The 55,959-nt window shown below is 70.2% G+C and carries 49 protein-coding genes (2 of these 49 running past the window's edge); 16 read left to right on the top strand and 33 right to left on the bottom strand.

Going from position 1 to position 55,959, the window contains the following annotated elements; all coding sequences use genetic code 11:
- From V6S85_RS16595 to sucC, 3 genes are all read right to left on the bottom strand, one after another.
- Window positions 1-1,161: the beginning of a 2-oxoglutarate dehydrogenase E1 component gene (locus tag V6S85_RS16595; protein WP_116563588.1), read on the bottom strand. The gene continues 1,803 nt to the left of window position 1, outside the view; only the first 1,161 of its 2,964 coding nucleotides appear in the window; it begins with the start codon at window positions 1,159-1,161; its stop codon lies off the left edge, out of view.
- A 274-nt stretch (window positions 1,162-1,435) separates the two neighbouring features.
- Window positions 1,436-2,320, bottom strand: coding sequence for a succinate--CoA ligase subunit alpha (gene sucD, locus V6S85_RS16600; protein ID WP_058348626.1), 885 nt, complete (start codon window positions 2,318-2,320; stop codon window positions 1,436-1,438).
- Between the two features lie 2 nt (window positions 2,321-2,322).
- On the bottom strand, window positions 2,323-3,522 hold the full coding sequence (sucC, locus tag V6S85_RS16605) for an ADP-forming succinate--CoA ligase subunit beta (RefSeq protein ID WP_101716975.1): 1,200 nt from the start codon (window positions 3,520-3,522) through the stop codon (window positions 2,323-2,325).
- Window positions 3,523-4,066: 544 nt separating this feature from the next.
- On the opposite strand from sucC, the gene V6S85_RS16610 reads away from it, so the two are divergent.
- Window positions 4,067-5,746, top strand: coding sequence for a methyl-accepting chemotaxis protein (locus V6S85_RS16610; RefSeq protein WP_334349609.1), 1,680 nt, complete (start codon window positions 4,067-4,069; stop codon window positions 5,744-5,746).
- 57 nt (window positions 5,747-5,803) lie between these two features.
- Here the strand turns inward: V6S85_RS16610 and V6S85_RS16615 are convergent, their stop codons facing one another.
- The 7 genes from V6S85_RS16615 to V6S85_RS16645 all read right to left on the bottom strand — a co-directional run bounded on the left by V6S85_RS16615 (window position 5,804) and on the right by V6S85_RS16645 (window position 16,596).
- A complete protein-coding gene (locus tag V6S85_RS16615; protein ID WP_334349610.1) occupies window positions 5,804-9,160 on the bottom strand; it encodes a glycosyltransferase in 3,357 nt (1,118 codons plus the stop codon).
- Between the two features lie 282 nt (window positions 9,161-9,442).
- Window positions 9,443-10,768 (bottom strand): spinster family MFS transporter, encoded by a 1,326-nt coding sequence (locus tag V6S85_RS16620; protein ID WP_334349611.1) that lies wholly within the window; start codon window positions 10,766-10,768, stop codon window positions 9,443-9,445.
- A gap of 96 nt (window positions 10,769-10,864) precedes the next feature.
- On the bottom strand, window positions 10,865-13,099 hold the full coding sequence (locus tag V6S85_RS16625) for a TonB-dependent receptor (protein WP_334349612.1): 2,235 nt from the start codon (window positions 13,097-13,099) through the stop codon (window positions 10,865-10,867).
- Window positions 13,100-13,296: 197 nt separating this feature from the next.
- Window positions 13,297-13,995, bottom strand: a complete 699-nt coding sequence (locus V6S85_RS16630) for a TetR/AcrR family transcriptional regulator (RefSeq protein ID WP_116563592.1) — start codon at window positions 13,993-13,995, stop codon at window positions 13,297-13,299.
- A gap of 92 nt (window positions 13,996-14,087) precedes the next feature.
- On the bottom strand, window positions 14,088-15,539 hold the full coding sequence (locus V6S85_RS16635; protein ID WP_334349614.1) for a carotenoid oxygenase family protein: 1,452 nt from the start codon (window positions 15,537-15,539) through the stop codon (window positions 14,088-14,090).
- A gap of 8 nt (window positions 15,540-15,547) precedes the next feature.
- Window positions 15,548-16,018, bottom strand: coding sequence for a DUF2141 domain-containing protein (locus V6S85_RS16640; protein WP_334349616.1), 471 nt, complete (start codon window positions 16,016-16,018; stop codon window positions 15,548-15,550).
- Between the two features lie 53 nt (window positions 16,019-16,071).
- Window positions 16,072-16,596, bottom strand: coding sequence for a DUF2306 domain-containing protein (locus tag V6S85_RS16645; RefSeq protein WP_431830612.1), 525 nt, complete (start codon window positions 16,594-16,596; stop codon window positions 16,072-16,074).
- 138 nt (window positions 16,597-16,734) lie between these two features.
- Between V6S85_RS16645 and V6S85_RS16650 the strand changes: the two genes are divergently transcribed.
- Entirely contained in the window at window positions 16,735-17,475 is a 741-nt protein-coding gene (locus V6S85_RS16650) for a LytTR family DNA-binding domain-containing protein (protein WP_334349618.1), read from the top strand.
- Here V6S85_RS16650 and V6S85_RS16655 read toward each other — a convergent pair.
- From V6S85_RS16655 to polA, 3 genes are all read right to left on the bottom strand, one after another.
- Window positions 17,472-18,860 carry an ankyrin repeat domain-containing protein gene (locus V6S85_RS16655; protein WP_334349619.1) on the bottom strand — a complete coding sequence of 463 codons (1,389 nt, stop codon included), beginning with the start codon at window positions 18,858-18,860 and terminating at the stop codon, window positions 17,472-17,474. The genes V6S85_RS16650 and V6S85_RS16655 overlap by 4 nt on opposite strands.
- Before the next feature lie 76 nt (window positions 18,861-18,936).
- Window positions 18,937-20,889: a methyl-accepting chemotaxis protein gene (locus tag V6S85_RS16660; protein WP_116563573.1), complete on the bottom strand. Its 1,953-nt coding sequence runs from the start codon at window positions 20,887-20,889 to the stop codon at window positions 18,937-18,939.
- Window positions 20,890-21,170: 281 nt separating this feature from the next.
- Complete coding sequence (gene polA, locus V6S85_RS16665; protein WP_207780738.1) at window positions 21,171-24,077, bottom strand: DNA polymerase I; 2,907 nt, start codon at window positions 24,075-24,077, stop codon at window positions 21,171-21,173.
- 141 nt (window positions 24,078-24,218) lie between these two features.
- Between polA and V6S85_RS16670 the strand changes: the two genes are divergently transcribed.
- Window positions 24,219-25,550 (top strand): TonB family protein, encoded by a 1,332-nt coding sequence (locus V6S85_RS16670; protein ID WP_334349621.1) that lies wholly within the window; start codon window positions 24,219-24,221, stop codon window positions 25,548-25,550.
- A 226-nt stretch (window positions 25,551-25,776) separates the two neighbouring features.
- Window positions 25,777-25,971, top strand: coding sequence for a hypothetical protein (locus V6S85_RS16675; RefSeq protein ID WP_165828812.1), 195 nt, complete (start codon window positions 25,777-25,779; stop codon window positions 25,969-25,971).
- Window positions 25,972-26,047: 76 nt separating this feature from the next.
- Here the strand turns inward: V6S85_RS16675 and V6S85_RS16680 are convergent, their stop codons facing one another.
- From V6S85_RS16680 to V6S85_RS16700, 5 genes are read right to left on the bottom strand one after another with little or no spacing between them, the layout of a single operon-like run.
- A complete protein-coding gene (locus V6S85_RS16680) occupies window positions 26,048-27,547 on the bottom strand; it encodes a sensor histidine kinase (protein ID WP_116566961.1) in 1,500 nt (499 codons plus the stop codon).
- A gap of 9 nt (window positions 27,548-27,556) precedes the next feature.
- A complete protein-coding gene (locus tag V6S85_RS16685; protein WP_116566963.1) occupies window positions 27,557-28,291 on the bottom strand; it encodes a TVP38/TMEM64 family protein in 735 nt (244 codons plus the stop codon).
- Entirely contained in the window at window positions 28,288-29,355 is a 1,068-nt protein-coding gene (locus V6S85_RS16690) for a quinone-dependent dihydroorotate dehydrogenase (protein ID WP_334349625.1), read from the bottom strand. The genes V6S85_RS16685 and V6S85_RS16690 overlap by 4 nt, the downstream gene beginning before the upstream one ends.
- A complete protein-coding gene (locus V6S85_RS16695; protein ID WP_334349627.1) occupies window positions 29,355-29,693 on the bottom strand; it encodes a DUF952 domain-containing protein in 339 nt (112 codons plus the stop codon). The genes V6S85_RS16690 and V6S85_RS16695 overlap by 1 nt, the downstream gene beginning before the upstream one ends.
- Window positions 29,690-30,202 (bottom strand): SixA phosphatase family protein, encoded by a 513-nt coding sequence (locus V6S85_RS16700; protein WP_334349628.1) that lies wholly within the window; start codon window positions 30,200-30,202, stop codon window positions 29,690-29,692. Before V6S85_RS16700 ends, V6S85_RS16695 begins: the two co-directional genes overlap by 4 nt.
- Window positions 30,203-30,337: 135 nt before the next feature.
- Between V6S85_RS16700 and metX the strand changes: the two genes are divergently transcribed.
- The 3 genes from metX to V6S85_RS16715 all read left to right on the top strand — a co-directional run bounded on the left by metX (window position 30,338) and on the right by V6S85_RS16715 (window position 33,046).
- Entirely contained in the window at window positions 30,338-31,495 is a 1,158-nt protein-coding gene (gene metX, locus V6S85_RS16705; protein WP_334349629.1) for a homoserine O-acetyltransferase MetX, read from the top strand.
- A gap of 142 nt (window positions 31,496-31,637) precedes the next feature.
- Window positions 31,638-32,303, top strand: coding sequence for a methionine biosynthesis protein MetW (gene metW, locus V6S85_RS16710; RefSeq protein ID WP_334349651.1), 666 nt, complete (start codon window positions 31,638-31,640; stop codon window positions 32,301-32,303).
- Window positions 32,300-33,046, top strand: coding sequence for an endonuclease/exonuclease/phosphatase family protein (locus V6S85_RS16715; protein WP_116566973.1), 747 nt, complete (start codon window positions 32,300-32,302; stop codon window positions 33,044-33,046). The genes metW and V6S85_RS16715 overlap by 4 nt, the downstream gene beginning before the upstream one ends.
- Window positions 33,047-33,129: 83 nt before the next feature.
- On the opposite strand, the gene V6S85_RS16720 is transcribed toward V6S85_RS16715, so the two are convergent.
- The 3 genes from V6S85_RS16720 to V6S85_RS16730 form a co-directional block, all read right to left on the bottom strand.
- Window positions 33,130-34,638: a phospholipase D-like domain-containing protein gene (locus V6S85_RS16720; protein WP_334349630.1), complete on the bottom strand. Its 1,509-nt coding sequence runs from the start codon at window positions 34,636-34,638 to the stop codon at window positions 33,130-33,132.
- Window positions 34,639-34,739: 101 nt separating this feature from the next.
- Window positions 34,740-35,084: a P-II family nitrogen regulator gene (locus tag V6S85_RS16725; RefSeq protein WP_058348648.1), complete on the bottom strand. Its 345-nt coding sequence runs from the start codon at window positions 35,082-35,084 to the stop codon at window positions 34,740-34,742.
- Window positions 35,085-35,111: 27 nt separating this feature from the next.
- Complete coding sequence (locus V6S85_RS16730; protein ID WP_334349632.1) at window positions 35,112-35,927, bottom strand: class I SAM-dependent methyltransferase; 816 nt, start codon at window positions 35,925-35,927, stop codon at window positions 35,112-35,114.
- Window positions 35,928-36,018: 91 nt separating this feature from the next.
- Here V6S85_RS16730 and gloB point away from each other — a divergent pair, with 91 nt between their 5' ends.
- Both gloB and V6S85_RS16740 read left to right on the top strand, forming a co-directional pair.
- Window positions 36,019-36,765: a hydroxyacylglutathione hydrolase gene (gloB, locus tag V6S85_RS16735; RefSeq protein ID WP_334349633.1), complete on the top strand. Its 747-nt coding sequence runs from the start codon at window positions 36,019-36,021 to the stop codon at window positions 36,763-36,765.
- Window positions 36,766-36,770: 5 nt separating this feature from the next.
- Window positions 36,771-37,223, top strand: a complete 453-nt coding sequence (locus V6S85_RS16740) for a cupin domain-containing protein (RefSeq protein ID WP_442885674.1) — start codon at window positions 36,771-36,773, stop codon at window positions 37,221-37,223.
- A 157-nt stretch (window positions 37,224-37,380) separates the two neighbouring features.
- Here V6S85_RS16740 and V6S85_RS16745 read toward each other — a convergent pair whose 3' ends face one another.
- Both V6S85_RS16745 and mtgA read right to left on the bottom strand, forming a co-directional pair.
- Window positions 37,381-37,920: a GNAT family N-acetyltransferase gene (locus tag V6S85_RS16745; RefSeq protein ID WP_334349635.1), complete on the bottom strand. Its 540-nt coding sequence runs from the start codon at window positions 37,918-37,920 to the stop codon at window positions 37,381-37,383.
- A 34-nt stretch (window positions 37,921-37,954) separates the two neighbouring features.
- Window positions 37,955-38,668: a monofunctional biosynthetic peptidoglycan transglycosylase gene (mtgA, locus tag V6S85_RS16750; RefSeq protein WP_243410539.1), complete on the bottom strand. Its 714-nt coding sequence runs from the start codon at window positions 38,666-38,668 to the stop codon at window positions 37,955-37,957.
- A 52-nt stretch (window positions 38,669-38,720) separates the two neighbouring features.
- Here mtgA and V6S85_RS16755 point away from each other — a divergent pair, with 52 nt between their 5' ends.
- Window positions 38,721-39,383 (top strand): nitroreductase, encoded by a 663-nt coding sequence (locus V6S85_RS16755; RefSeq protein ID WP_334349636.1) that lies wholly within the window; start codon window positions 38,721-38,723, stop codon window positions 39,381-39,383.
- A gap of 184 nt (window positions 39,384-39,567) precedes the next feature.
- Here V6S85_RS16755 and trxA read toward each other — a convergent pair whose 3' ends face one another.
- From trxA to tsaE, 6 genes are all read right to left on the bottom strand, one after another.
- Window positions 39,568-39,903: a thioredoxin gene (gene trxA / locus V6S85_RS16760; RefSeq protein ID WP_101717002.1), complete on the bottom strand. Its 336-nt coding sequence runs from the start codon at window positions 39,901-39,903 to the stop codon at window positions 39,568-39,570.
- Window positions 39,904-40,024: 121 nt separating this feature from the next.
- Complete coding sequence (addA, locus tag V6S85_RS16765; RefSeq protein ID WP_334349637.1) at window positions 40,025-43,483, bottom strand: double-strand break repair helicase AddA; 3,459 nt, start codon at window positions 43,481-43,483, stop codon at window positions 40,025-40,027.
- 151 nt (window positions 43,484-43,634) lie between these two features.
- The gene (addB, locus tag V6S85_RS16770) at window positions 43,635-46,589 is read right to left on the bottom strand and encodes a double-strand break repair protein AddB (RefSeq protein ID WP_334349638.1); all 2,955 of its coding nucleotides are present in this window, start codon (window positions 46,587-46,589) and stop codon (window positions 43,635-43,637) included.
- Window positions 46,586-47,290 carry an N-acetylmuramate alpha-1-phosphate uridylyltransferase MurU gene (murU, locus tag V6S85_RS16775; protein WP_334349652.1) on the bottom strand — a complete coding sequence of 235 codons (705 nt, stop codon included), beginning with the start codon at window positions 47,288-47,290 and terminating at the stop codon, window positions 46,586-46,588. Before murU ends, addB begins: the two co-directional genes overlap by 4 nt.
- A gap of 29 nt (window positions 47,291-47,319) precedes the next feature.
- Window positions 47,320-48,405 carry an N-acetylmuramate/N-acetylglucosamine kinase AmgK gene (gene amgK, locus V6S85_RS16780; protein ID WP_334349639.1) on the bottom strand — a complete coding sequence of 362 codons (1,086 nt, stop codon included), beginning with the start codon at window positions 48,403-48,405 and terminating at the stop codon, window positions 47,320-47,322.
- A complete protein-coding gene (gene tsaE, locus V6S85_RS16785) occupies window positions 48,395-48,889 on the bottom strand; it encodes a tRNA (adenosine(37)-N6)-threonylcarbamoyltransferase complex ATPase subunit type 1 TsaE (protein ID WP_334349640.1) in 495 nt (164 codons plus the stop codon). Before tsaE ends, amgK begins: the two co-directional genes overlap by 11 nt.
- Before the next feature lie 116 nt (window positions 48,890-49,005).
- On the opposite strand from tsaE, the gene V6S85_RS16790 reads away from it, so the two are divergent.
- Window positions 49,006-49,641 carry a hypothetical protein gene (locus tag V6S85_RS16790; RefSeq protein WP_334349641.1) on the top strand — a complete coding sequence of 212 codons (636 nt, stop codon included), beginning with the start codon at window positions 49,006-49,008 and terminating at the stop codon, window positions 49,639-49,641.
- A gap of 64 nt (window positions 49,642-49,705) precedes the next feature.
- Here V6S85_RS16790 and V6S85_RS16795 read toward each other — a convergent pair whose 3' ends face one another.
- From V6S85_RS16795 to V6S85_RS16810, 4 genes are all read right to left on the bottom strand, one after another.
- A complete protein-coding gene (locus V6S85_RS16795) occupies window positions 49,706-50,893 on the bottom strand; it encodes an acetyl-CoA C-acyltransferase (protein WP_334349642.1) in 1,188 nt (395 codons plus the stop codon).
- A gap of 96 nt (window positions 50,894-50,989) precedes the next feature.
- Window positions 50,990-51,691 (bottom strand): TPM domain-containing protein, encoded by a 702-nt coding sequence (locus V6S85_RS16800; protein WP_334349643.1) that lies wholly within the window; start codon window positions 51,689-51,691, stop codon window positions 50,990-50,992.
- The gene (locus tag V6S85_RS16805) at window positions 51,691-52,488 is read right to left on the bottom strand and encodes a TPM domain-containing protein (protein WP_334349644.1); all 798 of its coding nucleotides are present in this window, start codon (window positions 52,486-52,488) and stop codon (window positions 51,691-51,693) included. Before V6S85_RS16805 ends, V6S85_RS16800 begins: the two co-directional genes overlap by 1 nt.
- A gap of 160 nt (window positions 52,489-52,648) precedes the next feature.
- Complete coding sequence (locus V6S85_RS16810; protein ID WP_334349645.1) at window positions 52,649-53,296, bottom strand: LemA family protein; 648 nt, start codon at window positions 53,294-53,296, stop codon at window positions 52,649-52,651.
- Between the two features lie 144 nt (window positions 53,297-53,440).
- Between V6S85_RS16810 and V6S85_RS16815 the strand changes: the two genes are divergently transcribed.
- From V6S85_RS16815 to atpA, 5 genes are all read left to right on the top strand, one after another.
- On the top strand, window positions 53,441-53,866 hold the full coding sequence (locus V6S85_RS16815; RefSeq protein ID WP_334349646.1) for a hypothetical protein: 426 nt from the start codon (window positions 53,441-53,443) through the stop codon (window positions 53,864-53,866).
- A 434-nt stretch (window positions 53,867-54,300) separates the two neighbouring features.
- On the top strand, window positions 54,301-54,621 hold the full coding sequence (locus tag V6S85_RS16820) for a CC_3452 family protein (protein WP_116567001.1): 321 nt from the start codon (window positions 54,301-54,303) through the stop codon (window positions 54,619-54,621).
- Window positions 54,622-54,770: 149 nt separating this feature from the next.
- Window positions 54,771-55,007: a hypothetical protein gene (locus V6S85_RS16825; RefSeq protein ID WP_116567003.1), complete on the top strand. Its 237-nt coding sequence runs from the start codon at window positions 54,771-54,773 to the stop codon at window positions 55,005-55,007.
- 218 nt (window positions 55,008-55,225) lie between these two features.
- Window positions 55,226-55,780 carry a F0F1 ATP synthase subunit delta gene (locus V6S85_RS16830; RefSeq protein ID WP_116567004.1) on the top strand — a complete coding sequence of 185 codons (555 nt, stop codon included), beginning with the start codon at window positions 55,226-55,228 and terminating at the stop codon, window positions 55,778-55,780.
- Window positions 55,781-55,841: 61 nt separating this feature from the next.
- Window positions 55,842-55,959, top strand: partial view of a F0F1 ATP synthase subunit alpha gene (atpA, locus tag V6S85_RS16835; protein WP_058347720.1) — the beginning only. The gene runs 1,415 nt beyond the window's last position; 118 of the gene's 1,533 nt are visible here — the first part of the coding sequence; its start codon is at window positions 55,842-55,844; its stop codon lies beyond the right edge, outside the window.

Genomic DNA, 55,959 nt, shown 5'->3' on the forward strand with positions numbered 1-55,959 from the left:
GCCGCGACCGGCGTCCGGGGTCTCGCGCAGCAGGAAGGCCTGCTTGGCGCGGGCCTTGCCGATGACGACCGGGTTGACGATTTCCAGGTGCGACGGGTTGGCCGTCAGCGACAGGTGGACCTTGTTGTCGTCGAACTCACGGTCCGACGAAGCGCCCATGTGGTACTTCACGTCGCCCGAACCCTCGACGTCCGAGGGGACCGACGAGCCGCCTTGGAACTCGTGGAAGATCACGTGGTAGGGCTTGCCCATCACGGCGGCCAGCACGTTCAGGCGGCCGCGGTGCGGCATGCCCAGGACGATGTCCTTCACGCCCAGCGCGCCGCCGCGCTTGATGATCTGCTCCATGGCCGGGACCATGGCTTCGCCGCCGTCGAGGCCGAAGCGCTTGGTGCCGGGGAAACGCTTGTGCAGGAAGCGCTCGAAGCCCTCGGCCTCGACCAGCTTCTTGAGGATGGCGACCTTGCCCTCCTTGGAGAACACGATCTCCTTGTCGCGGCCTTCGATGCGCTCCTGCAGCCAGGCCTTCTCGGCCGGGTCGGAGATGTGCATGTACTGGACGCCGACATTGCCGCAGTAGGTGCGGCGCAGGATCGACAGGATCTCGCGGATCGTGGCGGTCTCCAGACCCAGCACGAAGTCGAGGAAGATCGGACGGTCGTAGTCGGCCTCGGCGAAGCCGTAGGTCGCCGGATCCAGCTCGCTGGCGTCCTTGGCGGGGTCCAGGCCCAGCGGGTCGAGGTTGGCGGCGAGGTGGCCGCGCATCCGGTAGGCCCGGATCATCATGATGGCGCGCAGGCTGTCCAGCGTGGCGGCGCGGACGGCTTCGGCGGAGGCGCCGGGGGCCTTGCCCTCGACCGCCTTGGCGATCTTGGCTTCGACGGCGGGGGCGACGCTGGCCCACTGGCCGTCGAGCGCGGAGAGCCAGTCGGGGCGGGCGGCGGGGACGCTCTTGGGCGTCCAGGCCGGGTCCTTGGCGGCGCGCTTGACCTGATCGGCCTGCTCGGCCAGCGAGGAGAAGAAGGCGTTCCAAGAGGGCTCGACCGACCCGGGGTTCTCCGCCCACTGGGCGTAGAGGTCCTCAACGAATGCGGCGTTCGCGCCGTAGAGGAAGGAGGTCTCGGTCAAGACCTGATTGATGATGCCTGCGTCGTCCGCCATCGTCTTCGCCTCGATGCTCGCCCGCCGAGGCCATCCGGCGGGATCACGAGCTCGTTTCAAACATGAAGCGCGACGACCGGTTGGCCGCTATCCATTTTCGGCCGCTGCGCTTCGGATCCGTTTACGGGACCGGTTAGACACCGGTCCCGTAAATATAGTCTCTCAATCACCCGTCGCCCGCGCCGTGCGGCGGGGCCCAGGTGATTTTTTCGGATCGTCGACTGGCGGTCGCAAAAAACCTGGGCCCCGCGCAGGGCGGGGTTTCGGTAGTCTTTTAGCCCTTGAGGACTTCGAGCAGGGTCTCGCCCAGCTTCGCCGGCGACGGCGAGACGCGGATGCCCGCTTCTTCCATCGCAGCGATCTTGTCCTCGGCGCCGCCCTTGCCGCCCGAGATGATGGCGCCGGCGTGACCCATGTGACGGCCCGGAGGAGCCGTGCGACCGGCGATGAAGCCGACCATGGGCTTCTTGCGGCCGCGCTTGGCTTCGTCCTTCAGGAACTGAGCCGCTTCTTCTTCGGCCGAGCCGCCGATCTCACCGATCATGACGATCGACTTGGTGGCTTCGTCGGCCAGGAACAGTTCCAGCACGTCGATGAACTCGGTGCCCTTGACCGGGTCGCCGCCGATGCCGACGGCCGTGGTCTGGCCCAGGCCCGCGTTGGTGGTCTGGAACACGGCTTCGTAGGTCAGGGTGCCCGAACGCGACACGACGCCGACCGAGCCTTCCGAGAAGATCGAACCCGGCATGATGCCGATCTTGCACTGGTTCGGCGTCAGGACGCCCGGGCAGTTCGGGCCGATCAGGCGCGACTTGGAGCCTTGCAGGGCCTTCTTCACGCGCACCATGTCCAGCACCGGGATGCCTTCGGTGATGCAGACGATCAGCGGGATCTCGGCGTCGATGGCTTCCAGGATCGAGTCGGCCGCGAAGGGCGGCGGGACGTAGATCACCGAGGCGTCGGCGCCGGTGGCTTCCTTGGCTTCGCCGACAGTGTCGAACACCGGCAGGCCGATGTGCGTCTGGCCGCCCTTACCCGGGGTGACGCCGCCGACCATCTTGGTGCCGTAGGCGATGGCTTGTTCCGAGTGGAACGTGCCCTGGGCGCCGGTGAAGCCCTGGGTGATGACCTTGGTTTCAGAACCGATGAGGATCGACATGATTAGCGAGCACCCTTCACGGCCGCGACGATCTTCTCGGCGCCGTCAGACAGATCGTTGGCGGCGATGACGTTCAGGCCGCTTTCCGAGATGATTTTCTTACCCAGTTCGACGTTGGTGCCTTCCAGGCGAACGACGAGCGGAACCGTCAGGCCGACTTCCTTCACGGCGGCGATGACGCCTTCCGCGATGATGTCGCAGCGCATGATGCCGCCGAAGATGTTGACCAGGATGCCCTTCACGGCCGGATCGGCGGTGATGATCTTGAAGGCCGCGGTGACCTTCTCCTTGGAAGCGCCGCCGCCGACATCGAGGAAGTTGGCCGGCTCGGCGCCGTACAGCTTGATGATGTCCATGGTGGCCATGGCGAGACCAGCGCCGTTGACCATGCAGCCGATTTCGCCGTCGAGGGCGATGTAGGCCAGGTCATACTTCGAGGCTTCGATTTCCTTGGGGTCTTCTTCGCTCTCGTCGCGCAGCGCGCGGATGTCCGGGTGACGGAACAGCGAGTTGCCGTCGAACGACAGCTTGGCGTCCAGGACGCGCAGGTGGTCGTCGGCGGTGACGATCAGCGGGTTGATCTCCAGCATCGCCATGTCCTTGGCCAGGAACGCCGTGTAGAGCTGCGTCAGCAGCACGGCGGCTTCCTTGGCCAGGCCGCCGGTCAGGCCCAGGGCCTTGGCCAGCGCGCGCTGGTGGGTCGGCCACACGCCGGTGGCGGGGTCGATCGAGAACGAGTGGATCTTCTCCGGCGTGGCGTGGGCCACGTCTTCGATGTCCATGCCGCCTTCGGTCGAGGCGACCACCGAAACCATCGAGGTTTCACGGTCGACCAGCAGCGACAGGTAGAATTCCTTGGCGATCGCGGCGCCTTCCTCGATGTAGAGGCGGTTCACCTGCTTGCCCTTGGGGCCGGTCTGGTGCGTCACCAGCACGCGGCCGAGCATTTCGGCGGCGTTGGTCTTGACGTCTTCGACCGACTTGACGACGCGGACGCCGCCCTTGGCGTCGGGGCCGAGGCCCTCGAACTTGCCCTTGCCGCGGCCGCCGGCGTGGATCTGGCTCTTCACGACGAAGACCGGACCGCCCAGCTTCTCGGCGGCGGCGACGGCTTCGTCGACGGTGAACGCCGCGAAGCCACGCGGGACGGGGGCGCCGAACTCCGCGAGGACGGCTTTGGCTTGATGCTCGTGAATGTTCATGAGGGGACCGGTCTTCCGCGACGGTTCTTGAATGTGGCGGCGTTATAGGAGCGTGATTTCGCAGGCGCAACCGCACTTGGACGATAAGGCGCCCCCATATTTTCGATCCGTTGTCCGAACGGACAACGGCGCCGCCTTCCTGGGCCGAACGATCGAAAAGCCTGATCTTTTGGCAAATCGTCCACAGCCCCTGGCTGGCAAGGCGTTGAGGGCTGGGCGAAGGTCGAGATAACGATGTTAGCGCTCACTTCAATCGCGAGGCGGGGCGGTTTGTGCGCTGCGATTGTGCAGCTTTCGCCGCGGGAGCGCATTTGCCGCACTTCGTGACGAAGTATTGCTGCGGTCGCCGACCGCCGTGCGGCGAGCGTCGAAAAAACAACGACTTAGATACGATACATTTTGTGCAAAATCGGAAAACCGGGGCACGATATACTCGGCGCGACCTTCCGCCTTGAAAGTATCAATCATTTATTGACCGTCCCGAAGCTTCTCCTTGCTGGACGCTTTCTGGGTGAAACCCCGGATCGGCATTGGAAGGGCTTCCATGTTCAACCGCTCGCAAGTTCAGGCCGCCCTGACCCTCTCGGCCCTCGACCGGTCGCTGGCGACCATCGAGTTCGATCCGAAGGGCCGGATCCTGACCGCGAACGCGAACTTCTGCTCGGCCATGGGCTACGACCTGGCCGAGATCGTCGGGCAGCACCACAGCCTGTTCGTCGAGCCCGACTATGCCGCCAGCAGCGACTACGCGGCCTTCTGGGCCAAGCTCGGTCGCGGCGAATTCGACGCCCGCGAGTACCTGCGGGTGGGCAAGGGCGGCCGCGAGGTATGGATCCAGGCCTCGTACAATCCGATCCGCAACGCGCGCGGCGCGGTGACCCGGATCGTCAAGATCGCCACCGACATCACCGAGCAGAAGCGCCGCGCCGCCGAGCAGCACGGCAAGATGGAGGCCATCGGCCGGGCCCAGGCGGTGATCGAGTTCACCCCGGCCGGCGAGATCCTGACCGCCAACCAGAACTTCCTCGACGCCCTGGGCTATTCGCTGGGCGAGATCCAGGGCCGCCATCACCGGATGTTCGTCGAGCCGGCCGAGGCTGATGCGCCCGGCTACGCGGCCTTCTGGGCCAGGCTGAACGCCGGCGAGTTCGTCGCCGCCGAGTTCAAGCGCCTGGGCAAGGGCGGCCGCGAGGTGTGGATCCAGGCCTCGTACAACCCGATCTTCGACCACAAGCGCCGCATCGCCAAGGTCGTGAAGTTCGCCACCGTGGTCACCGGCCGGGTCGAGGCCGTCAACGCCATCGCCACGGGGCTGGACCAGTTGGCCCGCAACAACCTGACCTACCGCATCGAAAAGCCGGTCGACCCGCAGTTCGCCAAGGTGCGCGAGGACTTCAACAGCGCCATGTCGTCGCTGGACGGCGCCATGGGCGTGGTGGCCTCGGCCACCCAGAGCGTCGGGGCCGGCGCGCAGGAGATCTCGATCGCCGCCGACGACCTGTCGCGCCGCACCGAGATCCAGGCCTCGAACCTGGAGGAGGCGGCCGCCGCCCTCGACCAGATCACCGCCACCGTCAACCGCAGCGCCGAGGGCGCGCGCGAGGTTTCGCAGGTGGCCTCGGCCGCCCGCATCGACGCCACCCGCTCGGGCGAGATCGTCGGCGAGGCCGTCGCCGCCATGGGCGAGATCGAGGAAAGCTCGGGCAAGATCACCAGCATCATCGGGGTGATCGACGAGATCGCCTTCCAGACCAACCTTCTGGCCCTGAACGCCGGGGTCGAGGCGGCTCGGGCCGGCGACGCGGGCAAAGGCTTCGCGGTCGTCGCCTCCGAGGTGCGGGCGCTCGCCCAGCGCTCGGCCGAGGCGGCCAAGGAGATCAAGGCCCTGATCGCCAGGAGCACCTCGCAGGTCGGCCGCGGCGTGCGGCTGGTCGGCGAGACCGGCGAGGCCCTGGCCACCATCGTCGACAAGGTTGGCAAGATCGACGGCCTGATCCTGGAGATCGCCCAATCCTCGCGCGAGCAGGCCACGGGCCTCTCTGAGGTCAACACCGCCGTCAACCGCATGGACGAGGTGACCCAGCGCAACTCGGCCATGGTCGAGGAAGCCACCGTCGCCTCGGCCAGCCTGAAGCTGGAGGCCGGCGAGCTGGCCCAGCTGGTGTCGAGGTTCGAGGTCAGCGCCGGCGGGACGGTGAAGCAAGCCGCGAGGCGGCGGGCGTAAACCCAAAACCTCTCCCTCTGGGAGAGGTTTTTCAGGGATGGGGAGGGCTTTGCATCTTCACTTCACCGCCACGGTCGCGCGGCGCTCCAGCTTGCCCCAGCCGACCCGGCCGCCACGTACGGCGGTGAGCACCGACTTGACGACCACGTAGTACATCAACTGGCGGTAGCCGAAGCGCTGCACCGGCAGGTAGGGCAGGTCCGCCCACGGCGCGCGCTTCTCCAGGGCCATGCCCAGGGCGCCGGCCGACAGGTCGACGAGAATGAACACCGCCCAGTAGAGCAGGCCGCGCACCATGTCGTCGGGCCGCCATTCCAGCGGGTGGGCGAGCGCGGCGTAGAGGCCCGAGACCAGGCTCCAGATCACCGCCAGGTCCACCAGCGGCGCGGCCACGGCCAGCAGGATCTGGAACAGCCAGATCTGCGGCAGGGCCACGAAGCCCAGCACCGGGGTCTTGGGATTGAACAGCGCCGCGCGGTGCTTCCACACGCATTGCAGGGTGCCGAACGACCAGCGGAAGCGCTGCTTGAGCAGGCCTGACACGGTGTCGGGAGCCTCGGTATAGGCGCGGGCGGCCGGGTCGAAGGCCACCTTCCAGCCGGCGCGTTGGCAGGCGATGGTCAGGTCCTGGTCCTCGGCCAGGGTGTCGGAGGGATAGCCGCCCAGGGCGTCGAGCACGCTCTTGCGCCAGGCCCCGACGGCGCCCGGCACCACGGTCACCGCGCCCAGGGCCGCCAGCGCCCGCCGCTCCAGGTTCTGGGCGGTGACATATTCCAGGGCCTGCCAGCGGGTGACGATGTTGAGGCGGTTGCCGACGATGGCGTTGCCGGCCACCGCGCCGATCTTCGGGTCGGCGAACCAGCGCACCAGACGGCCGATGGTCGAGGTGGGGAACTGGGTGTCGGCGTCCAGGGCCACGACGTACTCGCCCCTGGCCACGGCCAGGCCCCGGTTGACGGCCCGCGCCTTGCCGCCGTTCTCGAACGACAGCAGGGTCACGCGCGGATCGCCCGCGAAGTGGTCGCGCACCTCCTGGGCCGTGCGGTCCTTGGAGCCGTCGTCGAGGACCAGCACCTCGATGTTCTTCCAGTCGCTCTCCAGGATGCGCGCCACCGAGGCGGCGATCACCTTCTCCTCGTTGAAGCAGGGGATCAGCACGCTGACCAACGGACCGGCGGCGGGGTCGAGGTCGTCGGGCGTGCGCTCGGTCGCCTTGTGGACGAGGGCCAGGCAGGCCAGGAAGACGAGGCGCGCGACACCCAGCGCGATCGCGGTGATGAACAGCCCGACCAGCAGGGCGTTCAGCCCGCGGAAGAAACCGAAGCCCAGGCGGTCCAGCGCCAGGCCCACCGGGTCGCGTTCGCTCTTGGGCATCACCTGCTCGGGGGTCATGCCGGCCAGTTCGCCGATGGTGACGAGGCGATAGCCGCGGGCGCGGATGCCGTCGATCAGGCCGGGCAGGGCCTTGATGGTGTTCTCGCGATTGCCGCCGGCGTCGTGCAGCAGCACCACCTGGCCGGGATTGGCGCCCGGATGGTCGAGCCGGTCGAGCGCGCGGTCGATAATCACCTGCGGCGGCGGCTTCTGCCAGTCGTCGGTGTCGATCCGCAGGCCGACGATCAGGTAGCCGAGGGTCTGGGCGATCACCAGGGGATCGACCTCGCGCGGGGTCGAGGGCTCGGCGTCGCCGAAGAACGGCGGCCGGAACAGGCGCATCGAGCGGCCGGTGACCACCTCGAACAGGCGCTGGGTGGCGTTCAGCTCGACCTGGGTCTGGGGCAGTGGCGTCTCGCCGATATTGGGGTGGGTCCAGGTGTGGCCGCCAACGTCGTGACCCTCGCGGATCTCGCGCTCCACCAGGCCCGGATGCTTCTGCATGTTCTGGCCGATGACGAAGAAGGTCGCCGGCGCGTTCTTGGCCTTGAGGATGTCGAGGATCTTCGGCGTCCAGCGCGGGTCGGGGCCGTCGTCGAAGGTCAGGGCCACCAGGCCCGGCTTCTGGCCGTAGCGCTCGATGACGTAGGAGCTGGGCAGGACGTCGTAGGTCTCGCCCGAGATCAGGCCGGTGTCGGGGTCGAACTCCAGGGAGCGCTTGCCGGGCGTGGGCAGGGACGAGACGCGCAGCACCTCGCCGCCGCCGTCGAAGTCGACGCTCTGGCCGGCCGGGATGCGGGCGAGGTTGGCGGCCGTCCCCTTGCCGTAGGGCTGGCCCAGCACGCTCCACACGCCCGGATCCTCGCCGCCCATGCGCCACAGACCGTAGCCGCGCGGCCGGAACGGGTCGGTGGCCTTGATCTGGTTGAACAGGGTGGCCGCGTCGAGGAACCACACGACGTGCTTGTCGCCGTTGTCGGCGGCGTAGGCGTAGGTGGGGTTGAGGGCGTCGTCGTCCATGCGGATGTCGGCGCCGGCGTCCTGGGCGTTGCGGATGGCCTCGTGGAAGGTGGCCGCGTCGCCGCTCGCCGCCGTCCCGTCCGGCTTCAGCGTCCAGTCGTAGCCGTAGGCGCCGAGCGCCAGCACGGTGCGGGCCGGGTCGAGGGTGGAAAAGCGCTTGTCGAGCTCGGCCTCGTACCAGTCCTGGCCGGCGTTGGGGCCGGGATCGCCGCCGCCGTAGTGCTGGTCGTAGGCCATCAGCACGATGGTGTCGGCCGACTGCTGCAGGCGCTTGAGCGGCCAGCCCTGCTCGTCGAAGGGCGCGGTGACCCAGACCTCGCGGCCCGAGGCCTTGAAGGCGGCGCGGGCCTCGTCCAGCAGCAGCGGATAGTTGGCCAGACCCTTGGGCGACAGGGCCTCCAGGTCGAAGATGTAGCCGCCGAAGCCGCGCCGCTGGGCCAGGGAAACCAGGTTGTCGATCAGCGCCTTGCGGGCGGCCGGGTCGGCCAGCAGGGCGTCGGCCATCGGACCGTTGAACTTTGCATCGGCCGAGTTGTGGACCAGCGGCAGCACGGTCGGGTGATTGGGCGCGGCGGCGATGCGGGCCGTGCCGACCGGATCGTCGTCGACCGAGATCTGGCCCTTGGGGCCGTTCAGCGCCACCCACTGCGGCGAGACCACGTCGAGGCCGGCGATGTGCCGGCGCAGGGACTCGCGGCTGTCCTCGTCCCAGGGCACGTAGAAGCCGACGCTGAGCGGCTTGGCCGCGCCGATGGCGGCCGGCGTCTTGGGGGCGGGCAGGCGGCGCCAGGCCGGCGGCTTGGCTGGCTTGAGGCGATGGACCGTCTCCTCGTGCAGCGCCGACAGCACGTGCGGGTCCTTCAGCGTCACGGCCGGCAGGCGCGGGGCGAAGGCCAGGGTGGCCAGGAAGCCGGCGACGATCGCCGCCACCAGCGACAGGGCTATGCCCGCCGCCAGGGTGAACCGGCGCCGCCGCTTGCCGGTGGGATCATGGAAGATGTGCCGATCGTCGCCGCTCATCGCGCCGTGCCCCGTTCATACCGCTGATAACACGGTTTCGGCGGCGCAATGATCCTCGATCATGTCCGAACGGTGGCGCTTGAACGGCCTTGAAGCGACTGCGACTTTTTGGCGGGGGATCGCCTCTTCTTCCCGTCATTCCCGCCCGTGTGGCGGGAAACCCTCTGTCAGCCGCAAGGGCGAGTGGGGCGGATCGCTGGCGATCCGCGGCGCTTCACTTGCGGGCGGAACCAGGGGGTCCCGCCACAAGGGCGGGAATGACGGGAGGTGAGGGGATGAAGGCTAGTCCACCCAGTCCTTGTCCAGCCGCTTGCTGGCCAGGAAGAACAGGCCGGCGGCCACCAGGTAGAAGGCCATGCCGGTATAGATCGACCAGCGCAGCGACTCCGCGCCGAACACCGGCTTCAAGAGGTCGGAGACCAGGCCGAAATAGTAGATGCCGACGGCGATGCCCAAGAGGTTGTTGATCAGCAGGAACAGGGCCGAGGCGGTGGTGCGCATCGGGGCCGGGGCCAGGTGCTGGACGGCGGCGGTGATGGGGCCCAGCCAGGCCAGGTTCAGGCCTGTGGGGATCAGGAAGATCAGGAAGGCGGCGGTCATCGCGCCGGTGCGGCCCAGGCCTCCGAACAGCGCGCCGCTGTTCATGGCCAGCAGGAAGCAGGGCACCGAGATCAGGAAGGCGATGGCGGGCGTGATCGGGTAGCCCGACTTGGACTTGGCGCCCAGCTTGTCGGCCACGACGCCGCCCAGCCAGATGCCCAGCAGGCCGCCGAACAGGGCGATGCCCGAATAGTACCAGGCAGTCTGCGACAGGGTCAGGCCCAGGCTGCGCATGAAGAAGCTGGGCAGCCAGGCGGCGACGCCGTAGCCGCACACCGACGAGGCGGCCGCACCGAACGACAGCAGCCAGAACGACGGCTTGGCGGCCAGCAGGCGCACCGCGTCGCCGAACGGCGGGACAGGGGCCGGCGCGGGCGGCGGGGCGCCCTGGACGCGGTCGGCGCCGCCGCGCGGCGGGTCCTTGACGATCGCGCGGAAGATCGGGGCCAGCACCACGCCCAGCAGGCCCACGACGATGAAGGCCGTACGCCAGCCGTAGGTCGCGGCCAGGAGGCCGCCGACCAGGGTGCCCAGGCCCGAGCCCAGCGGGATGCCGAAGGCGTAGGCGGCCAGGGCGCGGGCCCGCTGGCTCTTGGGGAAGTAGTCGGAGATCAGCGAATAGGCCGGGGCCACGCCGCCGGCCTCGCCGATGCCCACGCCCATGCGCGAGAAGAACAGCTGCCAGAACCCGCCGGCGAAGCCGCACAGGGCGGTGAAGCCGCTCCAGACGGTGAGGGCCGCGGTCATGATCCACACGCGGCTGAAGCGGTCGGCGAGCCAGGCGATCGGAATGGCCAGGGTGGTGTAGAGCAGGGCGAAGGCTAGGCCGCCCATCAGGCCGAACTGGCCGTCGGTGAGGCCAAACTCGTCCTTGATCGGCTTGGCCAGGATCCCGAGGATCTGCCGGTCGAGGAAGTTCAGGGTGTAGACGAGGATCAGCGTGGCCAGCACCACGTAGCGATAGCTCGGGGCCGGCGCGGCCTCGTCAGGTTTGTGACCGTCGTCCATCGCCATGCCCCCAGGGAATCAAACTCGGCTTTTGTGCAGCCCGGATAAGAAAAGGGCGACGGCCTGTTGCAGCAAGCCGTCGCCCGAGGCGTTCGCCTAGAACTTCACTTCGAACGACGCCGTCACCGTGCGGGGCGGGCCGTAGAAGGCGCTGACGGAGTTGCCGTAGAACACGGCCGCCGACTGCGGGAAGTTGTAGCCGCCGATGCGATAGCGCTCGTCGCCGAGGTTCTTGCCGGTCAGGGCGGCCTTGTAGCGGCCTTGCGCCGAGGTCCAGATCAGGCTGGCGTCATAGAGCCAGTAGGACCCCTGATCGAGCGCCGAGGGGATCTCGAACATGTGGTAGGACGAACGGTACGAGGCCGTCGGGGTGAAGGTGATCGAGCCGTTGTCGCCCAGGTCGTGGCTGAAGTTCAGGCCGAAGTTGCCGGTCCACTTCGGCGTGTTCTGGAACACCCGCGAATTGGAGAAGTCGCGCACCACCGGCGGCGTCGAGGTCAGGTCCAGCGCCTTGTACTCGTCGAACTCGGCCTTGATGTAGCCCAGCGAGACGTTGGCGCTGACCCAATGAGCCAGCTTGGCGATGCCTTCGACCTCGAAGCCCGACATGTGGGCGCGGCCGACGTTCAGCACCTGGCTGGCGATCGAGGCGCTGACCGGGGTCTGCTGGGTGACCTGCATGTCCTTGTACTTGGAGTAGAACACCGCGGTGTTCAGGCTCAGGCGACGGTCGAAGAAGTAGCCCTTCAGGCCGCCTTCGAACGAGTCGACGGTCTCGGGCTCGTAGCCGTCGGCCGAGTTGGGCGTCAGGATCTGGTCGGAGCGCATGTCGAAGCCGCCCGACTTGAAGCCCTGGCTGTAGGAGACATAGGCGTTCAGGTCGTCGCTGATCTCGTACTTGGCGCTGAGGCGCGGGGTGAACTTCGAGAAGGTCTTCTTGTTGGTGAAGCTCGAGCGCAGCAGGCCGGGCACGGCGGCGTTGTTGCCGAACAGCGGGCTGCGGATGCCCGTGAAGTTCTGGCGATAGACGCGGCCGTACTTCTCGTCGCGGGTCATGCGGCCGCCGACCGAGACCGACAGGCGCTCGGTCAGGTCGTAGCTGACGTCGGCGAAGGCCGAATAGCTCTCGGTGTCGACATTGCCGGCGGTGGCGATGGTCGTGTTGATCTGGCTGACCACGGTGTCGAAGGCGCCGGCGGCGGTGGCGTTCATGTAGTAGACGCCGGCCACGCCCTGCCAGCGGTCGCCGGTGAACAGCGCCTGGAATTCCTGGCTGAACTGGTGGTCGTTGTAGCGGCCGGGGATGTCGAGATAGGCGCCCGGCAGTTCGTCGAAGTCGATGGTGCCTTCGGTGTTGCCCGAGCGGTAGGCGGTGATCGACTTGACGGTGATCAGGTCGTTGATCGTCCACTGGCCCAGCAGCGACACGCCGCTGTTCTCGACGCGGTTGGTGTCGCCCGAGCCGGCGCGGGTGTCATACACGTCGGACAGCACCTCGCCGCCGGGGATCGGCTGGCCCAGCACGTTCAGGGCCTGCACCTCGCGGTGGCCATGGCGCGGGTTCGACTTGTCGCGGGTGGTGTCGGCCGACAGCCGGAAGAACAGCGCGTCGGTGGGCGTGTATTCGACGCTGACGCGGCCGGTGGCGACGTCCTTGTCGTAGTGCTCGGCGCCGGTGTTGAGGTTCTTGCCGTAGCCGTCGTGGTCGAAGCTGGCGGCGGCGAAGCTGACCGCCAGCTTGTCGCCGATCGGCGCCTTGGCCGAGACCAGGAAGTCGCGCTGGTCGTAGCTGCCCAGCGAGGCCTTCAGGCGCAGTTCCGGATCCGGACCGATCTTGCGGGTCACGTACTTCACCGCGCCGCCGATGGTGTTGCGGCCGTAGAGCGTGCCCTGCGGGCCGCGCAGCACTTCGATGCGCTCGATGTCGAACACGTCGAGCACCGCGCCCTGCGGGCGGGCGATGTAGACGTCGTCGACATAGAGGCCCACGCCCGGCTCGAAGCCCCACAGCGGGTCCTGCTGGCCGACGCCGCGGATGAACGAGATCAGGGTCGAGTTGGAGCCGCGCGCCACCTGCAGGGTCAGGTTGGGGGTCGACTGCTGAAGGCTGGTGATGTCCGAGGCGCCCATGCGCTCCAGCGCGGCGGCGCCATAGGCCGAGACGGCCACCGGCACGTCCTTCAGGGTCTCTTCGCGCCGGCGGGCGGTGACGACCACCTCTTCGACGCCGACGCCTTGCTCCGTCGTCGCCTGTTCCTGTGCAACCGCGAGATTGCTCGCGGCGCCCCACGCCGCGCCAGCCAGCAGCGCAGCCTTCCACATCGTTTTCATGGACAGCCCCTCTTATCTAGATGCGTTTCGTCCCTCACGCTGGCCGGGCCGTCTTGAGCAGCCTCGTTTCCAGCGTTTCCCGCACGATTTCACCGTCGCGGGAATTCGACTTCACTGTCACCTAGGTTGAGGAAATGCGCCAGTCTTTTTTCACCAAGTGGTGAAAAGTGTAATCCGAGGGCGGAGGGTCGCTTGCGTCAGGCCTTGCCGGACCTGGCCACGACCGCCTCGAAACCGGCGGCGCAGTAGGCGAACAGGCGCGCGCGCACGGCCTCCAGGTCGCTGGAATGGCACAGGCCCTCCGACAGCGAGTCGATGCGGCCGGTCTCCGACAGGGCCAGCATCATCGAGCCGGTCAGGAACTGGTAGCACCAGTAGAGGTCGCGATACTCAGCGTCGGGACGGACGACCTTCAGCGTGTCGACCAACTGGTGCACGACCGGGTCGAAGAACCGGGCCATGGTCTCGCCGCCCCAGACGGGGGTGTTGTTCACCTGGGCGACCAGGGCGAAATAGCTCTTCCAGCCGCCGCCGCCCTCCTGCGAGATGCGCAGCAGGGGATCGATGAAGGCGGTGATCACGCCCTCCACCGTCATGCGCGCGCCGAAGGTCTCCACATAGGCGTTCATCGAGACGCTGCGGGCCTGGTTGAGGATCTCGGCCCGGCGCAGGAACACCGCGTCGAACAGCTCGCGCTTGGCGCCGAAATAGTAGTGGATCAGGGCGGTGTCGACGCCGGCCTCGGCGGCCACCTGCCGGGTGGTCACGCCGTGGAAGCCATGGCGCGCGAACAGGCCCTCGGCGGAGTCGAGGATGGTCTCCTTCAGGTCCAGGCCCGTGGCCTTGGAAGGACGGCCCCGCCCGCCGGAACGGGCGCGGGTCTTGGCGGCGGTCATGTGGAAAGGACCCATCCGTGAACAGCGTTGTTCCTCGGATAGGCCCGCTTCCGGCGCCGTGGCAAGAGCGGGGCCGTTCCGACGGCGTCGGTTCAAGCCGTGAAAATCCCGTGGAATCCCAGCGGCAAGGCCGTGTTCGCCCGCCAGGTGACCAGCGGCCCGTCGGCCACGCGGCGGGCGTCGAAGGCGTGCAGCTCGCTGGCCTGGGCGTCGAGATCGAGGCTGCTGCCGACCAGCCAGCCGTCGAATTCCTCGCTCGACCCGGGGCGGGGCACGAAGACCATCTCCTCGACCAGCTGGCGGCGGCCGAAGGCGAAGGTCTGCTCGCGGCCGGTCTTCCAGTCTCGCACCGCCACGCCGTGGAACACCGGCTTGCCTGGCTCTCCGATCGCGGCATGGACGCTGTAGCGGCGGGCGCGTCCGGCGAACCGCTCGTCCGAGCGCGGGAACTCGGCGATGCTGTCGAAGCGGGTCAGCTGCGCCTTGCCGTCGGCGTGCAGGGCCACCAGCGCCAGGCGCGGCGGGGCGACGTTCTTGAACGGCACGCCGCGCAGCAGCTGCTCGCCGGCCGAGGCCGTGCCGCGCGGATCGTCGTCGACGCAGGCGTCGAAGCGGATCGTCCCGCCGGCGTCCTCCCAGGCGTCGCCCAGATGGAAGAAGAAGAACGGCGGCAGCTCGAAGGTCCGGCGGCGGGTCAGGTCGGCCTTGTCGAGCACCACCACCTGGGTCCCCAGCTCGGGCCGCCAGGCCATGCTGGAGATGTAGGGCATCTCCAGCCGCTCCTGGATCCACGGCTGCAGCACGATCACCAGGTGACGCTCGGTGGCGGTGAAGTCGTGGATGTAGCTGGCGCGCGGCAGGACCACGACCTGGGCGTCCTCCAGCGCCCCGTCGGGGGCCAGGCGCCAGACGATGGCGTGCTTGCCCGCCAGGCCCAGGTTCCAGGTCCGGCCGTCCGGCTCGCGGCGCGGATGGGCCAGGAACGGCATGGCCTTTAGGTCTGGCCGCAGGGTCTTGAAGCCCTTGGTCTCCAGCGTGACGGGGTCCAGCGCGCAGGGCGAGCCGGCCTCCCACAGCGCCCACAGCTCGCCGCCGGCCATCATCACCGAGGTGTTGGCGCCGTTGGCGTCGTCGGGACCGCCCAGGGCCGCGCCGGGGCCGGCCCTGGTGCCGAAGCCCGGCGTGACCATGGCGTTCGCCGCCGTGTTGGCGCGGCGCTTGGGGGTGTCGACGAAGCGGGCGGCGAGGCTGGCCTGGCCGTCCTGGATCGACCAGCGCCGCACCAGCCCCTCGCCGTCGAACCAGTGGCCGGCCGAGCCGCCAGGGCGGCGGAACTTGGCCGGGCCGTTGCGGATCAGCGCGCCTGACAGCTCGGCCGGGGCCTTGCCGCGCAGGCGGGTCAGGCGGGCCGGGGCGATGTCGGCCTCCACGTCGCGGAAGGCCAGGGTCCAGTCGGCGGCCCCGGCGGCGAACACGGTCTCGGGGCTGAGCACGGCGGCGGCGCCGGTCAGGCCGGCGGCGCGGAGAAAGGCGCGGCGATCCATCGAAGTCCTCAGCGCAGGGTCAGGGCCTGGGCGTTCTCGCCCGGCGCGACGGCGAAGGCGGCGGCCTCGAAGGACGGCGGGCCCATGTTGACCTTGGCGTCGTTGGAGAAGCCGTACGGCTCGACCGGCAGGCCGAAGGGGTTGGTCCCCAGGCGCCCGTCGCCGTCGACGTCGTGGAAGGCGCGGATGGCGTAGGTCCCGGCGGGCAGGTCGAGGCGGACGGCCGGCGCGGCCTCGGCGGCGGGGACGGTCACCGAGGTCACGGCCTTGCCGCCCTTCCAGGCCTGGGCGCTGTCGTAGACGGCCACCTGCAGCACGCCGGTGTGGGCCTTCAGCGCCGGGAAGGTCACCACCAGGCTGGCGTCGGCCTGGGGCGCGGCGGCGGCGGGCGGGGCGGCCACGACCGGGATGTCCTGGCAGAGGCCGACGGCCGGAACGGCGAGCAGGGCGGCGCAGGCCAGGAGCGGGAGAAGACGCATGGAAAGGGTCCTTGGAAAACGGGAATGGAAGAGACTGTGCAACGACAACGCGCTCAGCCGAAGAACACCCGCCACAGCAGGCGGCCGGGCAGGAAGGTGAAGGCGCCGGCGATCAGCAGGCCGCCGACGAACAGGCCGGTCATGAAGCGCCGGTGCATGTGGATGTTGTGGCGGCGAGCAGCGTAGACGGCCATCGGCAGGGCCACGATGGTCCAGCCCGACAACAGGTGGATCCAGCTCATGGCGCCGTGGTTCATCTCGCGGATGAACAGCGAGCTGACCGCCGTGGCGGCCATGGCGACGACCCAGGTCCAGCCCAGGGCGCGGTGCAGGCGCGTGCCCTTGACCCCGACCATCAGCACCGTGCCGATCGCCAGCGCCGTCAGGGCGGCGGCGACGTGGATCTGGATCTTCACCGGCGCGGCCGCCACCAGCGACAGGTTCGGCAGGTGGACGCCGGCGCGCAGCATCATGACCGGAGCCGCGACGATCGCCGTGGCGACGAGCACGCCGGCCACGCCCTTGCGCCGGAAGCGGCGGGCGGCGGCGTCATGCATTGACAGGCTGGTCTGCGACATCTTGATCTCCGGGCGGCGGTGGGGTGCGTCGCCGTTGCAGGATCGATAGGAGCCGACGGGGCCGTGTCTCAATCGCCGTTACGTGAGCAGCCGGCTCCGCTTCGCCAATCGCCGCCGCCCGCCGTTTACGCTTCGCGAATGGCGGCCCTGGCGGCGCGCCACGGACGCGGCGTGGTGGTGGCGGGGATCGCCGGCCTGTTCCTGGCCTTCGCCGGCGCGTTCGGCACCGGCGCCGCTCCGCTGTGGATCCGGCTCGTCTACTGGCTGGTGCTGTGCTGGTCGGGCGCGGCGGCCGGGGCGGCCGTGGGCGGGATCGTCCAGAACAGCGGCCTGACCGAGCGCCGGCCGTTCGTCGGCGGCGCGGTCATCACCCTGGGCGTGGCCCTGCCCGGCACGCTGTACGTCTGGGCGATGTCGAGCCTGATGTTCGGCGCCCTGCCGAAGCTGGAAAACCTGCGGCAGTTCTTCCTGCCGGTGCTGGCAGTCACCGCGGCGATCACGGCCCTGAACTTCCTGGTCGCCCGCAAGCCGGTCGAGACCCACGCGGCCGCCCCCGAGGCGGCGCCGCCGCGCTTTCTCGATCGCCTGCCGGCCAAGCTGAGGAACGCGACCCTCTACGCCGTCGAAGCCCAGGACCACTATCTGCGCTTGCACACCTCCAAGGGCGAGGACCTGATCCTGATGCGCCTCTCGGACGCCATCGCCGAGCTGGAGGGCATAGAGGGCGCCCAGACCCACCGCTCGTGGTGGGTGGCCCGCGCGGCGGTGGTCGACGCCAAACGCGGCGACGGCCGCGCCGTGCTGACCCTGGCCGGCGGCGCCGAGGCTCCCGTCAGCCGCGCCTACGCCAAGGCCCTGCGCGAGGCGGGCTGGTTCTAGGCGGCGCGTCCCCGCCGCTGCGCCAGCAGCGCCTGCAGCCGTGTCCAGCCCTTGCGGGCCGCCTCGGCGTCGATCGAGCCCTCGGCCGGCGCGCCGCTCGGCGCTGGCCCGATGTCAGCGCCGCCCCGCACCAGCGTGATGGCCATATCCTCGCTTTCCGCCGCCCGCAGTGGTTTTAGGCCCTGGAGGTCGCTGGCGTTGGGATCGGCGCCCCGCTTGATGAGAAGCTGAGCGACCGCCGGCGAATAGGCTTCATGCAGGGGCGTGCGCCCCAGGACGTTGCGCGCGTTCGGAGGCGCGCCGTGATCGAGCAAGAGTTTCGCCACGGCCAGCGCCCGCTCTTCGGAGTACGAAGCCTTGCAGCGGAAGGCGTCAGACGGGATCGAAGCAAGGTCGAAGCGCGCGCCCGAAGCAAGCAGGGCGCGCAGAATCTCGGGTTGGCACGAGATCGCGGCGTCGACCACGAGGTCCACACGCTGCGCCGTGGCGACACCCTCGAGGGCGCCGGCCGAGACCAGGATCTTGGTCATGTCGAGGCGGTCCGAGGAAACGGCCATCTCCAGCGGCGTCTTCGTGCCGGGATCGTATTGATAGGCGCGGGCAGGGCGGTCGATTGGAAAGCCCGCGGCGATCAGCGCCTGCATGCTCTCGGGCGAAAGCGTCCCGGCCGCCTGGACGACCAGTCTCTGGCCGCCGACGGAACGCGGATCGATCCCTTCCTCGCGAAAGACGTCGATCGTCCTCGCATCGGCCGTCAGCCATCGGCGAGCCGGTACGAGCTTGTCGACGCCCGCGGCGATCTCCCCGAAAGGCTCGGGCGCGTCCGGGCGGATCAGCTCCCAGCCGAACGAATCCACGCACTTCTGGTGCGGGCCGGCGTGCAGGCAGATGGTGCTCCGCAGGTCGCCGCCGAGCCAGGTGCTGTAGCGCGGTTTCAGCCGGCGAAAGCGGGACTCGTCGATCATGGCGAAAAGGTCGGCCACCGCCTGGGGGCTGGTCGGATGGACGCGCCGGCCGGGCAGCAGCACCTCGGGGCCGCCTTCGAATATGGCCCGGCCGTCGCGATGGATCTCGATCCTGTAGTCGGCGGTCGGATCTTTCCTGGATACATGGGAAAGAACGACCATCTGGGGCCTGTCGAGGCCGTCGGGCGGCGGCCTGTTCCGCGCCCATTTGATCAGCAGGAAGGCGGCGGTGATCCCGATCGCCAACGCAAGGCTGAGGAGCGCGGCGCGTACGATCGGATCGCCGAGCGCAGCGGTCATGAAGTTGGCCGATCTCGGCCTCGTATGGTCCTGTTTCACGCCGCCCCCGGTGGATCGGGGCAGAGAACCGCCAATGCCGCAGCTTTGCAATCCCGACGCTGCGTGTCTCGCCAGCGTCATGGCGGCGTGCGGAGGGCAAACAAAAAGGGCGGCCCTCGCGAGCCGCCCTTTCCGCTATCGACCAAGCCCTTCGGCTTTAGAACTCTTCCCACTCGTCGACCTTGGTCGCCAGGGCGGTCGAGCCGCCGCCGGGGCGGCCCGGACGGACGAAGGTCTGGGCGCGGGCCTGGGCGGCGTGCACCGGGTTGGCGCGCGGCGCGGCCGGGGCGGCGGGCGCCGAGGCGCGGCCGGCGCTCTCGCCGCCGACCTTGAAGCGGCCGACCAGGGCGGCCAGCTCGCCCGTCTCGCCCTTCAGCGAGTGGGTGGCGGCGGTGGCTTCCTCGACCATGGCTGCGTTCTGCTGAACGACCTGGTCCATCTGGTTCACGGCGGTGTTGACCTGGTGCAGGCCGGTCGACTGCTCGGTGGCCGAGGCGGCGATCTCGGTGACCAGGGCGTCGATGGTGGCGACCTGGTCGACGATGCGCTGCAGGGCCTCGCCGGTCTGGCCGACCAGGGACACGCCCGAACCGACCTGCTGGGTAGAGGTCGAGATCAGGGTCTTGATCTCCTTGGCGGCTTCGGCCGAACGCTGGGCCAGGGCGCGGACTTCCTGGGCGACGACCGCGAAGCCCTTGCCGGCGTCACCCGCCCGCGCCGCTTCCACGCCGGCGTTCAGGGCCAGGAGGTTGGTCTGGAAGGCGATCTCGTCGATTACGCCGATGATGTTGCCGATCTGGCCCGAGGACTGCTCGATCCCGGCCATGGCGCTGACGGCCTGGCTGACGATGGCGCCCGAGCGCTCGGCGTCGGCGCGGGCGGCGGCGACCACGCTGGAGGCCTCCTTGGCGCCGGCGGCGGTCTTGCGGACCGTGGCGGTGATCTCGTCGAGGGCCGCGGCGGTCTCTTCCAGGCTGGCGGCCTGTTGCTCGGTGCGGCGCGACAGGTCGTCGGAGGCCTGGGCGATCTCTTCGGAGCCGGCGCGGATGCCGCCGGTGGCGCCGTTGATGCCGCGCAGGGCGTCCTGCAGGCGGCCGGCGGCGGCGTTGAAGTCGGTCTTCAGCTGCTGGGCCTTGGGAGCGAACTCGGCGTTGATGCGGTAGGTCAGGTCGCCGTCGGCCAGCGAGCCCAGGGCTTCGGCCAGGGCGGTGATGGCGATGCGGTCGACCTCGGCCTCGGCGGCCTTCTCGGCTTCGCGCTCGACGCGCTCGCGCTCGGTGCGGGCGCCGGCGGCGGCGGCTTCCTCTTCCAGGCGCAGCTTGTGGATGGCGGCGTCCTTGAAGGTGGCGACGGCGCCGGCCATCTCGCCGATCTCGTCCTTGCGGCCCGAGGCCGGGACGGCGACGCTGTTGTCGCCCGAGGCCAGGCGGCGCATGGCGGTGGTCATGGCCGCGACCGGGGCGGCGATGCCGCCGGTCAGCATCAGGCCGCCGCCGACGGCGACCGCCAGGGTGACGGCGATGCCGATGGCCAGGACCAGGGTGCTGCGCAGCGAGGCGGCGGCCTGGGCGGCGGTCTCGGCGGCGACGACGGCCTCGGCGTCGGTGGTGATGGCTTCGATGGCCTCCTCGACCGGCTCGACGGCCTTGTCGGCGACGCCGTCGTGCTTGACCAGGTCGATGGCCTGGGCGCGGGTCGCCGGATCGGCGCCCAGCTTCTCGGCCGGCTCGATGGCCTGGGCGCGGTAGTTGGCGTAGGCGGCGTCGACGGCGGCGATACGGGCGAGGTCGGCTTCATCGCCGGCCGCCAGGGTGCGCAGCTCGTCCAGGGCGGCCAGGAACTTCGGCTTGTGGGCCTTCTCCAGGCGGTCGACGTAGTAGGCGTCGCCCGACAGCAGGAAGCCGCGCAGCGAGTTCTCCTGGCGGGTCAGGCGGAAGGCGGCCGTATCGGCGGCGCGCAGGCTGGCGTGCGCCACGGCCGTGCGCTTCACCGAGCCCTTGTAGGCCTGCTGGTTGACGAACAGCGTAATGCCCATGGCCACGATCGCGGCCAGCATCGCGCCGAACACGACCATCAGCTTCTGGGGAATCTTCAAGTCACCAAACCGCACGACCCGCCTCCGGATATCTGCCCCGACGATGTGCGCGACAGCACACGTCCTCGCTGCAAGCTCTGGCGAGATCGCGGTTTCCACGGGATTAACCGTACCGTGGCGGAATGTCGCACCCCGAGACCGCGGTTATATGCCGGTGATCGGCGACGGAGCGCTCCCAACGGCCCAGGGTTGCGCTGTGTAAGGGGTTACCGCAGATAACAAGAGCCCCGCTCCACCTTCGGCAGAGCGGGGGTGCGACAAAAAATCGATCGAAATATTTTCGTCCGGGCCCCGGCCTAGTGCGCCTCGTCCCAGTTGAGGGCCGCGCGGGCCTCGACCGTCAGGGGAACGGAAAGCGCCACGGCCGGCTCGGCCGCGCCTTCCATGACGCGGCGGGCGACGTCGCAGACGGCCTGGGCCTCGTGCTCGGGAGCCTCGAACACCAGTTCGTCGTGCACCTGCAGCAGCATGCGGGCCTCGAGCCCCGCTTCCTCCAGCGCCGCCGGCATGCGGGCCATGGCCCGGCGCATGACGTCGGCGGCCGCGCCCTGGATCGGGGCGTTGATGGCCGCGCGTTCGGAGAACTGCCGCTGGCCCACGGACTTGGCGTGGATGTCGGGGATGTTGATCTTGCGGCCGAAGATCGTGGTGACGTAGCCGTGCTCGCGCACGAAGGCCTTGGTGGCGTCCATATAGGCCTGGATGCCCGGGAAGCGCTCGAAATAGGTCTTGATGTAGGCCCCGGCCTCGCCCTGGCCGATGCCCAGCTGGTTGGCCAGGCCAAAGGCGCTGATGCCGTAGACGATGCCGAAGTTGATCGCCTTGGCCCGGCGGCGGATCAGCGGGTCCATGCCCTCGATCGGGGTGTCGAACATCTCCGAGGCCGTCATGGCGTGGATGTCGAGGCCGTCGCGGAAGGCCTGCTGCAATTGCGGGATCTGACCGATGTGGGCCAGCAGGCGCAGCTCGATCTGGCTGTAGTCGGCGCTGATCAGCACCTTGCCCGGCGCGGCCACGAAGGCCTTGCGGATCTTGCGGCCTTCCTCGGTGCGCACCGGGATGTTCTGCAGGTTGGGGTCCGACGACGACAGGCGGCCCGTCGTGGTGGCGGCCAGGGCGTAGGAGGTGTGCACCCGGCCGGTGCGCTCGCTGATCGCGGCGATCAGGTTCTCGGTATAGGTGCCCTTCAGCTTCGAGAGCTGGCGCCAGTCGAGCAGCACGCGCGGCAGTTCGTGCTCGTTTGCCAGGCTTTCCAGCACGTCGCTGTCGGTCGACCATTGGCCGGTGGCGGTCTTCTTGCCGCCCTTCAGGTTCAGTTCGCCAAACAGCACGTCGCCGATCTGCTTGGGGCTGCCCAGGTTGAACGGGCGGCCGGCCAGCTTCTGGGCCTGCTCCTCGAAGTCGGCCATGCGCAGCGAGAACTCGTTGGAGAGGCGGCGCAGGGTCTCGGGATCGACGCGGACGCCGTCGTTCTCCATCGTCGCCAGCACGCCGGGCATCGGCCGCTCGAGGGTCTCGTACACCGTCAGCAGGCCCTCGGCCGCCAGGCGCGGACGCAGGACGTTGTAGAGCCGCAGGGTGACGTCGGCGTCCTCGGCGGCGTAGGCCGTGGCCTTGTCCAGGGCCACGTGCTTGAAGCTGATCTGGCTCTTGCCCGTGCCGGCCACTTCCTTGAACGGGATGGGCTTGTGGCCCAGCCACAGTTCCGACAGCTCGTCCATGCCGTGGCCGTGCAGGCCCGCCTCCAGCACGTAGCTGATCAGCATGGTGTCCTCGATCGGGGCGACGGCGATCCCCCGGCGGGCCATGACCGCGATATCGTACTTGGCGTTCTGGGCGACCTTCAGCACCGCCGGGTCTTCCAGCAGCGGCTTCAGCGCGGCGAGCGCCTCCTCCTCGGAGATCTGCTCCAGCTTGGCGGGCGCCTCGAAGGCCAGGCCCCCGTCCTGCGGCTTGTCCTCGTGGCTGACGGGGATGTAGCAGGCCTCGCCCGGCGCGATGGCCAGCGACACGCCGCACAGGCCCGCATTGGCCGAGGACAGGGCGTCGGTCTCGGTGTCGAAGGCGACGATCCCCTTGGCGCGGGCCTTGTCGATCCAGACCTGAAGGGTGGGAAGATCCCGCACGCAGACATAGGCCGCGGTGTCGATGGCGACCGGCTCGGCCACCGGATTGGCCGCGGCGCGGGCGGCGGCCGAGACGTAGGAGACGCTGGTCACCGGCGCGGTGACGGCCTTGTCCGAGGGACGGGCCTCCAGCGTGCGCGGCGCGGCCGCGGCGTTGCCGTCGCCGACCCGGCGGGCCAGCGTCCTGAACTCCATCTCGTCCAGGAAGGCGGCCAGCACGGCCTTGTCGGGCTCGCGCACCACCAGGTCGTCCAGCGGCTCGGGCAGGGGGGTGTTGCAGTCCAGCGTGACCAGGGCCCGCGACAGGCGGATCTGGTCGGCGAAGTTGATCAGGGTCTCGCGGCGCTTGGGCTGCTTGATCTCGCCGGCCCGGGCCAGCAGCGTGTCGAGGTCGCCGTACTCGGTGATCAGCTGGGCGGCGGTCTTGATCCCGATCCCGGGCGCTCCCGGAACGTTGTCGACGCTGTCGCCGCACAGCGACTGCACGTCGACCACGTGTTCGGGATAGACGCCGAACTTCTCGAACACCTCGCCCCGGCCGATGCGGACGCCCTTCATGGGGTCGAACATCGAGACGCTGTCGCCGACCAGCTGCATCAGGTCCTTGTCGGACGAGACGATGACGGCCTCGCCGCCGGCGTCGCGGGCGGCGCAGGCATAGGCCGCGATCAGGTCGTCGGCCTCGTAGCCGGGCAGCTCGATGGCCGGCACGCCGAAGGCGCGCGTGGCGTCGCGCACCAGCGGGAACTGCGGGATCAGGTCTTCCGGCGGCGGCGGGCGGTGGGCCTTGTACTGGTCGTAGAGCTTGTTGCGGAACGTCTTTTCCGAGTGGTCCCAGATCACCGCCAGGTGCGTGGGCGCGTCGCCCTGCATGTCGCGCATCAGCTTCCACAGCATGTTGCAGAAGCCTTGCACCGCGCCGACGGGCAGGCCGTCGCTCTTGCGGGTCAGGGGCGGCAGGGCGTGATAGGCGCGGAACAGGTAGGCCGAGCCGTCCACCAGGAACAGGCGCAGGGGAGGACCGTCCTGGGTGAGGGGGCGGGTCTGGGCGGATTCGGGCGCGGCGGCGTCGGTCATGGCGGCGAACATAAGGGGATCGGGCGTGCGCCGGAACCCTTGCCGAGCACGCCTTGCACGGTTGCTGACGCCGGGTGGCTGGGCTATGGCTCAGCCCTGGGTCGAGTTGTCGGGCGGGGGCCCGAGACCCGAGGGGGCGTCGTGTCTTTCATTCGTTTCGGTTCGGTCGCCGCGCTGCTCGTGCTGGCGGGTCTTCCCACGTCCTCGATCGCGGCCGAGGAGGGGCGTCTCGTGTTCGCCGCCCGGCCCAAGGCGTCCGAGATCAAGGCCGCGTTTCCGGCCGGGGCCACGGTGACGGGCGACGCCGAGGTCGAATGCGCGGTCGCCGACAAGGGCGCGCTGGCCGACTGCAAGGTGCTGAGCGAGTACCCGATGAACCGCGGCTTCGGCGCGGCCGCCCTGGGGCTGTCCGATCGCTACAAGGTCAAGGTGAAGGACGAGGCCGGCGCCTCGGCCGTCGGCCGCAAGATCTCCTATTCGCTCGAGTTCCTGGCGCCCGGCGACGCCAATCCCGACTGGGTGCGCAAGCCGACGGGCCAGGACTTGGCGGGCGTCTTCCCGGTCGCCGCGGTGAAGGCCGGCAAGGACGGCCGGGCCGTCATCCGCTGCCGGGTCACCACGGAGGGTTTCCTGGACCGTTGCGTGGTGCTGTCGGAAAGCCCCGCGGGCCTGGGCTTCGGCCAGTCGGCCCTGGCGCTGGCCCCGCAGTTCCTGATGAGCCCCAAGATCCGCGCCGGCCAGCGCATCGAGACCGAGGTGACGGTGCCGATCAACTGGGCGGGCCTGGCCGAGGGCGGTTTCGCGTCGGTCGGCAAGGACCGGCTGATCCTGGATCCGCCGTGGAAGTCGGCGCCCAGCCTGGCGCAGGTCGAGGCCGCCTGGCCCAAGGCCGCCGCGGGCGTGGACAACGGCCAGGCCGCCCTGCGCTGCGGGATCAAGGAAACCGGCGCGCTGGACGACTGCGAGGTGATCTCCGAACTGCCCAAGGGCAGGGGGTTCGGCAAGGCCGCCCTCGGGCTGGCCGACCACTTCAAGGTGTCGGTGGGGCCGGGTGACGCCAAGCTGGTCAAGCTGATCCACGTGGACGTGCCGTTCCGCTTCCGGCCGCCGGGCGCGACCGGCCGCCAGCTGACCAAGCCGCGCTGGATCCAGATGGCCGACGCCGAAGGGCTGGCCATGGCCTTCCCCCAGGCCGCCCGCAAGGCGGGGGTGAAGAACGGCCTGGGCGTGGTGTCCTGCGCGGTGACCACCGAGGGCAGGCTGGCCGACTGCGAGGCCGCGCGCGAGGAGCCGGCGGGCCTGGACTTCGCCGCTTCGGCGATGATCGTGGCGGGCTCCATGCGGATGAACCCGTGGACCAAGGAAGGCGACCCCGTGGACGCCCAGCGCATCCGCCTGCCGATCCGCTTCGAGGGCGGCGGAGACGAGGAAGAGGGAGCCGCCGAGGCTCCGGCGGCGCCGGCCAAGCCCTGAAGTCAGGCTCCGCCAAGGCGGCGCTTTGCAACCGGCGTTCGCCCAAATGAGGCGAGATCGCCCTTAAGGCGCCCCATGCTGGACCTGTGGACGGTTTACAGGCAAAAGCACGTCCGCCCGTGAGGCGGACGTGATCCGTCTGGCGGAACCTGGGAACCTCAGGGCACGTCAGAGGCTTGGTTCCCTACGAGTAAAAGCGCCCTCCCCGACGCGGATACTGTTGAGCATGACCTTGAAGAAGACCATCGCCCTGGGCCTTGGCCTGGGAACTTGCAGCCTTGTGGTCGCCGGCGTCCTGGCGACCGGCGTTCTGGCCCCGCCGTCCGCGCCCGACGCGATGACCAGCGAGCCCGTCGAGCTACGCGCGCCCCTGGCGCCGGCCGAGCAGGGCGCGCCCCTGCCCAAGCAGTACGAGGTCTGAGGCTCGAAGCCTCTCTGACCTCCCGTCATTCCCGCCACAAGGGCGGGAATGATGGAACGCAGAGGCAGGAAGCTCTCTAAGGCTTCGACTTCGCCGGCTCGCCCTCTTCAGGCGCTGGCGCGGGCTCTGGAACCCCCGCCAGGGTCAGGTCGAACACCGAGCCGCCGGGGCCGGTCTCCACCAGCGCCAGATCCCCGCCGTGGCCCTGGGCCAGCTCGCGGGCGATGGCCAGGCCAAGACCGGTGCCGCCGCGGCGCACCGAGCCCACGAACGGCTGGAAGAGGTTGGCCCGCGCCCTTGCCGGCACGCCGGGGCCGTCGTCTGAAAGCCTGAGATGGCTCATGCCGTCGACGCGGCGCAGCTCCACGAACACCCGGCCCTTGCCGCTGCGGTCGGGCGCGCCCTCGATGGCCTCGCGGGCGTTGCGCAGCAGGTTGGTGAGGATGCGGTGCAGCTGGTCTGGATCGGCCTGGATCTGCTCGCGCGGGTCGATCACCGTCTCCAGGGCCACGCCCTGCGGGGCGAGGCCGGAGTCCTCGGCGGCCATCTCCAGCGCCGCGCGCAGGCCCACGGTGCGGATCACCGGCGCCGGCTCCTTGGACTTGCCGTAGGCCATGACATCGCTGGCCAGGGTGATGGCGCGATCCAGGGCCCGCTCCAGGCGCGGCAGGGCCTGGGCCACCTTGGGATCGCCCAGGGCGGCCAGGCGGTCCGAAGCCATCTGGGCGCTGGTCAGCATGTTGCGCAGGTCGTGATTGATCTTGGCCACCGCCTCGCCGAGGGCCGCCAGGCGAGCCTTGGCCTGCAGGGCGTTGCGCAGGTCGGTCTGCATGGCGTCGAGCTCGGCCTCGGCGCGGCCGATCTCGTCGCGGCGGCGCGACACCACGACGCGGGCCTCGGGATCCTCGGGATCGGCGCGGAAGCGCTCCATGGCCTTGGTGATGCGCTGCATCGGCCGCACCAGCAGGAAGTTCAGCGACAGGTAGATCAGCCCGCCGGCCAGGCCCGCCGCGAACAGGGTCACCCCCGCCAGGCGCCAGAAGTTGGCGATTAGGTGGGCCTTCAGCGGGGCGTCCGGCAGCACGATCTCGACGAACTCGGCCTCCTGGCGGAAGCGCGGCTCGGCCATCACCCGCACCAGGCTGCCGGGCTTGCTCTTCAGGGTGAAGAACGGGGCGGCCAGCCATGAGCCGGGGTTCTGGCCGCGCAGGTCGACGAGATAGGGCTGCTCGATGGCGCGCGGCTCGGTGGGCAGGACAAGGCGCCGGGCGCCGTCGACCTGCAAGGCCACGATGACGACGCCGGCCTGGTCGAGCAGGCGTTGGGAGACCTGGTCGGTGACACGGCGCTCGGGATCGGCGTCGGCGATGGTCGAGGCCAGTTCGGCGGCCCGCACGCGGTCGAGCAGCCACTGCTTTTCGAGGTCGGCCAGGGCTGGCGGCAGGATGAAGGCGCCGGCCAGGAACACGAACAGGGCGGTCAGCAGCAGCAGGCGCGCCGACAGGCCGCCGGGCCACGGAAGGCGTCTTCCGGGCGGCTTGTCGGGAGCGGCGGGCGGCGTGACCGGTTCGGCCATTCGTCTGGGTTACTTCACGTCGGCGGCGGGGGCAACGCGGCGCCTGCGCGCGGCCTTCCAAAGCGGGGGCAGCAGGGCCAGCACGCCCAGGCCGATGATCGGCATGTAGATGCGCGGCGAGGCCAGGGTGGCGAGGGTCACCGGGTCGCCTTCGGCGAACAGGTGGCCAAGGCCCGAGCCGATCCCTGCATAGACGAAGGAGCTGGGCGCCATGCCCAGCACCGAGGCCAGCAGGTAGGTGCGCAGCGGGATCTTCATCAGGCCCGAGGCGACATTGACCAGCAGCAGAGGAAAGGCCGGGATCAGCCGCAGGGTCAGGAGGTAGGAGAAGGCGTCGGCCTTGAACCCGTCCTCGATCCGCGTCAGCAGGGCTCCGGGCTTGCGGCGCAGGAAGTCGCCGAAGGCGGTTCGGCAGGCCGCGTAGACCACGGTCGAGCCGCCGGTCACCCCCGTCAGGGCCAGGAACCCGCCCAGCGGTCCGAAGAGAAAGCCGGCGCTGAGCGACAGGATCAGCGCGCCCGGCAGCGAGACCGACACCGTGGCGACGTAGACTGCCACGTAGATCAGCGCGCACTGCAGCGGGTGATGGTGGGCGAAGGCCTGCAGCGCCTCGCCCTCGGCTTGAAGGGTCTCGAGCGACAGCTTGCCGGCCACGCCTGAAGCCAGAGCCGCCACGAGCAGCAGCGCCAGGACCGCCAGCGGTCCGAAGCGTCGCAGCCAGGCCAGGCTCTGGTCGGGGGTCATGCGGTTCCGATCGCGTCCGAAACGCTGGCGAAACCCTCGGCCCGCAGGCGGGCGGCCAGATCCTTCTTGATCCGGACCACCAGGCCTGGGCCGCCATAGACCAGGGCCGAATAGAGCTGCACCGCGCAGGCGCCGGCCTTGATCTTGGCCAGGGCGTCGGCGCCGCTGGCGATCCCGCCCGCCCCGATCAGGGCCACGCGGCCCTTGGCGGCGGCGTGGAACTCGGCCAGCACCCGGGTCGAGGCGACCAGCAACGGCGCGCCCGAAAGCCCGCCGCCCTCGCCCTTCTGCGCCGACTTCAGCGTGTCGGGCCGGGCGATGGTGGTGTTGGAGACGATGACGCCGTTCAGGCCGCAGGCCAGCACGGTCTCGACGATGGCCTCGACCTCGCCCTCTTCCAGGTCGGGGGCGACCTTCAGGAAGATCGGATAGTCGGCGCCGCCTTTCTTCAGGCCCGCGCGCGCCTCGGCGATCCGGCCCAGCAACTCCTCCAGCGCCGCCTTGGTCTGCAGGGCGCGCAGGCCCGGCGTGTTGGGCGAGGAGATGTTGACCGTGAAGTAGTCAGACAGGCCCCACAGCCGGGTCAGGCCGGTGACGTAGTCGCCGATGCGGTCTTCGGCGTCCTTGTTGGCCCCGATATTGGCGCCGAACACGCCCAGTCGGTCGGCATGGGCGTGCTTGCGCGCGGACAGGCGCGCGGCGAAGGGCTCCAGCCCCTCGTTGTTGAAGCCCATGCGGTTGATCACCGCCTGGTCCTGCGTCAGGCGGAACAGGCGCGGGCGCGGATTGCCGGCCTGCGCCAGCGGCGTGACCGTGCCGGCCTCGACGAAGCCGAAGCCGGCGGCCAGCATGGCGTCGGGAACCTCGGCGTTCTTGTCGAAGCCGGCGGCCAGGCCCACGCAGTTCGACAGCTGCAGGCCCGCGACGCTGGTGGCCAGGATCGGGTCGTCGACGCCGCTGTCGCGCGGGCCAAGGCCCCACTTCAGGCCGCGGATCGCCCAGCCGTGGGCGTCTTCGGGGTCCAGCGCGTGCAGGGCGCGGGCGGCGATGTCGTGCAGGGCCATCAGGAAAGACCCAGCTGCGGCACGCCTTCGGCGTCGAGCGCCAGCGGCTTTTCCGACACGGCCTCATCGGGCGAGAGGCTGCGGAAGAGGTGCGGGAACAGGGCCCCGCCGCGCGAAGCCTCCCACTTCAGCTCCGGACCCAGGGCGCTGGCGTCGAAGCCGACCAGCAGCAGGTCTTCCTGGCCCTTGAAATAGAGGGCGGCGGTCTCCTGGGCCTGGTCGGCGCCGGAAAGGTGGATGTAGCCGTCGGCGTGGTCGATGGGCGCGCCGTCAAAGCGGCCGGCCGCCTTGGCCGCGTCCCAGAGCGTCTTCGGGAGGATCTTGTAGACCAGGGTCATTCGCCGCCGTGCCCGCCGTGTTCGGATGCGTAGAAGACGCGCGCCAGCCGCGGGGCGCCGGACGCGTCGATGTCGAAGACCGCCGCCGTGGCGGTGGGGAAACGGCCGCGCAGCTTGGCAAGCTCGGCGGCGTCGGCCAGCCCCCCTTGGGCCAGGCGCAGCGACAGGTCGTGCAGGCCCGGATTGTGGCCGACCACCATCACCGTGCCGGCCGGCGCGTCGGCCTCGCGCACGGCGGCCAGCACCTCCTGGGCCTCGGCGTGATAGAGATTGCGCAGCACCTCGGCGGTCGCGCCCGGAAAGGCGCCGGCGGCGGTCTCCCAGGTCTCGCGGGTGCGGCGGGCGGCCGAGACCAGGACGAGGTCGGGCGAAAGGCCTCGCGAAGCCAGGGCCGAGGCGATCAGCGCCACGTCCTGGCGGCCGCGCTCGGCGAGCGCGCGCTCGAAGTCGCCGCCCTGGGCGGCGTGCCGCTCGGCCTTGCCGTGGCGCATCAGGATCAGACGGTCCATGACGCCCTCCATAGAGCGGTTTTAAAGCTGGGCAAATGGCGAGAAACGCCGTCTTCGTCATCTCCTCATACGAGCCCGTCGCCCAGGCGCAAAGCGCATGGTTGACACCTTCGTCGACAGGCGGTCCAAGGCGACATGGCCGACCTTGATCTGGACGTTTCCGCGCCGCTCGGCGGCGGTGTCTGGCGCTTCCCCGCCGACCGGCCGCTGGTGCTGGATTCCGGGGCGAAGATCAGCGGCCTCGAGGTGGCCTACCAGACCTACGGCTCGCTGAACGAGGACGGGACCAACGCCGTCCTGATCTGCCACGCCCTGACCGGCGACCAGTACGTCGCTTCCACCCATCCGGCCACCGGCAAGCCCGGCTGGTGGACGCGCCTTGTCGGGCCCGGCAGGCCGATCGACCCGGCCCGGCACTTCGTCATCTGCTCGAACGTGATCGGCGGCTGCATGGGCTCCACGGGCCCGGCCTCGATCAACCCGGCCACCGGCGAGGCCTTCGGCCTGTCGTTCCCGATGATCACCATCGCCGACATGGTGCGGGCCCAGGCCATGCTGATCGACGCCCTGGGGGTCGACACCCTGCTGGCGGTGGTCGGCGGCTCGATGGGCGGCATGCAGGTGCAGCAGTGGGCGGTGGACTATCCCCAGAAGCTGTTCAGCGCCGTCGTCGTGGCCTCGACCTCGCGCCATTCGGCCCAGAACATCGCCTTCCACGAGGTGGGTCGCCAGGCGATCATGGCCGACCCCGAATGGCGCGGCGGGGCCTATGCCGGCCAGGGCGCGCGGCCCGAGAAGGGCCTGGCCGTGGCCCGCATGGCCGCCCACATCACCTACGTCTCCGAGCCGGCCCTGCAGCGCAAGTTCGGCAGAGAACTTCAGCGCGACGGCCTGTCCTGGGGCTTCGACGCCGACTTCCAGGTCGAGAGCTACCTGCGCCACCAGGGGGCCAGCTTCGTCGACCGCTTCGACGCCAACTCCTATCTCTACATCACCCGGGCCATGGACTATTTCGACCTGGCCGCGCCGCACGGCGGGGTGCTGGCCAACGCCTTCAAGGCCGCGCGCGACGTGCGGTTCTGCGTGCTGAGCTTCACCAGCGACTGGCTCTATCCGACCTCGGAAAGCCGCCACATCGTCCGCGCCCTCACCGCCGCCGGCTGCCGCGCCGCCTTCGCCGAGATCGACAGCGACAAGGGCCACGACGCCTTCCTGCTGGACGAGCCGGTGATGGACGCGGCCCTGACGGGGTTCATGGCGTCGGTGGAACGCGAGCGGGGGATCGGGCGATGATCGATTTCAAGGAACGTCCCCCCGTGGGGGAGGCGATCGCGCAGCGATCGGTGGGGGGAGTTCTGCAAGGACGATCCGCCGTCGCGGAAGCTGAAAACGGCCCGCCTCCGGCCCTCCGGGCCACCTCCCCCAGAGGGGGAGGATCTTGGTGATGATCCGCGAGGACTTCCGGGAAATCCTCCGCCTCGTGCGTCCCGGCGCGCGGGTGCTGGACGTCGGTTGCGGCGAGGGCGCGCTGCTGGAGCTCCTGACCCGTGAGAAGGAGGTCGACGGCCGGGGGCTGGAGATCAGCGCCCACGGCGTGGCCGCCTGCATGGCGCGGGGGCTGTCGGTGGTGCAGGGCGACGCCGATCAGGATCTCGACCACTTCCCCGACAAGACCTTCGACTACGCGGTGCTGTCCCAGACCCTGCAGGCCACGCGCAATCCGCGCCACGTGCTGGACGAGCTGCTGCGGATCGCCGACCGGGCCATCGTCTCGTTCCCCAATTTCGGCCACTGGCGGGTGCGCTGGTCGCTGATCAGCCGGGGCCGGATGCCCGAGACCAAGGCCCTGCCCATGCCCTGGTGGTCGACGCCCAACATCCACCTGTGCACCCTGGCCGACTTCATGGCCCTGACGCAGGACCTGGGCGTGCGGGTCGACGCCAGCGCCGCCTTCGCCGGAAACGGCCCCGCGCGCGCCATCGACCCGACCAAGGCGCTGGAGAACTGGCGCTCGGAGACCTGTCTTTTCCTGCTCAGTCGCGGAACGCCCGCTGAGCGTGTGGAACCGAGCGCGGTTTCAGGCGATCTTCTGATCCCATGAAGCTGCGGCTGATGACCTACAACGTCCACCGTTGCGTGGGCGGCGACCGCAGGCTCGACGTGGAACGCGTGGCCGAGGTGATCTCGGCCCACGAGCCCGACGTCGTGGCCCTGCAGGAGCTCGACGTCGGCCGGCTGCGCACCGGCCATGTCGACCAGGCCCACCGCTTGGCCGAACTCCTGAAGATGGGCTTCCACTTCCACCCGGCCATGACCGTGGAGGAAGAGCTCTATGGCGACGCCATCCTCACCCACCTGCCCGAGAAGCTGATCAGGTCTGGCCCGCTGCCGTTCTATCGCGCGGTGCCGGGGCTGGAGCCGCGCGGCGCCCTGTGGATCGAGGTGATGGTCGGCGAGACGCCGGTGCAGATCATCAACACCCATCTTGGCCTGATCCCTCAGGAGCAGAAGCGCCAGGCCGCCGCGTTGATCGGCGAGGGCTGGATGTCGTCCGATCGCTGGAAGGCGCCGGGCGTGCTGCTGGGCGACTTCAACGCCACGCCCTATTCGGCCACCTATCGCCTGCTCAAGGCCGCCGCCCGCGACGCCCAGAGCCTGGCCGCCGGCTGGGCCAAGGCGCCCACGGCGACGTTCCCGTCGACCTTCCCGTTCATGCGCATCGACCACGTCTTTCTGACCAAGGGCCTGAAGACGGTGAACGTCTTCTCGCCCTACGACGCGCTGGCCCGGGTGGCTTCGGACCACCTGCCGCTGGTGGTGGATCTGGAGATAGAGGAGGGGTGAAAACCCTCGCTCACCCCTAACCTCCCGTCATTCCCGCCCTTGTGGCGGGAATGACGGGCGGATAGGAAAGGTCGCGGCCCGTCCTACAGCTGCAAATGCTCCGGCGGCGCGGGCGGAGGCGCCGTCAGGCGGTGGAGGTCGTGCTTCAGGCGCTTGCGGCGGCCCCAGGGGCGCCAGGCGTCGTCGGGGGCGATGGCGTCGCCCAGGCTCCAGTCGGCGACGAACTTCTTCAGGCCCTTCAGCGGCGTGACGCCCACCGGCTCCAGCCGGCGCGGACCGGTCCTGCCGTCCAGCGCCTCGATGGCGGGGCCAAGGCCGCCGTGCTCTATGAAGGCCTCCAGCACGATCTCGGTCTCGACCCCCAGGAAATGGCCGATCAGCCGGCCAAGGAAGGCGGCGATGGCCAGGCGCTGGTCCTCGTCGTGGGCCTCGAAGCCGATGTCGCACTCGGTGTCGAGGCCGATCGAGCGGTTGTTGAGGTTGGCCGAGCCCAGGCGCAGCACCCGGTCGTCGGCGACCGCCACCTTGGAGTGGACGATGATCGGCGCGCCCTTGGGCGTGCGGGCGCTGAAGGCGTAGAAGCGCCCGTGGACGTCGACCTCGCGCAGGCGGTTGAGCGCCGCGGTGCGGGCGCTGTCCATGGTGATCTGGTCGAAATAGCTGGGGCTGCGCGCGGGGCCCACCGTCACCACCTCGGGCCCGTCGGGCTCGGCCAGGCGCTCGGCCAGGGCTTCGACCACGATCGGCGAGGTCAGGTACTGGTTCTCGATGTAGATCAGCCACTGGGCCGTGCGGATCATCTCCAGGTGCAGCAGCAGGCACTCGTTGATCTCGGCGTCGCGGCGCCAGTGCGGCTGGGTGCGGGCGATGGCGACCGGCAGGCGGCGCAGCACCGGCGCCAGGTGCTCGGGCCAGGGCGTGACGAGCGGGCGCTGGGGCGGATCGAGGGTCTCGCCGGTTGCCTTGCGCCAGCGCTCGGCGAAGAGCTCGGCCAGCGAGCCGGCGACCGGACCGTCGACCAGGGCGGCGACCTCGTGGCGGGCGGGATAGTGGTGTCCGGTCGGCAGGCGCCGGCGCGGATCGTTGTCGAGGTGGGCGGTGGTGTCCCAGCGATCGACGCCGATGTCGCCGCCGCTGACCAGGGCCGTGACGCCGTCGACGACGACCACCTTCTGGTGATGGCAGGCGCTGGCCGGCAGGGTGTTGTCCAGCCGGTACTTGACCTTGGAGCCGGCGAAGAAGGCCGCGCCCCGCTGCGGGCCGAACAGCTGCGAGGCGGCGATCGGGAACGGCATGTCCCAGGCCAGCACCCGCACGTCCAGCGCCGGGTTCAGCGCCGCCTGCCGGCGTAGCAAGAGGCCGATGCGGTCGGCGTGGATGGGATCGCGGCTCTTCTTCACCCGGTCGGGGTCGAGGCGGGTGAGCGGGTCGAACACCCAGGCCAGGATCCAGATCGAGTGCTTGGCCGACAGCAGTATGGCCTTCAGCGCGTCGAAGGCCTCGTCGTTGTCGATGAACAGCGCCAGGCGCTCGGCGGTCTCGACCCGCCAGCAGGTCGAGCCGGGACAGAAGACGGTTTCGATCTCGGCCATGTCGCCCCTACGCCCGTACTGCTGCTGAAACGCGCCAGGCAGTGTAAGGCTCCGCTTGTGGCCGCGGCTTGTCCTGAATCATCCCGCCGTGCGGCGCGCGATCAGCCGGCGATGGCGGCGGCGTCGCGCTCGCCCGTGCGGATGCGCAGGGCCTGTTCCAGGTCGAGGACGAAGACCTTGCCGTCGCCGATCTTGCCGGTGTTGGCGGTGCGCTGCAGGGCCTCTATCACCGCGTCGGCCACGTCGGTGGGCACGGCGATCTCCAGCTTGACCTTGGGCAGCAGCTTCACCTCGTACTCGGCGCCGCGATAGACCTCGGTCTTGCCCTTCTGGCGGCCGTAGCCGCGCACCTCGGTCACCGTCAGCCCCGAAGCGCCGGCCTCGGTGACCGCCTCGAGCACGGCGTCCAGGCGGCTGGGCTTGATAACGGCGACGATCATCTTCATGGCGCGAATTCCCCTCTACGCGGCCGGTTACGGCTTGGTCGGCGACTCAAGGCTAGGCCCTGGCGCCACAGCTTCCAATAGTATTCCGGTCCTTACGGTTCCCGGCGCCTTTCGAACAGGCGCCACGCCGGCGGGCGCGGGCGGCATGACCGGGGCGAACACCCGGGCGCGGGCCCGGCTGCCGCGCGGCTTGACCGCGAAGGTCTGCTTGACGGCCTCCATCAGGATCAGGCCGGCGAAGCGCGGCCACAGGCGCGCGCCGACCTGCTCGAAGCCCTCGGCCCAGCCCACCGTGAAGCCGGCGGGCGGCGCATAGAGCGCGCGGGTCCAGCCGGCGGGCTCCAGGTCGGCCTCGCGCAGCAGGTTCTCCAACTGGCTGCGGCTGAACGGGCGCCCGTGACCGAAGGGCGTGCCCTCGGCGCGGGCCCAGACGCCGTCGCGCGAGGCCACCGCGACGATCAGGCGGCCCGACGGGGCCATCACCCGCCACAGTTCGCGCAGCACCGCGGCCGGGTCGTCGGCCTCTTCCAGGGCATGGACCGCCAGGATCCGGTCGAACATGGCGTTGGGAAAGGGCAGGGCGGTCTCTTCGACCAGGGCGGCCTGGTTGCGCTCGCCCACCGGCCAGACCTCCACGCCTTGCGTCGCGGGCATGGCGGCCACCACCCGGCGGGCCTTGGCGCGGCACTCGTCGAGAAAGGGCGTGGCGTAGCCCAGGCCCAGTACGTCCAGCCCGTTGGCGTCGCCCCAGGCCTCGGCCACCTTGCGGCCGAGCATCTCCCGCGCCACCCGGCCCAGCGGGGCGGCGTAGAAGGCTCTGAGGTCGAGCACGTCGCGGCGCATTGTCTCTCCGTGGCGTCGAGGCCATCTATGTAGGCGGGCGAATCCTCCGCGTCACGCCCGCCGACCCCCGTCCGTGACCGAGGCCGATCGCATGCCGCTCGAAATCCACCAGTTTCCCTGCCTCTCCGACAATTACGGCTTTCTCGTGCGCGACGTGGCGACGGGGAAGACCGCCTGCATCGACACGCCGGACGCCGACGCCATCCTGATGCAGCTGGAAAAGCGGGGCTGGGGCCTGGACATGATCCTTAACACCCACTGGCATCCTGACCACGCCGGCGGCAACGAGGCGGTCAAGGCCGCCACCGGCGCGATCATCGTCGGTCCGCAGGAGGTGACCCGCATCGCGCCGCTCGACCGCGTGGTCGCCGGCGGCGACGTGGTCGAACTGGGCGCGACGCGCCTTTCGGTGATCGACAGCGGCGGCCACACCCTGGGTCACGTGGCCTACCACGATGCGGAAGACGCGATCGCCTTCGTCGGCGACACCCTGTTCGCCCTGGGCTGCGGCCGGATGTTCGAGGGCGATCCCGAGCAGATGTGGGCCTCGCTGTCGCGGCTGGCCGACCTGCCCGACGACACCACCGTCTACTGCGCCCACGAATACACCGCCTCGAACGCCCGCTTCGCCTTGTCAGTCGATGCGGACCCGGCGCTGAAGGCGCGCGCCGAGCAGGTGTTCGCCGCCCGCGAGCGCGGCGAGGCCACCGTGCCCACCACCATCGGCCTGGAGAAGGCCACCAATCCGTTCCTGCGCGCCCCGGCGCTGCGGCCGGGCCTCGCGCCCGCCCAGGCCTTCGCCGAGATCCGCGCGGCCAAGGACAGTTTCAAGGGATGAGTTCTATGACTTTGGCTGGGATTTCCGGCGACCTGGGCGCCGGCGAGATCGTGCGCCTGCTGGGCATGCAGCCCCACCCCGAGGGTGGCTGGTACGTGCGGATGTTCGAGGACGCGCCGAACGCCGAGGGCCGCCCGGCCTCGACGGCGATCTACTACCTGCTGGAAGCCGAGCAGATGTCGGCCTGGCACCGCATCGACGCGGTCGAGATCTGGCACTGGTACGCCGGCGCCCCGATCCGCCTGACCCTGTCGCCGCCCGACGGCGTCGGCATGACGCCCCACACCCTGGGCCCGGACCTGCGCGCCGGCTGCCGTCCGCAGGTGGTGGTGCCGGTCGGCTGGTGGCAGACGGCGGTGTCGCTGGGCGCCTGGACGCTGGTCGGCTGCACCGTGGCGCCGGGCTTCAGGTTCGAGGGTTTCGAACTGGCGCCCGAGGATTGGCGGCCGAAGGTGTAGGGGGGACCCCTCAGGTGGCTCCGCGCCAATAGATCCTCCCCCTGTGGGGGAGGTGGCCCGGAGGGCCGGAGGGGGGACGTTTTCAGTTGCCGCTGAAGCTGACCGGCTTCCCCCTCAGTCGGCTCCGCCGACAGCTCCCCCTTCAGGGGGAGCATCTTTACCGCCCCTTCCACTCCGCCTTCGTCTGCCCCCACACGTCATTCGGCAGGTCCTGGTACGGCGCCGGCAGCGGATGCGCGCCGCGGTTCTTCGACCCCAGCCGCGCCGCCACCTGCTGCGAGGCCGTGTTCTGCGGGTGGATGCAGTGGATCACCTCGTCCCAGCCTAGGTGGTCGAAGGCCCAGTCGATGGCGGCCTGGGCGGCCTCGACCGCGTAGCCCTTGCCCCAGGCGCTGCGCAACAGGCCCCAGCCGACCTCCGTGCCGGGCCAGCCTTCCGGCCGCCAGGGGCCGATGCGCCCGACCCACAGGCCGGTGTCCCTGGCGATCAGCGAGAACATGCCAAAGCCGTTGATCGCCCACGAGCCGGCCATGCTGGCCATGCCGCGCCAGGCGGCCTCGCGGGTCTGGTAGCCGCCGATGTACTGGGCGGCCTCGACGTCGCCCATCAGCTGCGCCCAGCCGTCGAGATCCTGCGCGCCGGTGGGGCGCAGGATCAGGCGGGCGGTCTCCAGCGTGGGGCCAGGGGCGATGGCCATTGTCGTTTCCTTCCCTCTCGTTCTTGTCTTTTCGTCAGATCACGCAGGCGGCCAGGCCGTCGCGGCGCACCGTGCCCGAGGCCGCGCCGATCTTGCGCGAACGCTTCTGCACGTAGCGGCCGGGCTTGACCGCCTTCCACTTCAGGGGGCTGGGCAGGATCGCCGCCAGCCGCGCCGACTGGGCTGGGGTCAGCTTGGCGGCGCTGACGCCGAAATAGCGCTGGGCGGCGGCTTCCGCGCCATAGATGCCGGGCCCGAACTCGATGGAGTTCAGATAGACCTCCATGATCCGCTGCTTGCCCCAGCCGATCTCGATCAGCACCGTGAACCAGGCCTCCAGCCCCTTGCGCAGGTAGGAGCGGTCCGGCCACAGGAAGACGTTCTTGGCGGTCTGCTGGCTGATGGTCGAGCCGCCGCGCACCTTCTTGCCCTTCTCGTTGTTCTCATAGGCCTTCTGCAGGGCCTCGACGTCGAAGCCGTGGTGCTCGCAGAAGCGGGCGTCCTCGGCGGCGATCAGGGCGCGCGGCAGGCTGGGAGAAACCTTCGACAGCGGCCGCCAGCGGTGGTCCCAGCCCTTGCCCTCGACGGCGCGGATGACCATCAGCGGCGTCGCCGGCACCGGCACGAAGCGATAGACCAGCACGGCCAGGATCGGCCCGGCCACCAGCACGATGAACAGCGCCAGGAAGATGTTGCGCAGCAGAACCTTCAAAACCCGACGCCCCTTGCCTTGACCTTGCGGCCGGATGCTAGCCAACCATCGACGCCCTCGATAGGGCGCGTTGGTTAGGGAGGCCTTGATGGACGTTTCTACGGCGGTCGCCGCGCGGTTCTCGGCGCGGGCCTTCAAGGCCGACCCGGTGTCGGGCGAAACGGTGCGGGCCATCCTCGAGGCCGCCGCCCGCGCGCCCTCGGGCGGCAACCTCCAGCCGTGGAAGGTGCACGCCGTCGCCGGCGAGGCGCTGGCGCAGTTCAAGACCATGGTCGCCGCGCGGCTGGGCTCGCCCGACGAGGCGCAGTACGCGGTCTATCCGGCCAACCTCTGGGAGCCGTTCCGCACCCGCCGCTTCCAGGTGGGCGAAGACCTCTACGGGGCGCTGGAAATCCCGCGCGAGGACAAGATCGGCCGCCTCAGGCAGTTCGCCCGCAACGCCGAGTTCTTCGGGGCGCCGGTGGGCCTGTTCTTCTCCATCGACCGCAACCTGGGCCCGCCGCAGTGGTCGGACCTGGGCATGTACATGCAGACGGTGATGCTGCTGGCCACCGAAGCGGGCCTGGCCACCTGCGCCCAGGAGTTCTGGTCGGCCTATGGCAAGCTGGCCGCTGAGTTTCTGGGCCTGCCGGACGACCACATGGTGTTCTCCGGCATGGCGCTGGGCGTCGCCGACGAGGCCGCGCCGGTGAACGCCTGGCGATCAAGGCGGGATGATTTCGAGGCCTGGGGGGAGCTCAGGGGGTTCTGACCAGATGCTCCCCCTGAAGGGGGAGCTCTCGCGGAGCGACTGAGGGGGAAGTGAATGCGGCGCTTCGGCAGCCGCTTCCCCCTCCGGCCCTTCGGGCCACCTCTCCCTTCAGGGGGAGGATCTCAAAGAAAAAGCCCCGGCCGTTTCCGACCGGGGCTCTTCGTCGCATCGGGGCAGCGACCGCTCAGGCGGTCTGCTTGACGCCGGCTTCGGCCAGCCACTCGACGATCTTGCTCTTGGGCATGGCGCCGACCTTCATCGAGGTCATCTGGCCGCCGCGGAACAGCATCATGGTCGGGATGCCGCGCACGCCGTAGCGGGCGGGGGTCATCTGGTTCTCGTCGATGTCGATCTTGGCGACCACGACCTGGTCGGCGAGCTCTTCGGAGATCTGCTCCAGGGCCGGGGCGATCTGCTTGCACGGGCCGCACCACGTGGCCCAGAAGTCGACGAGCACGGGGCCCTCGGCTTGCAGGACGTCTTGTTCGAAGGTGGCGTCGGTCACCGCAACGGTGCTCATGGTCTGGCTCCTGGCTGGCGCGGCGGGTCGGGGGAGATCGCGGCGCGAAATTGAGAACAGTGGCGGTTGCGACCGCCTCTTGGCTGAAGATGTAGGCGCGGGGCGCGCGTCCGGCAATAACTCAGAAGAGGCGCGAAAGAGCCGCCGCCCGCACGTTTTCTGGAACGGCCATCAGTTTGGGGCCATCCGTCCACACGATCGCCGCCTCGATCCGCCGCCCGGGGAAGATCTCGGCCAGCACCGCGGCATAGACCGCCATCTGCGACAGATAGGCCGGATCGGCGTCCTCGATGCGGTCGGGCGAGGGGCGGTTGGTCTTGTAGTCGACGACCAGCACCCGGTCGGGAGCGACCACCAGCCGGTCGACCCGGCCCGAGATCGCCATGCCCGGGGGCAGGGCGGCGGCGGCGCCGGCCAGCGAGGCCTCCGCGCGTGAGCCCGGCCCGAACACGGCGGCGAAACGATCGTCCTCCAGCACGCCGAAGGCGGCGGCGGTCATCTCCGTTCTTTGCGCTTCGGTCAGGTCGCGCTCGGCCGCCAGCAGCCGCGCGGCGGCCGCCCGGCGTCCGGCCGGCGCGATGTCGGGCAGCAATTGCAGCAGCCGGTGCACTATCTCGCCCCGGCGATAGCGACCCAGGCCCTCGATCTTGGCCAGGGGCGAGGGGGCCGAGCCGACCGCCTCCTCCTCGGCCTCCAGCGCCGAGGGCGCGGCCCAGCGGGCGCCGGCCGAGACCGGTTCCGCAGCCCGACGCGCCCAGGCGGGCAGAAGCGCGGAGGGCGTCTCGACCAGCTCGGCGGCCGGCGGCGCGGGCAGGGGATCGGGGCCGTAGCGCAGCACCCCGGTCTCCTCGTCGATCGTCCGCACGTCGCCCTCGACCTTCGGATGGGCGAAGGCGGCGCGGGCGGCGGCGTACCAGCCGCCGACGTTCTCGTCCTTGGTGCGCGCGTCGATGCGGCCGCACAGCACCAGGCGATCGCGCGCCCGCGTCAGGCCCACATAGAGCAGGCGATAGGCCTCCTGCTGGGCCTTGTCCTCGCGCAGTTTCCGCGCCGCCGCCGAGGCCTCGCAGTCCTGCTTGCCCGAGGCGCACCACAGGAAGCCCTTGTCGGCCGTGGCCAGCAGCGGCGAGCCGCGGGCCCCGCCCTTCATCGTGGTCTCGGGCAGGAAGACGATCGGCGCTTCCAGGCCCTTGGCGCCGTGGGCGGTCATCACCCGCACCTGCCGGCGCACGCCCTCCATCTCGCGCTTGACCACGATGTCGAGCGCCGCGAACTCGGCCACCAGGGTCTCCAGATCGCGCACGCCGCGGGCCTCGGCGTTGGTGATCTGGGCCAGGAACTCGTCCAGGGCGTCAGCGGCCTCCTCGCCCAGGCGGGTCAGGGCGCGGGCGCGGTTGCTGACGTGGTTGGCGTCCAGCTTGCCCAGGAACAGGGCGTAGAACTCGTAAGGTTGCCGGCGGCGGCGGGCGGTCAGCGCCCAGTCCAGCAGGACGTGGGCCTCGCGCCAGGCCGGGCGCTCGTCGGCCCGGGCCGACAGCACGCTCCACAGCGTTCCCCGCCGTCCCTTGGCCAGGGCGTAGAGGTCATCGTCGGTCAGGGCGCAGAACGGGCTCTTGAGCAGCGCCGCCAGGGTCAGGTCATCGTCGGGGAACAGGCAGAAGCGGCCCAGGGCCAGCAGGTCGTCGAAGACGATGTGGGCCGACAGCGACAGCCGGTCGGCGCCGGCCACCGGCACGCCGCGCCGCTTCAGGGCCCGCAGCACCTCCTCGAACAGCGCCTTGCGCCGCCGCACCAGCACCAGCACGTCGCCGTAGTGGGCTGGGCGCCAGACGCGGGCGTCCTTGTCGAACACCGCGTCGCCCCGCTCGACCAGGGCCTTGATCTCGGCGGCGATCTTCTCGGCCAGGCGCCGGTTGGCGCCCTGCTCGGTCTCCACGTCCAGCGGCGCGTCCCAGGCCTCGCGCTCGGCGGCGGCTGGTTCGCGCTCCAGCGGCCACAGGTCGACGCACCCGGGATGATCCTTGCGGAAGGCCACGTGCGCGGGGATGTCCTCGCCGGTGGGGGCCAGGCCCAGGCGCGCGTCGGGGGCCTCGAACAGGGCGTCGACGAAATCGAGCACCTGCCGGGTCGAGCGATACGAGGTCGACAGCGGCACGGACTTGCCCACCCGCCCGACCGCCTCGATGCGGGCGATATAGCCCTGCGTCTCGATCAGCAGTCGCTCGGGCTGGGCGCCCTGGAACGAGTAGATCGACTGCTTCTCGTCGCCGACGATGAACAGGGTGCGGCCGTCGGTGGTCTTGCCGTCATGGCCCGGCGCCCCGGCCCCGGCGAAGAAGTCCTCGGTCAGGGCCGACAGGATTTCCCACTGCTCGGGGGCGGTGTCCTGGGCTTCGTCGAGCAGGATGTGGGAAACCCCGCCGTCCAGCTTGTAGAGCACCCAGGCCGCGTCGACCTTTCGGGTCAGGAGGTCGCGGGTCTTCTCGATCAGGTCGGAGAAGTCGAGCGCGCCATGCGCCTGCTTCTCCTCGATGAACTTGGCCAGGTACAGGATCGCCAGCCGCATGACCGCGACGCTGTCCTCGGCCACCTTTGCGGCGCGCAGGAACTCACGGGCTTCCTCCAGGCGCTCCTGTTCGGCCAGCAGGCGTTCGCGCAGGTCCTCGCGGCTCTTCAGGCCGGAGGTCTTGGCCACCCAGGTCACCGGCGTGCCGGCGCCCTTCTCGGTGAAGAGCAGGGTCAGGGCGGCGTCCAGCGACGGGGCCTGCGCCACCGCCTTCATGATCGCGGCGCGCTCGGAGTCCTGCTTGCCGCCGCCCGACAGCACGTCGGCGACCGAGCGCCAGAAGACCGGATCCAGGTCGTCCATGGCCTGGGCGGCGATGTCCTCGACGGTGGTCGGCTCGGCGAAACCGCAGACGTTCCAGATGTCGGCCTCGACGCCCTCCAGGCCGCCGCAGCGCTCGCGATAGGCGGCGATGGCCGCGCGCTGGTGCTCGAAGGTGGCGAACATCGCCTCGAACGAGGCGAAGTCCAGCGCCACCGAGAAGCGGGCATAGGCCTGGGCGAAGATGTCGTCGCTGTGGGTGACGTGGTCGGCCAGCTTGTGCAGCGCGGCCTGGGCCACCGCGGCCGAGGCGCTGTCGTCCATCACCTCGAAGCCGGGCGACACCCCGGCCTCGATCGGGAAACGCCGCAGCAGCTTCTCGCAGAAGGCGTGGATGGTCTGGATCTTCAGGCCGCCGGGGGTCTCCAGGGCTTTGGCGAACAGGCTGCGGGCCTTGGACAGGGCCAGGGCGTCGAAATCGCTCTGCGGCCGGTCGACCAGCCCGGCGATCTCGGCGCGCAGGGCCTCGTCGGGCGTGACGCACCACTTGCCCAGGCGGTCGAACAATCGGTGCTGCATCTCGGCGGCGGCGGCCTTGGTGTAGGTCACGCACAGGATCGCCGCCGGCTCGGCGCCGCCCAGCAGCAGGCGCGCGACCCGGTCGATCAGGGTCTTGGTCTTGCCTGAACCGGCGTTGGCCGTGACGAAGGCCGAGATCGCCGGATCGGCGGCGAGGCGTTGGGGGTCGATCACAGGGCGCCTCCCCCTCTGGGGGAGGCGATCGCGAAGCGATCGGCGGGGGGAGTCTTTGCGACATGGGCCACCGAGCGGGAAGCTGAAAACGCCCCCCCTCCGGCCTTCGGCCGCCTCCCCCAGGGGGGGAGGATCTTTGACGCCGCCCCCCTCATTCCCCGTCCCCTTCATCCCCGCTGGTCGACCACTCGAACACCCGCGCCAGGTGGCCGTAATCCCCGGCGTGGTCGTGCACGAACTGCGGCGCGGTGCGCGACAGGTAGGGGCGGTCGGGTTCGTCGTACTTGCGGATCAGGTCGACCAGGCCGTCGAAGGCCTTGCGGGCGGCTTCCTCGCTGTCGCCGCCGGCGCTGGCGCGGGTCTGCTCCTCGCCGGCCGGCCGGCGGCCGGTGACGCGGACATAGGTCAGGTCGCCCGGCGCGCGCGGGCCGATGTCGGCGAAGCCGCCGTTCTGCAGGATCGCCGCCGTCAGGGTCAGCTGCGGAGAGAAGCCGGTGTCGACCTGCTTCTGGCTGGGGGCGGCGCCGGTCTTGTAGTCGAGGATGTGCGCGGCGCGGCCGTCGCGCGTGGGCTCGATGCGGTCGGTCTTGGCCGTCAGGGTGAAGGGGCGGCCGTCGACCTGGAAGGTGATCTCGCCGGCCGCCTCCACGACAATCTTCTCGGCCCCCGCGCGGCGACGGGCCTCCAGGTCCATGACCCACAGGGCGGCCTCGCGGGCCAGGGCGCGTTCGCGGGCCAGGGCCGACGGCGGCATGCCGGCGGCGACCAGCTCGGCGATGTAGAGCCCTTCGAAGATCTCCGCGCCATTGGCCGGCAGGGCGTCGGGATAGGTCAGGGCGAAGACCTCGAAGGCGGCGTGGATCGCCGTGCCGCGCGCGCGCGCTTCGACCGGCTCGTCCGGCCGGTCGAGGGGGTAGAGCTTCAGGATATCGCGCGCCCACACCGCGTAGGGATCTCGGGTCAGGGCCTCGACGCGGGTGACGGCCATGCGGCGTGGGCGGTCCTCGACCGGCGGGCAAGGCGCCGGGCGCTTGACCGGGGCGTAGGGTCCGGGGGCGTCCAGCGCGCGGGCCCAGTCCAGAACGTCCGGCCGCTCGGTCAGCGCCAGGTTCGCGCCGCGCGCCAAGGTCTTCATCCGCCACAGCCAGCGGCTCTCGACGGCCGGCGCGCCGCCGCGGCGCTGGCTATGCACCAGGATCACGTCGGGGGCGCTGGCGGCCTGGGCGAAGTCGTGGGCGGTGAGGCCGATCTTGCGCTCGGGCGGCGGCAGGCCAAGCTTGGCGCGCATCGGCCGCGACAGGAACGGGTCGATCGGCGCGGCCTGCGGCCAGACGCCTTCCTCCAGCCCGGCCAGGATCAGCCGGTCGGCGCGCACCAGGCGGGCTTCGATGGCGCCCAGCATGCGAAGCTGCGGGTGGGTGGCGCCGCCGACGCGCAGGGTCTCCTCGTCCACCAGGCGGCCGAGCAGGTCGAGGAAGCCCAGCGGATTGGTCGGCGGCAGGGCCTGACCGTCCTCGATCAGGGCCGAGACCAGCGCCGCCAGCGCCTCGCCGCCGGAGCCGGCCCACAGGGCCGTGGGTTCGACCAGGCTTTCCAGTGCTTTGGCCAGGGCCTCGGCCGCCAGGTGCGGCGGGGCGACCGGACCGGCGGCGTAAGGCTCGGCGGCGATTTCGACGGCGGCGTGGATGCGGCGGGCCAGGTCCACGGCCTCGGGAAACGGCGCGATGCGGCCTTCCAGCGCGGCGGCGTCGACGGGGGCGGGGCCGCGCAGGCCGTATCGCTCCAGCGTGTGGGCGGCCTCGTCGGCCTTCAGCAGCGGGTGCTTGGCCACCGACAGCAGGCCGACCGGGTCCAACGGCGCCAGCACCAGCGCAGCCAGCTTGCGCGCCAGCACGGCGGGGGGCGATGCGGCCAGCGGGGCGCCGGCCGAACTGTCGGGCACGACGCCCCAGCGGGCGAGGTAGAGACCCGCGCGGCGGGCCAGCTGCTGGTCGGGGGTGACGAGGGCCGCGGTCTTGCCCGGCGTCTCCAGCGCCTCGCGCAGCAGGAGGGCGCAGGCCAGGGCCGCCTCCTCCTCGCCCGAGGCGTTGACCAGGGACAGGCCCGACAGCCCTTCGGCGATCGGGTCGAGGCTTTCGGACTCCGCGCGCAGCTTGGCGATCTGGGCAAGCCAGTCGGCGGTGGCCTCGGCTGGGCGCAGGGCCTCGTTGACCAGGCGACGGCGCCAGCGGCCGCGGCTGTCGGCCTCCGTGCGCCAGCGGCGGACCGCTCCGCGACCCACCCCGGCTCTGTGCAGGAGCCGGCGCATGGCCCCTTGCGGATGCTGCTCGCCGACCTGCTCCCAGGCGTCGGCGGCCAGGTCCTCGTCGAGGCCGGGCAGCACGACATAGCCCTGCGGCGCCCGCGAGACGGCGATCAGCAGGTCGGCGGTGGCCGGGGCGGTGCCGGTCGAACCGGCGGCGACCAGCACGCCCTGCGGCGGATTGTCGGTCCACTGGTCGGCCAGGGCCCGCAGCAGGCGCACCCGCCGCTCGCTGACGTCCATCAGGTCCAGGTCCCGCAGGCGCGCGCTCCAGCCCTCGACCATGGCCCGGATGAACCGCGCCGAGACCTGCCAGTGAGCGGCCAGGTCGCCGTCGGCCAGGCCGTCGAGGCGCTCGATGACCGGGACCTCCTCGATCTGGCAGCTGTCGAGCAGGTCGGAGACGGCCTTGGCCATCTCCAGGGCCTGGCCGGCGCTGGGCGGGCTGTCCAGCAGGGAGGCGTTGTCGTGCACCAGGCGCGCCAGTTCGAACCGGCGGCGGCGGCTGGAGACGGCCGGCGGCAGGTCCAGCGCCAGGTCGCCCGGCTCGAACGGCGGCTCGCCCTCGTCGAGGTCGCCCAGCGGCCGGATCTGCGGCAGCAGCACGGCCCGCCCGCCGTTCACCGCCAGGAAGGCGTCAGCCAGGGCGCGGGCGCCGCGCCGGGTCGGGGTCAGCAGGGTGGCGTGCGACAGGGCGTCGGGACCCAGATGCGACAGGCGCTCGACCAGGCCCGCGGCCACGTCGTCGACGAACGGCCGGTGGGCCGGGATTGAGAACCAGCCGGAACCGGCCGGGCCGCTCATCCCGCGTGCGCTCCTGCGAGCTTGGCCTCGGCCTCGTCGCGCGCCCCAGGGTCGCCGACGTGCATCCAGAAGCCGTCCATCATCACGCCGTGGACGCGGCCCCGCGGCGCCAGCCTGCGCCAGATGGTCGCCAGCGAAAACGCGCCGTCCGGGCCGTCGTCGACCAGGCCCGGCTTGCAGATGTGCACGCCCATATAGGCGTAGGGCGCGCTGGCGGCCTCGCCCCGGAAGGTCAGGGCCCCGTCATTGGCCATGAAGAAGTCGCCGGCCCCGTCGAAGCCCAGCGTGCGGTCCAGTCGCGCCAGCAGCAGGCAGACGTCCATGCGCTCGGGATCCCAGGCCTTGGCCAGGCTCTCGATCGCGGGAGCGCCGTCCTGAGTCCACACGGAGTCGATATTGGCGACGAACACCGGATCCTCGCCCAGCAGCGGCCGGGCCTTGCGCAGGCCGCCGCCGGTTTCCAAGAGCTCGCCGCGCTCGTCGGAAATGACGATCGCCGGCGCGCCGGTGCGGGTCTTCAGGTGGGCTTCCAGCCGGTCGGCGAAGGCGTGGACATTGACGACGGCGGTCTCGACGCCGGCGTCGGCCAGGCGATCCAGCATGTGGTCGATCAGGGTGCGGCCGGCGACCTCCACGAGCGCCTTGGGGCGGTCGTTGGTCAGGGGGCGCATCCGGGTGCCGAGGCCCGCGGCCAGCACCATGGCCTTCTTGGGGGCCTTGGTGGGAGCGCTCACGAGCGGGCCTCCGCCGGGACGTGGGCGTCGAACCAGGCCTTCAGCCCCGCCAGCGCCGGATCGGCCAGGCAACTGTCGAGATAGCGCCACAGGCGCGGCATGAAGCTCTCGTACTTCGGCTTGCCGTCGCGGGTGACCAGGCGGGCGAAGATGCCGAGGATGCGGGCGATGTTGAGCGCCCCCAGCGCGTGGTAGTCGGCCAGGAACTGCTCGCGATCGAGGCCGGGGCGGGCCGCCAGGTAGCGGTCGAGGCCGCGTTGCTCGATTTCCGGCGACACGTCGCGTCGGGCGTCATGCAGCAGCATCGAGAAGTCCCAGGCCGGGTGGGCGACCACGGCGTCCTGGAAGTCGATCAGGCCGACGCGCGCCGGACCCTCGCGCCGCGGCAGCCACAGCAGGTTCTCGGCGTGATAGTCGCGGTGGCAGAACACGCTGGCGCCGGCCTCGCCCCGGGCGCGGATCGGCGTCCACAGCGCCTGCCAGTCGGCCAGGGCGGCGGCGTCGAAGGTCACCGGCTTGAGCTTGGGCAACCACTCGACGAACAGGTCCTGGGCCATCTGCAGGGCCAGGTCGTCATAGGTCAGCAGCGGCCAGGTCGAGCCGCCGGCCTCCAGCACCGCCGGGGGCTTGGCCGTGTGCAGCGCCACCAGCGCGTCGACGGCGGCGTCGTACATCAGGGGCTCGTCGCCGCCGTTGGCGATCACCGTGGCGTAGAGGTCGTCGCCCAGGTCTTCCAGTACGGCCAGGCCCAGGGCCGGCTCGGCGGCCAGCACCTCGGGGGCCGAGAGACCCTGCGCCCGGAGCCAGCCGGCCACGGCCACGAAGGCGTCCACCCGGCCGGCGGCCAGGCGGTAGGCCGCGTTGAAGCCGAGCGCGCGGCGCTCGTCCGGCGTGGCGCCGGGCGGGCAGGGGGCGGTCTCCAGGGCCGGCGGCTGGTCCATGAAGATGAAGGTCGCATCGCCACGATAGAGGCGCTCGTACGACCGGGTCGAGGCGTCGCCGCCCAGCGGCTGGCGGCGGACGTCGCCGTAGCCGTGGCGGGCCAGGAACTTCGCCTTCAGGATCTCGCGGTCAGAGCTCAAGCTTGCGTTCCTTGAAGGCGCCGAAGGGGGTGATGCGGACGCGGCGGGTCTCGCCGGCCGTATCGTCCAGGACGGGTGAGATCTCTACATCGAGTCGGTCGGGGGGCAGGCGGCCCTCCAGGCGCTGGGGCCACTCGATCAGGGCCGCGCCGTCCTCCAGCGCTTCGACGAGGCCGATCTCGTAGGCCTCGTCCGGATCCTCCAGGCGATAGAGGTCGAAATGGGCCAGCGGGAAGGTTTCCGCCTCGTAGAACTGCACCAGGGTGAAGGTGGGGCTGGGCACTTCTTCCTCGGGAGAGGTCAGGGCGCGCACCAGGGCGCGGGCCAGGGTCGACTTGCCCGCGCCCAGCGGGCCGTAGAGGCACAGGGCCGCGCCGGGAAACAGGACGGCGGCCAGCCGCGCGCCGAGGGCCTTGGTGGCCGCCTCGTCGGGCAGGTCGATTTCGAGGGAGGCGGCGCCCCCGGGCGCCTGTGGCGTAGACATCGCGCCAATCTAGAGTCCCCCGCGCGCGCCTCAAGCCGCTTTCAGGAATTTTGCCGTCGCCGGGGCGCGCGCGGCGTCCTATCACCAGCAGAACAATCCCGAGAGGATCGGTCGAGATGAAGAACTGGAAGCTGTGGGCCGGCCTCGTCGCCGTGGTCGTGGTGATCGGCGCCGGCTGGTGGGCGTGGTGGAACTTCGAGCTGCGCTGGCGGCCCAAGACCATCACCAAGAACCAGGCCGAGATCGCCAAGATCCTCGAAGGCTCGGGCTGGGTGTCGCCGGGCCTCAAGGGCCCCAAGCTCTACATGATCAGCTTCCGCACCTGCCCCGACTGCGTCCGCTTCAAGAAGGAAGAGTATCCGCGCCTGCACAAGGCCGGGATCGACACCCGCCTGATCGAGATCGCCCGCGCCGACCGCAACGGCGTGCCGAAATCGACGCCGGTCGAGCGCGCGACGGTGGCCGAGCTTTGGATCAACCGCTCGTGGGCGCTGTCGGAAAAGTGGGACGCCACGCCGGTCGACGCCTGGACCGCTCCCGGTCTAAAGCCCGCCGACGGCGACATCGCCCGCACCGCCGTCATCGAGGCCGGCCGCAGGTCGGTCGAGGACCTCGTCCCGCTGCTCAAGAAGAACGGCGTGAACTTCGCCTATCCGCTGCTGGTCTGGTGGACGCCGGACGGTCAGATGAAGGCCTGCGCCTGCGAGAAGCGCGAGACGTACAGGTTCGTGCGCAAGGACCTGGGGGTTTGATCAGGTCAACCTTTACTCCCGTCATTCCCGCCCTTGTGGCGGGAATGACGGGCGTTAAAAGAAATCAGAATATCTCGAACAGGCCCGCGGCGCCCATGCCGCCGCCGATGCACATGGTCACCACGCCCAGCTTGGCCTTGCGGCGCTTGCCTTCCAGCAGCAGGTGGCCGGCGCAGCGGGCGCCGGTCATGCCGAACGGGTGGCCGATGGCGATCGAGCCGCCGTTGACGTTGTACTTCTCCGGATCGATGCCCAGGCGGTCGCGGCTGTAGAGGCATTGCGAGGCGAAAGCCTCGTTCAGCTCCCACAGGTCGATGTCGTCGACCTTCAGGCCATGGCGTTCCAGGAGGCGAGGCACGGCGAACACCGGGCCGATGCCCATCTCGTCGGGCTCGCAGCCGGCGATGGCGAAGCCCTTGAACAGGCCCAGCGGCTCGAGGTTGCGGCGGGCGGCCTCCTTGGCCTCCATCACCACCACGGCGGCCGCGCCGTCCGACAGCTGGCTGGCGTTGCCGGCGGTGATGAAGTTGCCCGGACCCTTGACCGGCTCCAGCTTGGCGAGGCCTTCCAGCGTGGTCTCCGGACGATTGCACTCGTCCTTGGTGACCACGTAGTCGACCAGGCTCTCCTCCTTGGTCTCCTTGTTGACCACCTTCATCTTGGTGGCCATTGGCACGATCTCGTCATTGAAGAGGCCGGCGGCCTGGGCGGCGGCGATGCGCTGCTGGCTACGCAGCGAATACTCGTCCTGATATTCGCGGCTGATCCCGTAGCGCTTGGCGACGATGTCGGCGGTGTCGATCATCGCCATCCACAGGGCCGGCTTCTCCTTCATCAGCTTGTCTTCGGTGATGTGGAAGCGGTTCATGTGGCCGCCGCCCTGCACCAGCGAGATCGACTCCACGCCGCCGCCGATGGCCACCGGCGCGCCGTCGTTGCGCACGTAGTTGGCCGCGGTCGCGATCGCCTGCAGGCCCGACGAGCAGAAGCGGTTGACGGTCTGGCCCGAGGTGGTGACCGGCAGGCCGGCCCAGATGGCGGCGTTGCGGGCCACGTTCATGCCGGTGGCGCCTTCGGGACCGCCGCAGCCCAGCACCACGTCTTCCACTTCCGGGCCGTCGAGGCCGGCGCGGCTGACCGCGTGGTGGATGGCGTGGCCGGCCATGGCCGCGCCGTGGGTGTTGTTGAAGCCGCCGCGATTGGACTTGGCCAGGCCCGTCCGGGCGTAGGAGACGATGACCGCTTCGCGCATGGCGCTTCTTCCCTGTTTAAACGTTAGTTTGAATTGCCGGCACCGTAGGCCGGAAATTCGCCGGGGGGAAGATCACGCAAACGTAAGGCGTGAGGCTCAGCGCAGTATGGTCGGGGTGTCGGGCAGTTCGTTGCGGTCCTCGCCGCCGGTGCGCGGCGCGTGCTCGGCCAGGATGGCGCCGGCGCGGCCGACGGCGGCGACGAAGCCGTCGGCGATCTGGCCCGCCTTCAGGCCCGCCGTCAGGTCGGCGACGACGCCCGACCAGGCGTCCTTGGGCGCCAGGCCGTGGACGCCCTCGTCGGCCAGCACCTCGACGCGGTGCTCGGCCAGGGCGGCGAAGATCAGCACGCCGGTGCGCCCTTCCGTGGCGCGCAGGTCGCTGGACAGGAAATAGTCCATGGCCGCCCGTCGCACGCGTTCGGCGGCGCTCTCGCCGGTCGGCAGCCGCGCGCGCAGCGGCGGGATCGACAGCACGGCGGTCGCCAGGGCGAACACGGCGGCCTGCAGGGTCAGGTAGACCAGCAGGGCCGACAGGATCGCGCCGTCCTGGGCGGCGGCGTGGCCGACGCTCCAGCCGCCGAACAGGCGGGTCAGCCACTCGGGGCGCAGGCCGGCCAGCAGGCCGAAGGCCGGCAGCAGCAGGGCCGCGCCCGCCGCCCAGGCCAGCACGGGGGCGGGACGGTCGGGCTCGACGCGCGGCGCCAGCACGCAACGGATCTCGCCGATCGTGCCGGCCTCGGCGGCGCGCACGGCCTGCGCGATGCGCAGCTGGTCGGGGCGGGAAAGAATGTCGCTCATCACCAGCTCCCCGAGGATCCGCCGCCGCCGAACGAGCCGCCGCCGCCCGAGAACCCGCCGCCGCCTCCGCCGCCGCTCCAGCCGCCTCCGCCGCCGCGACCGCCGCCGCCGCTGGTCAGGGCGTTGATCAGGATCCAGGGCAGGGCCTCGCCCACCGCCGCGCCGAGCCCGCTGCGGCGGTAACGGCGGCGCCCGAACATCGCCCGCAGGATCATGACGGCGACGATGAAGACGATGAAGATCGCCACCACCGGCACGCCGCCGCCGTCGTCCTGGCGCTGGCCTTCCGCCGCCTGGGCGACCTGGGCCCTGGCCTCGCCGTCGGGCAGTGACAGCTGCTTTATGATGGCGTCGGTCCCGGCGACGATGCCGCCCTGCATGTCGCCGGCCTTGAACCTGGGCAGGATGGCGCTCTGGATGATGACGCTGGACAGGGCGTCGGTCAGCACCGGCTCCAGGCCGTAGCCGACCTCGATGCGGACCTTGCGTTCGTTCGGCGCCACGATCAGCAGGGCGCCGGTGTTCCTGTCCTTCTCGCCGATCCCCCAGGCGCGGCCCAGCTGATAGCCGTAGTCCTCGATCTCGTAGCCTTGCAGGCTGGACAGCGTGGCGACCACCAGCTGGCGGCCGGTCTGCTTCTCCAGCGTCGCCAACTCGTCGGTCAGCTGCTGCTCGGCCGCCGGCGACAGGATGTTCGCCTGGTCGACGACCCGGCCGCTCAGCGGCGGGAAGGTCGGGGCGGCGAGGGCGGCGGTGGCCCCCAGGACGAGAACCAGCAACGCCAACGGAATGGCCAACCAGGTCCTCCCCCGCGTGCGGGGGAGGGGGACCGCGAAGCGGTGGAGGGGGCGAGACTGGGCGCGGCGCTTTCGGTCGCCCCCTCCGTCACGGCGCCGATGGCGCCGCGCCACCTCCCCCGTTTCACGGGGGAGGAGCAAGGCCGCGATAGTCGTCACCCTAGTGCGCCGGCGCCGGCTGGGACGGGGCGGCTGGCGCGGCCGGGGCGTCGAAGCTGACGGTCGGGGCGGTCTGGGCCGCGGCCGAGGCCTCGAACAGCTGGGCCGGCTTCTGGCCGCCATAGACGGTCTTGGCCCACAGGATGGTCGGGAAGGTTCGCAAGGATGTGTTGTAGACCCGCGCGGTCTCGTTGTAGTCGCGCCGCGCGATGGTGATGCGGTTCTCGGTGCCTTCCAGCTGGCTCTGCAGGGCCAGGAAGTTCTGGTTCGACTTCAGGTCCGGATACTGCTCCTGGATCACCATCAGCCGGCCGAGCACCCCGGTCAGCTGGTCCTGGGCGGCGGCGTACTTCTGGAAGGCGGCGGGGTCGGTGATGGTCGAGGCGTCGACCTTGACCTGGGTGGCGCTGGCGCGAGCCTGGGTCACCGAGGTCAGGACGTCCTTTTCCTGGGCGGCGTAGCCCTTCACGGTGGCCACCAGGTTGGGGATCAGGTCCGAGCGGCGCTGGTACTGGTTCTGCACCTCGGCCCAGGCGGCCTTGGTCTTCTCGTCCTGGGTGGGGATGGTGTTGATCCCGCAGCCGGACAGGCCGACGGCGATCACGACGGAGGCAAGGGCCAGGCGGGCCGGCGAACGCAGCTGCGACATGAAGGCTCCCTCTGAAGGCGACTGGCGGCCGCCGATCGCATTTATATGGCCCGGTCTCCGGCTCTCGTCATCCGCGTATCGGATTAACTCGCGTCCATCAGGGGCTTAACTTCCTTTTGAGGAGACGGGCGCAGGATCGCCGCCATGGTCCTGATGGTCGCCTTCGCCCTGGTCGGAGCTCTGCTCGGGCTCTTCTGGCGCCCCCGCTTCGTGGGGGTGGTCATCGCCGTGGTCGCGGCCGGCGTCGTGCAGGGCGTGGCCGCCTGGTCGCTGCAGATCCTGTCGCAGCAGGTCAATCGCGAGCACCTGCTGGTCCAGCTGCACGCCATCTTCGGCGAGAGCGCCATCGACTTCGCCGGGCCGGTGCTGGCCGCCGCCGTCGGGGCGGTGTTCGCCGCCCTGCTGGGCGGCCTGACCGATGCGCGCCGCCCGCCGGTGGTGGTCACCGCCGACGGCCTGCGCCGCAAGGCCGGCAAGGACGGCCGCTACGCCCGCATGGAGGGCATGGTCCAGGACCGCGCCATCCACGCCAAGGCCGAGAGCCGGATCGACTCTATCCTGGGGCTCTGAGGGCGCGGGAGCGGGGCAGGTCCCCACTCCCCTTACTTCCCGTCATTCCCGCCCTTGTGGCGGGAACCCCTCCATCAGCCGCAAGGGCGGGAGGGGCGGCGTGCCGAGCACGCCGCTGTCGCTTTCACGTGCGAGCGGAGCCAGGGCTTCCCGCCACAAGGGCGGGAATGACGGGAGACTGGGTGTCTTCTCGGTCGTCACCCCCCAACCCGAAAATCTCAGTTTCGATAAAATATGCGCACGCGAACAAAAACCGGCTTGCGCGATTTCTGAACGCTGATATCTAAGCAGTGCTTAGTTCGGTCGCGCGACGCTGGTGGGGATACCGGCGCCATGTCCATGAAGGACAGCATCCCACGGGACCGAGCGGCCAGTACAGCTTACGCCGCGATCATCGATCTTTCCATCATCCCCGAAGCTGGAGGGCTTTCCCCATGAAGCTCCGCGCCCTGGCGGCCGTCGCCGCCCTGTCCGTTTCCGCGCTCGTCGCGGCCCCCGCCCTGGCCGATGGCCGCCTGGCGGTCACTCTTGAAAAGCCCGTCTCGGCCAAGACCAAGATCGTCGCCGGCGGCGCCGTCTTCGTCTGCGAGGACGCGTCTTGCGTCGCCACCTCGGCTCCGTCGCGGGCCCTCAGCGTCGCCTCGTGCAAGGCGCTGGCGAAAGAGGCCGGCCGTGTCTCGGCCTTCGGCGGCGACGCCAAGGCCCTGGCCGCCGAAGAGCTGGAGCGCTGCAACGCTTCGGCCAAGGCCGCCTGATCCCTCCTTCTTAAGTAGGCGTACCAGGGAGCTTTTCTTTCTCTGGCTGTTTCCTCGACCATTCGCCTGACAGGGCGGCGGATCGCTTCCGCCGCCCTTTTTCTTTGCCCTGCCTTTCGTCTTCGTCCGCGCAAGGATTAGATGTCGCCATGACCCAGCCCCTGACCGTTCAGCTCGAAGAGGCCTTGCGATCGGCCGCCGGCGCCGACGCCGCGCCCGTGTCGGTCACGATCGACTACGCGGGGCAAGGCCAGGCCGGGGAAAGCGCCCGCGGCTGGGTCGAACGGGCCACCCGCAGCCTGGTGTTCGCCCAGGCCGAGGCGCGGACCGCCGACGGGATCCTGGCCGGCGCGGCCTCGGGCGTATTCCGCCGCGTCAACGTCTGACGGATAAACACATTTTTTCGCGAACTTGGCCGAACACGATCACCTCGGCTTGGTTGCGACTGCGAACACCCCGTGTTATCAGGCGCCGGGCTTCGGGAAGGGCAGCGTGAAAGCGCGGGCCGCCCGTGCGCTTTTCTCAAGCGCTAACAAGTCTTTAAGCCGGGGAGAGGGGGGAGCTTCTCTTCCGCGGCGATTGCAACGCACACCGGGCGGAACAAGTGGCGGAAGAAACCAAGGCGACGGATGCGGGTCAGCGTTACGCGCAGTCCCTGTTCGAACTGACGATCGAAGGCGGCAACCTGGCGAAGGTCGAGAGCGACCTGAAGACCCTGAAGGGTCTGGTCGCCGAAAGCGCCGACCTGCGCCGTCTGATCGACTCGCCCGCGTTCTCGGCCGAGGACAAGGCCAAGGGCCTGACCGCCGTCGCCGTGAAGGCCGGTTTCGACATCCTGACCGCCAAGTTCCTGGGCCTGATCGCCACCAACGGCCGTTCGGCCGAACTGGTCGGCGCGATCAACGCCTTCGTCGCCCTGTCGGCCAAGCACCGCGGCGTGGTCGCCGCCGAGGTCACCTCGGCCGTTCCGCTGAGCGCCGCCCAGCTGAAGGCCGTCACAGCCGCCGTGTCGAGCGCGCTCGGCCAGACCCCCGAAATCTCGACCCGCGTCGATCCGTCCATCCTGGGCGGCGTCAAGGTGCGCGTCGGTTCCCGACTGTTCGATGCTTCGGTTCGTTCGAAGCTCGACTCCCTGAAATTCGCCCTCAAGCGCGCCTAAGCGTATAACCGCGCAAAAACGTACGTACGCAGAGAGCCTCAAGAAAGAGCCCGACCCAGCCATGGATATCCGCGCCGCCGAAATCTCGGCCATCCTCAAGTCGCAGATCGCCAACTTCGGCGAGGAAGCCGCCGTTTCGGACGTCGGCCAGGTCCTGTCGGTCGGCGACGGTATCGCCC

Source organism: Caulobacter sp. CCNWLW153, assembly GCF_036889365.1.
GTDB classification, from domain to species: domain Bacteria; phylum Pseudomonadota; class Alphaproteobacteria; order Caulobacterales; family Caulobacteraceae; genus Caulobacter; species Caulobacter radicis.

Bases quoted from the DNA above. Each gene is read 5' to 3' on its own strand.
- sucD (WP_058348626.1), bottom strand. From the start codon at position 2,320: ATGTCGATCCTCATCGGTTCTGAAACCAAGGTCATCACCCAGGGCTTC.
- sucC (WP_101716975.1), bottom strand. From the start codon at position 3,522: ATGAACATTCACGAGCATCAAGCCAAAGCCGTCCTCGCGGAGTTCGGC.
- V6S85_RS16610 (WP_334349609.1), top strand. From the start codon at position 4,067: ATGTTCAACCGCTCGCAAGTTCAGGCCGCCCTGACCCTCTCGGCCCTC.
- V6S85_RS16615 (WP_334349610.1), bottom strand. From the start codon at position 9,160: ATGAGCGGCGACGATCGGCACATCTTCCATGATCCCACCGGCAAGCGG.
- V6S85_RS16620 (WP_334349611.1), bottom strand. From the start codon at position 10,768: ATGGACGACGGTCACAAACCTGACGAGGCCGCGCCGGCCCCGAGCTAT.
- V6S85_RS16625 (WP_334349612.1), bottom strand. From the start codon at position 13,099: ATGAAAACGATGTGGAAGGCTGCGCTGCTGGCTGGCGCGGCGTGGGGC.
- V6S85_RS16630 (WP_116563592.1), bottom strand. From the start codon at position 13,995: ATGACCGCCGCCAAGACCCGCGCCCGTTCCGGCGGGCGGGGCCGTCCT.
- V6S85_RS16635 (WP_334349614.1), bottom strand. From the start codon at position 15,539: ATGGATCGCCGCGCCTTTCTCCGCGCCGCCGGCCTGACCGGCGCCGCC.
- V6S85_RS16640 (WP_334349616.1), bottom strand. From the start codon at position 16,018: ATGCGTCTTCTCCCGCTCCTGGCCTGCGCCGCCCTGCTCGCCGTTCCG.
- V6S85_RS16645 (WP_431830612.1), bottom strand. From the start codon at position 16,596: ATGTCGCAGACCAGCCTGTCAATGCATGACGCCGCCGCCCGCCGCTTC.
- V6S85_RS16650 (WP_334349618.1), top strand. From the start codon at position 16,735: ATGGCGGCCCTGGCGGCGCGCCACGGACGCGGCGTGGTGGTGGCGGGG.
- V6S85_RS16655 (WP_334349619.1), bottom strand. From the start codon at position 18,860: ATGACGCTGGCGAGACACGCAGCGTCGGGATTGCAAAGCTGCGGCATT.
- polA (WP_207780738.1), bottom strand. From the start codon at position 24,077: ATGACCGACGCCGCCGCGCCCGAATCCGCCCAGACCCGCCCCCTCACC.
- V6S85_RS16675 (WP_165828812.1), top strand. From the start codon at position 25,777: ATGACCTTGAAGAAGACCATCGCCCTGGGCCTTGGCCTGGGAACTTGC.
- V6S85_RS16680 (WP_116566961.1), bottom strand. From the start codon at position 27,547: ATGGCCGAACCGGTCACGCCGCCCGCCGCTCCCGACAAGCCGCCCGGA.
- V6S85_RS16685 (WP_116566963.1), bottom strand. From the start codon at position 28,291: ATGACCCCCGACCAGAGCCTGGCCTGGCTGCGACGCTTCGGACCGCTG.
- V6S85_RS16690 (WP_334349625.1), bottom strand. From the start codon at position 29,355: ATGGCCCTGCACGACATCGCCGCCCGCGCCCTGCACGCGCTGGACCCC.
- V6S85_RS16695 (WP_334349627.1), bottom strand. From the start codon at position 29,693: ATGACCCTGGTCTACAAGATCCTCCCGAAGACGCTCTGGGACGCGGCC.
- V6S85_RS16700 (WP_334349628.1), bottom strand. From the start codon at position 30,202: ATGGACCGTCTGATCCTGATGCGCCACGGCAAGGCCGAGCGGCACGCC.
- metX (WP_334349629.1), top strand. From the start codon at position 30,338: ATGGCCGACCTTGATCTGGACGTTTCCGCGCCGCTCGGCGGCGGTGTC.
- V6S85_RS16715 (WP_116566973.1), top strand. From the start codon at position 32,300: ATGAAGCTGCGGCTGATGACCTACAACGTCCACCGTTGCGTGGGCGGC.
- V6S85_RS16720 (WP_334349630.1), bottom strand. From the start codon at position 34,638: ATGGCCGAGATCGAAACCGTCTTCTGTCCCGGCTCGACCTGCTGGCGG.
- V6S85_RS16725 (WP_058348648.1), bottom strand. From the start codon at position 35,084: ATGAAGATGATCGTCGCCGTTATCAAGCCCAGCCGCCTGGACGCCGTG.
- V6S85_RS16730 (WP_334349632.1), bottom strand. From the start codon at position 35,927: ATGCGCCGCGACGTGCTCGACCTCAGAGCCTTCTACGCCGCCCCGCTG.
- gloB (WP_334349633.1), top strand. From the start codon at position 36,019: ATGCCGCTCGAAATCCACCAGTTTCCCTGCCTCTCCGACAATTACGGC.
- V6S85_RS16740 (WP_442885674.1), top strand. From the start codon at position 36,771: ATGACTTTGGCTGGGATTTCCGGCGACCTGGGCGCCGGCGAGATCGTG.
- V6S85_RS16745 (WP_334349635.1), bottom strand. From the start codon at position 37,920: ATGGCCATCGCCCCTGGCCCCACGCTGGAGACCGCCCGCCTGATCCTG.
- V6S85_RS16755 (WP_334349636.1), top strand. From the start codon at position 38,721: ATGGACGTTTCTACGGCGGTCGCCGCGCGGTTCTCGGCGCGGGCCTTC.
- trxA (WP_101717002.1), bottom strand. From the start codon at position 39,903: ATGAGCACCGTTGCGGTGACCGACGCCACCTTCGAACAAGACGTCCTG.
- addB (WP_334349638.1), bottom strand. From the start codon at position 46,589: ATGAGCGGCCCGGCCGGTTCCGGCTGGTTCTCAATCCCGGCCCACCGG.
- murU (WP_334349652.1), bottom strand. From the start codon at position 47,290: ATGGTGCTGGCCGCGGGCCTCGGCACCCGGATGCGCCCCCTGACCAAC.
- tsaE (WP_334349640.1), bottom strand. From the start codon at position 48,889: ATGTCTACGCCACAGGCGCCCGGGGGCGCCGCCTCCCTCGAAATCGAC.
- V6S85_RS16790 (WP_334349641.1), top strand. From the start codon at position 49,006: ATGAAGAACTGGAAGCTGTGGGCCGGCCTCGTCGCCGTGGTCGTGGTG.
- V6S85_RS16795 (WP_334349642.1), bottom strand. From the start codon at position 50,893: ATGCGCGAAGCGGTCATCGTCTCCTACGCCCGGACGGGCCTGGCCAAG.
- V6S85_RS16800 (WP_334349643.1), bottom strand. From the start codon at position 51,691: ATGAGCGACATTCTTTCCCGCCCCGACCAGCTGCGCATCGCGCAGGCC.
- V6S85_RS16810 (WP_334349645.1), bottom strand. From the start codon at position 53,296: ATGTCGCAGCTGCGTTCGCCGGCCCGCCTGGCCCTTGCCTCCGTCGTG.
- V6S85_RS16815 (WP_334349646.1), top strand. From the start codon at position 53,441: ATGGTCCTGATGGTCGCCTTCGCCCTGGTCGGAGCTCTGCTCGGGCTC.
- V6S85_RS16820 (WP_116567001.1), top strand. From the start codon at position 54,301: ATGAAGCTCCGCGCCCTGGCGGCCGTCGCCGCCCTGTCCGTTTCCGCG.
- V6S85_RS16825 (WP_116567003.1), top strand. From the start codon at position 54,771: ATGACCCAGCCCCTGACCGTTCAGCTCGAAGAGGCCTTGCGATCGGCC.